This window comes from Neobacillus drentensis (genome assembly GCF_036965645.1).
Classification (GTDB): domain Bacteria; phylum Bacillota; class Bacilli; order Bacillales; family Cytobacillaceae; genus Neobacillus; species Neobacillus drentensis_D.
Genome location: NZ_JBALPZ010000040.1, coordinates 1 through 57,671, shown reverse-complemented (window position 1 = coordinate 57,671; position 57,671 = coordinate 1). Strand labels below are relative to the sequence as shown.

Here is a 57,671-nt window from a genome sequence, read left to right as displayed (position 1 = left end):
TTTGCTGAGCGACTGGAGCGGAAATCAACATCCAAATTTAACACAGCCAATAATAAAAGAATCCTTTTAGATTATGTGTGCTAAGGAGTTGGCCTAAATGCAAATAGAAGATGTCATCATTATTGGTGGTGGACCCTGTGGGTTAGCAGCAGCAATTGCCCTGCAAGACATAGGGAAGAAACCTTTAATAATAGAGAAAGGTAATGTAGTAAATTCCATCTATCACTATCCAACACATCAAACCTTTTTTAGTACAAGTGAGAAATTAGAAATTGGCGGGTTTCCCTTTGTAACTGATAGTTACAAGCCTAAACGGAACCAGGCGCTGGTGTATTATAGGGAAGTTGCTAAGCGTAAACAGCTGCGGATTAATGCTTTTGAAACAGTTTTAGAAGTTTCTAAAGAGGATGAACGATTCATGGTCAGGACTGATAAAGATAGCTATCAGACTCGTTATGTTGTCATTGCAACCGGTTATTATGACCACCCTAATTATATGAATGTACCGGGTGAAACCTTACCAAAGGTTTTCCATTACTTTAAGGAAGCCCATCCCTTCTATGATAAGGATGTTTGCGTCATCGGAGGAAAAAATTCAAGTGTTGATGCAGCACTAGAGCTTGTTAAGGCAGGAGCACGTGTTACGGTATTATACCGTGGCGGTGCCTATTCTCCGAGTATAAAACCATGGATCCTCCCTGAATTTGAATCATTAGTAAGGAATGAGACCATAAAGATGGAATTTCAAGCCGATGTTAAAGAAATTAAAGCTGATCAAGTAACATATGTTAAGGATGGGGAAGAAAAGACCATACAGAATGATTTTGTCTTTGCCATGACCGGGTATCATCCTGACCATGAATTCCTTGTGAAAATGGGTATTGGAATTGATGAAGAAACAGGAAGACCTACTTTTCATCCGAATACCATGGAAACCAATGTCAGTGGTATCTATATAGCCGGGGTGATTGCAGCAGGTAATAATGCAAATGAGATATTTATAGAAAATGGCCGATTTCATGGTGGACAAATTGCACAATCTATACTAGATAAAGAAGTTAAAGGGTGATGTATAATGAAAAAGGTTGTTCTATTAACAACCGGGGGGACGATTGCCAGCAAACCAAATAAAACATCTGGAAAATTAGCTTCTGGAGCAATAACTGGTGAAGAACTTGCTGGGATGTGTAATCTGCCTAATGAAATAGAAGTAATTGTTGACTCGGTCTTTCAAAAAGCAAGTATACATATTACGTTTGACGATCTAGTCTTTCTAAAAAATAAAATAGAGGATTATTTTAAGGATGAGACTGTTTCCGGTGTTGTTGTTACGCATGGGACTGATACGATGGAGGAAACAGCCTATTTTCTTGATTTAACCATTAACGACCGCCGGCCTGTTGTTGTCACAGGCTCGCAGCGTTCACCGGAAGATTTAGGAAGTGACGTGTACATTAATTTGCGTCATGCGATTTATGCTGCCTGTTCACCTGATTTACATGATGTTGGCACCGTAGTTGTATTTAATGAACGTATTTTTGCTGCTAGATATGTAAAAAAAGAACATGCCTCTAATATCCAAGGCTTTAATGTATTTGGGTTTGGATATCTTGGAATTATAGATAATGACAATGTTCATGTTTTTCAGAAACCGTTGAGACGAGAGTCCTATCAAATAAAATCCTCAATTCCTGATGTGGAAATTATTAAGTGCTATATTGGGGCAGATGGGAAATTCATTAAAGCTGCCCGAGAAGCAGGAGTGGCCGGAATCATTCTTGAAGGAGTAGGAAGAGGTCAAGTAGCTCCGAAAATGATGGAAGAAATCGAAAGATCTATAAAAGCAGGGATAAAATTAGTGATTACTACTAGTGCGGAAGAAGGGGCAGTCTACACAACTTACGATTATGAAGGTAGTGCATATGACCTTTTTAAAAAAGGTGTCATCCTTGGGAGTGATAATGATTCTAAAAAGGCGAGGATGAAATTGGCAGTTGCATTAGCAAGCGGCCTAGAGCACATCAACTTTTAACGAGTGATATAATCTCGGCTGCTGGAATGAATCTTTCATTTTCTTTCCGGACTATACATGGTACCATTAAGAAAAAGGGTTTGGAAAAGAGGTTCAGAATGCTTGGATTATTATCGGCCGGAGTTGCTCCAGGCTTGGCCTTATTAAGTTACTTTTATTTAAAAGATGAATATGAACCAGAGCCTGTTTCCCTTGTTTTTCGGACATTTTTGTATGGTGTTCTGCTGGTGTTCCCAATTATGTTTATCCAACATGTTTTGGAAACAGAGCATTTATTAAAATCGAATTTATTAGATGCTTTTTTTGGGTCAGGCATTTTGGAAGAGTTCTTTAAATGGTTTATCCTTTTTTATCTCATATATCAACATGTTGAATTTGATGAACCGTTTGACGGTATTGTATATGGTGTTGCAGTTTCGCTGGGCTTTGCCACTGTGGAGAATATATTTTATTTAGTGGCAAATGGAATCGAACATGCCATGACTCGAGCTTTATTACCTGTTTCAAGTCATGCCTTATTTGGAGTCATTATGGGTTTTTACCTTGGAAAAGCAAAGTTTACAAAAGGTAGTAAAACAAAATGGATTCTATTATCACTATTATTGCCTATTTTATTGCATGGGTCCTATGATTTTATATTGATCTCAATTGAAAATTGGGTGTTTATTATTTTGCCATTTATGATTTTCCTATGGTGGTTCGGATTGCGAAAAGTAAAAAAGGCGAAAATTTTAAGTGCCAAACATTTTAAAAAACAATATCCAGAACAAAAGGCACAAGCACCTGTTTAATTAACTTCTCATTATGTTAAACCCTTCACACATTGTTGAAGGGTTTTTTTCTGCTAGAAATGGAATAAAAACACCAATAAAACAAAAAATAGGGTTAATGTAAAAAAGATTCATAATGGGGGTTATTATTCCATGATAAAGAAAAGCATCCTGATCAGATTCTTCATCGTAATCTTTACTTTTACCATACCAGTTTCTTTTTTGGAGGGCCAAAAAGTACAAGCCTTTACAAATCAGGTAATCCAAAGGGGCGCGGTAGGAGAGGATGTAATTGAGCTCCAATCAAGGCTCAAATATATAGGCTTTTACCACGGAAAAACAGATGGGGTATTTGGATGGAGTACGTATTGGGCATTACGAAATTTCCAATATGAATTTGGTTTACCAATTGATGGAATTGCTGGGTCGACAACCAAAGTAAAGTTAACTAAAGCCACGAAATATAACAAACAAACAGCACAAAATTCTGCTCCACCCCAGGATGCAGCCAAAAAGCCGACAGCATTAAATACACCAAAAGGTTATTCACAAAATGATATCCGCTTAATGGCAAATGCTGTACATGGCGAATCGAGAGGAGAACCGTATATTGGTCAGGTTGCAGTCGCAGCTGTTATCTTAAATCGAGTCAATAGTGCGTCTTTTCCAAACACAGTTTCAGGAGTGATCTTTGAACCTGGTGCATTTACAGCTGTTGCTGATGGGCAAATTTGGCTTACACCAAATGAATCTGCTAAAAAGGCCGTGCTAGATGCGATCAATGGGTGGGATCCAACTGGCGAAGCATTGTATTATTTTAATCCAGCTACTGCTACAAGCGGGTGGATATGGGGCAGGCCGCAAATAAAACGAATTGGCAAGCATATTTTCTGTAAATAGAGGGGTGAGTTCAATTGATTAGAGGAATATTGATTGGTGTTCTCGCTATCGGTATTGCGGGAACAGCTTATTGGGGCTACCAAGAACATCAAGAAAAAAATGCGGTTCTTATTAATGCAGAAAACAGCTATCAACGGGCTTTCCACAATCTTTCTTATCGCATGGATTTATTAAACGATAAAATTGGGACGACACTTGCGATGAATTCCAAAGAATCCTTATCTCCATCCTTAATAGAAGTATGGAGACTTACTTCTCAGGCACATAGCGATGTCGGACAGCTGCCGTTAACATTATTGCCCTTCAATAAAACGGAGGGATTCTTGGCGAATATCGGCAACTTTAGCTATCGGACCGCAGTTAGAGATTTATCAAAGGAACCTCTAACAGATAAGGAATATCAAACTCTTCAGTCACTATACAAACAGTCTGGTGATATTCAAAACGAGCTGCGTAATGTACAGCATATGGTGTTAAAAAATAATCTTCGGTGGATGGACGTGGAACTTGCACTTGCCTCCGGGAAAGAAAATACTGACAATACCATCATTGATGGTTTCAAGACCGTTGAAAAAACCGTATCAAGTTTTGAAGAATCAGATATGGGACCTACTTTTTCTAATTTGCAAAAAAAGGATGAAAACTATGAGAAAATTAAAGGAAAAACCATAACTCGAAAAGATGCCATAAAAATTGCGAAAAAGTATATAAAGTTTGATGGAAATGCCAACGTAAAAGTTACCGACAATGGGAAGGGCTCTGATTATGGTTTTTACAGTGTATCCATCGAGAATAAAAAAACAGGTCAAGAGGCAAGTATGGATATTACAAAAAAGGCAGGCCATCCGATTTGGTTTATTAATAACCGGGATATAAAGAAACAATCGCTGAGTTTAAATGATGCAAACGCCAAAGCAGCGGGATTTTTAAAGGAGTCCGGATTTGAGAACTTAGAAACTTTCGAGAGCGCACAGTATGACAATGTTGGGATATTTGATTTTGTTACCAATATAAATGGCGTGAGAATCTATCCGGAATCAGTGAAAGTCAAAGTAGCACTGGACAATGGAGATATCATTGGTGTTTCTGCTGAGGAATATTTAAAATCATTTCAAACTCGAACAATTGAAAAACCTGCTATTACACTCGAACAGGCTCGTGCAAAAGTAAATCCAAAATTAAAGGTAATGGAACAAAGAAAAGCCATGATTGTAAATGATATAAATGAAGATGTACTATGTTATGAGTTCTTAGGGACATTGGGTGATGATACGTACCGAATCTTTATTAATGCAAAAACAGGATTAGAAGAAGAAGTAGAAAAGCTTAAAAACGCTGAGGCAACATACAAAGATGTTTTATAGAGGAAAAAGAGGGAAACACTTCTTTTCCCTCTTTTCCATACCTTATACATAATCATAGAATAAAAACAGTGCGCTCCTCCAATACTAAGCACATATAGTTTTTGGGGTGACGATCATGAGAGCGGTAGAGAGAATTTTAATTAAATTAGTAATTGTCCAATTCATCTTCTTATTTTTATCACAATTTTTGTTTCATCAGATGGATATTTTTCCGCAAATAAAACAGTTAACAAAGTATGAAGGAGTAAATGAAAATACATTAACTGAAATAATGCAAACCTTTATGGGGAAAGAATCGCCGAGACAGTAGCATGAACGTATGAAATAGGAGAGTATAAATTCTTCCTCTTAATTGGAAGGTTTATACTTTCCTTTTTTTATTGAGCATCGGAGCATTAACATACTACTAAAGGTAGGTCTATTTGAATCTACATTTTTCTTCTATATAAAATATAAAAAAAAGAGGCATATCTTTATCTTGTGGTAAAATAAATAAGGTAGACGAGACGAACATGAGAGCATTTAGGAGGATTTATGGAAAATAAAATATCAATTGCAATTGACGGCCCAGCCGCTGCCGGGAAAAGTACTGTAGCAAAAATTGTGGCAGAAAGACTTATTTATATTTATATTGATACAGGTGCGATGTATAGAGCATTAACATATAAAGCAATCATTAACCAACTCGATCTGGAAGATGAAGCAGCACTATTGGATACGCTCTTATCGACAGATATTGAACTGAAACCATCTGATAAAGGGCAATTGGTCTTTCTTGACCATCTTGATGTAACGGATTTGATACGTTCGGCGGAAGTAACCAATTCTGTGTCCTATGTCGCCAGGCAGCCACAAGTTCGACAAGAAATGGTCAAGAGACAGCAGGCATTTGCCATTGATGGCGGAGTTGTTATGGATGGACGAGATATCGGAACACATGTGTTACCAAACGCGGAAGTAAAAGTGTTTTTGCTTGCAAGTGTAGAGGAGAGAGCTGAAAGACGGCACGCTGAAAACTTGGAGAAGGGCTTCCCTTCTGATTTGGAAAGATTAAAAGAAGAGATTGCCAAGCGGGATAAAATTGACTCGGAAAGAGAAGTGGCTCCTTTAAAGAAGGCAAATGATGCAATAGAAATCGACACAACCTCTTTGTCCATTCCTGATGTTGTCGAAAAAATTATGACATTGGTTAAGGAAAGGATTGGATGAGATTGACTTTTTATGGGTTTGCTAAATCAGTTGTTTATACCATCTTCAAACCTTGGTACCGGGTACAAGCAATTGGGGTAGAAAATATTCCAAAAGAGGGCGGAGTACTTCTATGCTCCAACCATATCTCTGTACTCGACCCTATTATAGTTGGGATTATGTGTCCCCGTCCTGTGCATTATATGGCTAAGGATGAGCTGTTTCAGGTCCCGGTACTCGGTGGAATTGTTAGAAAATGTAATGCATTCCCGGTAAAAAGGGGCTTTAGTGACCGAGAGGCATTAAGAACAGGATTAAAGCTTTTAAAGGATGGACACATATTCGGACTCTTTCCGGAAGGAACCAGAAGCAAAACTGGGGAATTAGGAAAAGGACTTGCAGGAGCCGGCTTTTTTGCATTAAGAACAGAGGCTAAAGTTGTACCATGTGCAGTCATAGGCCCGTATAAAAGTCTAAACAAATTAAAAATGGTATATGGAAAACCAATCGATATGACTGAAATGAGGCAAACAAAAGCTTCGACAGAACAGGTTACTGAATTAATTATGTCTGAAATTGATAAACTTATAAAAGAGCATAAATAGGTTCTGCTTGACAAAATAAGCTATTTGTAAGAAGTTAATAAAAAGGGATTTTTTTTGAAAATTCTAATGGATTTGTTTTCTTTTATATGTGGTGTTTGCAGAGTGCTTTTCACCAAATCATATATAGATTTTTAGATAAATGGAATAAGGAGGAATACATATGTCGGAAGAACTAAATCAAGTAGAAGTGAAGAACTTTGAAATTGGGGATAGAGTTACAGGACAAGTTACTAAGGTTGAAGAAAAACAGGTGCTTGTGAATATTCCAGGCAGTAAACTTGATGGTATTATCCCAATCAGTGAACTATCAAGTCTTCATATTGAAAAGGCATCTGATGCTATTGCAGAAGGTGATCAACTTGAGTTAGAAGTGACTAAAGTAGAAGAAGATGCGTTAGTACTATCGAAGCGCAAGGTAGATGCTGAAAAGGCTTGGGAAAGCTTAGAACAAAAATTCCAAGCTGGGGAGGTATTTGAAACAGAGGTTAAGGACGTTGTTAAAGGTGGATTAGTGGTAGACCTTGGTGTTCGCGGATTTGTTCCTGCTTCCCTTGTCGAAGCGCATTTTGTTGAGGATTTCAGTGATTATAAAGGGCGTACACTTTCCTTTAAAATCGTTGAACTTGATAAGGAGAAAAATCGTTTGATCCTTTCACATCGGGCAGTGGTAGAAGAAGAAAAAGGGAAGTTAAAACAAAACCGTCTTGGTGCAATTGAAGCTGGACAAGTGATTGATGGAACAGTGCAAAGAATTACTGATTTTGGAGCATTCGTTGATATTGGTGGAATTGATGGTTTAGTACACATTTCACAATTGTCTCATGAACATGTTAGTAAACCTTCTGATGTTGTCCAAGAGGGGCAGCAGGTTAAAGTCAAAGTATTAAGTGTTGATCGTAACAATGAAAGAATTTCATTATCTATAAAAGAAACTCTTCCTGGGCCTTGGAGTAATATTTCTGAGAAAGCTCCAAAAGGAAGTGTTTTAACTGGAACAGTAAAAAGACTGGTTTCTTATGGAGCTTTTGTGGAAGTGTTCCCTGGAGTAGAGGGTCTTGTTCATATTTCTCAAATTGCTCATAAACATATCGGTACCCCACATGAAGTATTAAAAGAAGGTCAAGAAGTACAAGTAAAGGTTCTAGATGTAAACGCGCAAGATCAACGTTTATCTTTGAGCATAAAGGAATTGCTTGAAAAAGAAGTTGAGGAAAATTTCGATTACGAGCTCCCTGAAGAATCTAAAGGTTTTCAGCTTGGGGAAATGATCGGAGATAAACTAAAGAATCTAGGAAAATAATGGTGATGTAAGTGTCAAGATCTGAACGAAAATGGGATCATATTCGCTTTGCCTTGGAAAATAGGCAAAATCGTTCTACAGTTTTCGACGATATTCAATTTATTCACCAAAGCTTACCGAATATCCGTGTGTCAGATGTTCGATTAAATGACGTAATTGGCGAACTTTCTTTAAGTTCGCCAATTTTTATCAATGCAATGACAGGCGGCGGTGGAGAAAAAACATATCGAATTAACAAACAGCTGGCAATCGCTGCAAAGCAAACAGGGGTAGCTATGGCTGTTGGTTCACAAATGTCTGCTATCAAAGATAAGCAGGAAAGATATACATATGAAATCGTCCGGAAAGAGAATCCAGAGGGAATTGTAATTGCTAATTTAGGAAGCGAAGCGACAATTGATAATGCTAAGTTGGCCATTGATATGATCGGGGCCAATGCCTTACAAATCCATTTAAATGTGATTCAAGAACTAACAATGCCCGAGGGGGATCGAGATTTCACCGATGCTTTGAAGAGAATTGAAAATATCTCCAGAAGGGTAGATGTACCTGTTATTGTTAAGGAAGTCGGCTTCGGTATGTCTAGGGAAACTGTTGAGTCTTTATTTGCTGTAGGAGCTGCATTTGTCGATGTGGGTGGTTCAGGAGGGACCAATTTTGCCGAAATAGAAAATAAGCGCAGGAAACAGTCTCTTCCGTTTTTTAATAACTGGGGAATCCCTACACCGATTTCAATCCTTGAGGCAGCGAGCGTTTCTAATGATAATCCGATTATTGGGTCCGGTGGTTTTTCCTCAAGCTTAGAAATTGCAAAAGGTTTAGCGATTGGCGCCAGTGCAATCGGTTTAGCTGGTTTCTTCTTGCAAATACTTGTAGAGGAAGGATTGGAGGTTTTAATCGAGGAGATAAACAACCTTCATATGGAATTAACGATGATTATGACTGCATTAGGTGCAAAGTCTATTTCGGACTTAAAAAAGGCCCCCCTCGTCATTTCAGGTGGGACCTATCACTGGTTAAATCAAAGGGGAATTGATACAAAACAATATAGCCAGCGTACCATTTTATAAAGCTCTCGCACCAGCGAGAGCTTTAACTTTATTTATCATATTTTCCATCGTTCAAATCTCTAGCTTCCTCAGGACTCGATAATTTTGTAGACCCAGCATAGTGTAATGCCTGATCACGATCTGACTCCACTCTTCTACTAGCTTTCAACTTTTTTTCTTGGCGGTCTTTTCCCATTTATCACACCTCCTCTTAATAAGATGATTCACGATTCAAATATTATTCAAGGAAGTATGAAAGTACATAAAGATTACCAATAATGAAAATAATAGGTGGTGAATGTATGGGTGGATTAATGTTTTATTGGATTTTTTGGTCATTTTGGGTGTATCTCACATTTTTGGTAGATAAGAAAAATCCATATCGGGGAAAATTATCTGCCATAATTTTAATTGTACTTCTTTTGTCCAATCTTCAGTTTCATCTTAGAGGATTCGACATTCATGCCAGTGGATTATTTTTATTAGTGATTTGCTATACTTTCATTAGTCAGGAAAAACAGAGAGCAATAATTTATTATTTTATTTGTTCATTAATTGTGTCAATTGGGTATGTGACCTTTCATTTATTTGAGATTTTTGACCCAGTATGGATTATTTTTAAAAAGGAATGGATGATGGGAATTTGTTTTGGGTACCTTTCGATTCTGCTGCAAAAAACTTTAAAAGGCCGATTGCTCATTACGATTTGCGGGACAATGCAAGGAGAATTTTTATATGCTTATACCTTAAGTAAGTTTCCCTTTCCTTATGAAATAGGCGGATTTGAATATCTTGATGTATGCGCGTTAATTTCAGCTTTACTCGTATGTTGGAGTGCACTTGAAAATGCAAGTACTTATATCCAAACACACTATCACTTTTTTGAAAAAGAAAAGCAAAAATCATCATAAATGGGTTGTTAGGAGAATCCTTTCCATTGCGGGAAAGGATTATCATTGTTAAAATAATTGAAGTTAGGCCCTTCTTGTTAACAGAAGGGTTTCTTTACTTAAGGCTATATTCGCATAGATTATTGTTTTTCGTACAAGTTCATCAACCCGTATAACTTGAGGTATCGTGGCATCTTTTCGTAACACATTTGCGAAAATTGCCTAGAAACTTAGTAAATGACCCGTATTAAGGACCAAAAACATCAAAGTTTACGAAAAGAGCCTTATTTACGTAAGAACTTTCAATTTGAATGATGCTAACTTATAACATTATAGTGAAATATATCAGAAAGGATGGCGATTTTATATGGTTAAACCTGTTATTGCCATTGTAGGAAGACCAAACGTTGGGAAATCGACGATTTTTAATAGGATTGTCGGTGAGCGTGTTTCCATCGTTGAAGACGTTCCAGGAGTAACTAGGGACCGGATTTATAGTTCAGGTGAGTGGTTAACACATGATTTTAATGTGATCGACACGGGCGGTATTGATATTGGTGATGAGCCGTTTTTAGAGCAGATTCGTCAGCAGGCAGAAGTGGCCATCGATGAAGCAGATGTGATTATCTTTTTAACAAATGGTCGTGAAGGGGTAACAGCGGCGGATGAAGAAGTGGCAAAAATTCTCTATAGGTCCAAAAAGCCAATCGTATTAGGGGTCAATAAAATTGATAACCCTGAAATGCGGGAGTTTATTTATGATTTTTATTCATTGGGATTTGGTGAACCAATCCCAGTCTCTGGGTCACACGGGCTGGGCCTAGGTGATTTATTAGATGAGGCTGCTAAACATTTCCCTAAATCCAAGCCAATAGAATATGATGAAGATGTAGTAAAGTTTTCCTTAATTGGGCGCCCAAATGTTGGAAAGTCTTCCTTAGTGAATGCCATTTTAGGAGAAGACCGTGTCATCGTCAGCAATATTGCCGGTACAACACGTGATGCTGTGGATTCACCGTATACTTATAACGGGCAAAAATATGTCATTATTGATACAGCTGGAATTAGAAAAAAAGGAAAAGTGTATGAGACTACAGAAAAATATAGTGTACTGCGTGCGTTAAGGGCTATCGAACGTTCTGATGTTGTATTAGTGGTCATTAACGCCGAAGAAGGAATTATTGAGCAAGATAAGAAGATTGCCGGATATGCCCATGAAGCAGGACGAGCTGTAGTAATTGTCGTTAATAAATGGGATGCAGTTGAAAAGGACGAGAAAACAATGAGGGAATTAGAGCAAAAGATAAGAGAACACTTCTTATTTCTTAGCTATGCTCCGATTGTTTTCTTATCGGCAAAAACGAAAAAACGAATTCATACCCTTATGCCTGTGATTAATACGGCAAGTGAAAATCATTCGATGCGGGTTGAAACAAGTGTGTTAAATGATGTCATAATGGATGCAGTAGCGATGAATCCAACGCCAGCCGACAAAGGAAAGCGATTAAAGATTTATTATGCAACTCAAGTAGCCGTCAAACCTCCGACCTTTGTTGTGTTTGTGAATGAACCGGAGTTAATGCATTTTTCCTATGAGCGCTTTCTTGAAAACAGGATTAGGGAAGCTTTTGGATTTGAGGGAACCCCAATTAAGATTTATGCAAGAGAAAGAAAATAATAAAAGGCAGGTGTTGGGTAATGCAGGAGGATAACAAAATAGCCGTAACTGTTATTGGTGCAGGAAGCTGGGGAACAGCCCTCGCTATGGTACTTGCAGACAACGGCCATGAAGTACGTTTATGGAGTCATAATGAGGATCAGGTAAGGGAACTTAATCAATCTCATACCAATCAAAAATATTTACCTGACATCATACTGCCAGAATTAATTGCTGGTTATGCCTCGCTACATGATGCTTTAATTGGAGTTGAAAATATTATTTTGGCTGTCCCAACTAAAGCCATCCGGGAAGTCTTAGGTAGCATCCGGGAAGTCCAGAAAGCACCACTCGTTATTACGCACGTGAGTAAAGGAATTGAGCCGAATACTTTATTGCGGATTACCGAAATCATAAAAGAAGAAATGCCAAAAGAGCTTCTAAAGGATGTTGTTGTTCTTTCAGGACCAAGTCATGCTGAAGAAGTAAGCCGTCGACATCCAACAACAGTTACCGTCTCATCAGAAAATATGGAAGCGGCTGTTCGTATTCAGGATCTGTTTATCAATCAAAATTTCCGTGTTTATACCAATTCAGATGTGATTGGTGTGGAAATTGGCGGTGCGTTGAAGAACATTATTGCCTTGGCTGCAGGTATCACGGATGGACTTGGTTACGGTGATAATGCCAAGGCGGCATTAATGACTCGAGGACTTGCCGAAATTGCCCGGCTCGGAACCAAGATGGGAGCGAATCCATTAACGTTCTCTGGATTAGCGGGAATTGGTGATCTAATTGTAACATGTACAAGCGTTCATTCAAGGAACTGGAAAGCAGGAAATATGCTTGGTAAAGGAAAAACACTCGATGAGGTTCTCAATAGTATGGGAATGGTGGTTGAGGGTGTAAGGACAACTAAAGCAGCATATCAGCTTGCACAAAAATATAATGTTCAAATGCCGATTACATCTGCCCTCTATAATGTCTTATTTAATGGTAAAAATGCTAAAGATGCCGTCGATGTCTTAATGTCGCGCGGCAGAACCCATGAAATGGAAGATTTAGTCAATGTCCTTGAGGAAAAATCTCTAGAAGAGTAAAAATGTGCTTTTTTCTTAAGAAAATAGGCGTTCTCATGATGCGTTTTTTCTCTAGGTTGCATACAATGCAACGAAGCAACCTGGTAGTATACGCTGGTGAATGGGTTATTTAGTCCAGAAGTGACTGAAGTAAAGAACTCGCCCCTCTTTACTTCAGTTTTTTTTATTTTAAGGCTCTGTTGATTGAAGCGGAAAGCGAGAGCCTGCAGCGGGAATCAACAGCCATATTTAGCAGGGCCTATTTAAAAAAATTTTTTTATGATAATAGCTATGATATAATTAATTCTCGAAAAAGGGGGAATAAAATTGTCACCAGCTATGATAAAGATGTGGATATCCATTGCAGGAATGGCTCTTATGTTTCTTGCCATTATTACGATTTATTTGAGCCGGTATAAGTTAAAAGGAATATTTCGAATGATTACAGCTATTATTGCTTATTTATTCATGATTGTTGCAGGATTGACCTTACTGATCGTTTTCTTTACTTGAAGTTTAAATCATACATAAATGTAAAGGTGATTTTATGAAAAGAAAAATGCTGTTTAGTTTTCTTTGGATTACAGCAGTCCTTTTATCTGGATGCATGTATCCTAAAGAGGAATTAACCCAAAACCAGGTGCCATATAAAGACCAAATTAATGCGGTACAAACGGCAGTAGATGACTTTCAAAAGGATAATGACGGTATCCTTCCCATAAAAACAAAGGAAGCAAAAACACCAATTTATCAAAAGTACCCAATTGAATTTAAAAAAATTGCCCCTAAGTATATGGCTGAGCCACCAGGTAACGCTTATGAGAGTGGTGGTATCTTTCAATATGTACTTGTGGATGTAGAGACTAATCCTACTGTTAAATTATTAGATTTAAGGATGGCAGAAACGATACGTGATATAAAATTAAGGATAAAAACAAATGGTTATCCTCCATATAAAAAAGAAATTTCCAAGAATGTATATACACTGGACTATTCAAAACTCGGGTTCAAAAAGGAGCCATATGTTGTTAGTCCATTTACGAATCAAAACCTCTCATTTGTTATAACTGGTGATGCTGAGGTTTACATTGATTATCGTCCGGATCTCTATCAAGTCCTCAAAAAGACTGGGAAGGAGCCGAAGCCAGGAGAGGATATACGATCTATTTTAGTGAATGATTCTATGTTTGTTCCTGCTTATTCCCTGCCTTATACAATTGATCCTAAGACAAAAGAACCTGTGTTTTTAGTGGAATAAGAAAACGGATAAGTCCCCATCTCTACTGCTAGAGAGCGTCCTGGGCTTTAATTTTTGTCATAACCCTTTTCCTATGAAATATATTGTAGGAGAAGGGTTTTTTTATACTTAATTATATAATGGAGATATGGATTTAATGTTCTCTCCGTATCCGTTAACCATAGTTAGAAACCCTCCATACCATTAAATGTTCAGAGCAAAACAGATATCAGGACATCAGAATAAATTTTAACAAGGGGGCAAAAAATTTTAGAAAAGTGTCATAAGGAGGTAGGACAACATCATAAATATATACTGTCCAAAAATACCTAATATGGATGATATTATCCCACTTTACTCTATGATCGGGAGGGGATCACTTGGAAAAGGTTGATATTTTTAAAGATATTGCCGAGAGAACCGGCGGTGATATTTATCTTGGAGTAGTCGGAGCAGTGAGAACAGGTAAATCGACATTTATTAAAAAGTTCATGGAGCTTGTTGTCTTACCGAATATAAACAGTGAAGCTGAAAGATCACGGGCACAGGATGAGCTTCCGCAAAGTGCAGCAGGTAAAACAATCATGACGACGGAGCCGAAATTTGTCCCAAATCAGGCGGCCACTGTGCATGTTGATGAGGGGCTTAATGTTAATATCAGACTGGTAGATTGCGTGGGATACACAGTACCAGGTGCAAAGGGCTATGAGGATGAAAACGGGCCTAGAATGATTAATACGCCATGGTATGAGGAGCCTATTCCATTCCATGAGGCGGCTGAAATTGGCACAAGAAAGGTAATACAGGAACATTCAACTATTGGAGTTGTGGTTACCACTGATGGGACCATAGGAGAAATTCCTAGAAGTAACTATATTGAAGCGGAAGAAAGAGTTATAAACGAGCTTAAAGAAGTAGGCAAACCATTTATTATGGTGGTCAATAGTGCTCAGCCATACCATCCTGCTACTGAAACACTTAGATCCAGTTTAGCAGAAAAATATGATATTCCTGTCATTGCGATGAGCGTAGAGAGCATGCGTGACAGCGATGTTCATAACGTTCTGCGCGAGGCGTTATATGAGTTTCCAGTACTGGAGGTAAATGTTAACCTGCCAAGCTGGGTCATGGTCCTTAGAGAGAATCATTGGCTCCGTGAAAGCTATCAGGAAGCTGTGAAAGAAACAGTTAAAGATATCAAGAGATTACGAGATGTTGATCGAGTCGTTCAACAGTTCAGTGACTTTGAATTCATTGAGAAAGCCGGATTAGCCGGTATAGAAATGGGTTCTGGAGTTGCTGAAATCGATTTAATCGCACCTGATGAATTGTATGATGATATATTAAAAGAAATCGTTGGAGTAGAAATTAGAGGTAAAGATCATCTCCTTGAATTAATGCAAGATTTTGCCCATGCAAAAGCAGAATATGACCACATTGCTGATGCGTTAAAGATGGTAAAACAGACTGGCTACGGGATTGCCTCGCCGACACTAACTGATATGAGTCTTGAAGAACCTGAAATTATCCGCCAGGGTGCTAGATTTGGGGTAAGGCTAAGAGCGGTAGCACCATCCATTCACATGATAAAAGTGGATGTCGAATCAGAATTCGCCCCAATCATAGGTACAGAAAAGCAAAGTGAAGAGTTAGTCCGTTACTTAATGCAGGACTTTGAAGATGACCCATTATCCATTTGGAATTCAGATATCTTTGGCCGGTCATTAAGTTCCATTGTTCGAGAGGGGATTCAGGCTAAACTGTCATTAATGCCAGAGAATGCAAGATATAAATTAAAAGAAACATTAGAGAGAATTATTAACGAAGGTTCTGGAGGATTAATCGCGATTATCCTCTAACTGTGGGACTCCATTTTGGAGTCCTTTTTTTAAATTTTCGCTAAATAAGCGCTAAAAATAAGTCAAATATAGCAGAATATTGATGAACAAAGAAAAGATTACCATTATTTCATGAAATCTTCTTGATATGCGGAAATGATTATGATAATCTTTTAACAGAATTACGTTATAGTGCCTGAACCCTTTATTTTATTGGGTTTTTATAAAAAAATAGATTTAGGTCTCCAAAGTAGTCAAATTGGATTACTTTGTTAATAAAACCTAGCTATGACGTATAGAAATTAGAAAAATTGTTTAGAAATGTAGATAAGTAATCTTATTTACGAATCTTGATAATTTCTTTGGGAGGAGGTGAATGGCATGAACAAGACAGAACTTATTAATGCAGTTGCTGAAGCTAGCGAGCTTTCAAAAAAAGACGCTACAAAAGCAGTTGATGCTGTTTTTGATGCGATTTTAGATGCTTTAAAAAATGGTGATAAGGTACAACTAATTGGTTTTGGTAACTTTGAAGTACGTGAGCGTGCTGCCCGTAAAGGTCGTAACCCACAAACAGGTGATGAAATCGAAATCGCTGCTAGCAAGGTACCAGCTTTCAAACCAGGAAAAGCGCTTAAAGATGCAGTTAAGTAATTACATAAATGATTGCTTTAAGCGGGAGCTTAGGCAAAAAGGTCATGGAGAAGTCCATGGCCTTTTTTCTTTCTCATAGGGTAAACATCAAGTTAAAACATCTATTTTTTTTGCTTGCAGTGAAATGATTGTGCTAATATGTATTTGTTGTTTATACTTAAAAGATATACTTTAGGAGGAATACGGTATGTCGGAAGTCAATCGTGCCCAAATCGAAGAGGCGGTACGTTTAATATTAGAAGCAATAGGTGAAGATCCAAATCGTGAAGGTCTACTTGACACACCTAAAAGAGTGGCAAAAATGTATGAGGAAGTATTCAGTGGTTTAAATGAAGATCCAAAGCAGCATTTTGAAACCATTTTTAGTGAAGACCACGAAGAACTTGTATTAGTGAAAGATATTCCGTTTTACTCTATGTGCGAACATCATTTGGTCCCATTTTTTGGAAAAGCGCATGTTGCTTATATTCCACAAAATGGCCGTGTAACAGGGCTTAGTAAATTAGCGCGTGCGGTTGAAGCAGTTGCTAAAAGGCCGCAGCTGCAGGAAAGGATTACGTCAACAATTGCAGATAGTATGATGGAAAAGCTTGACCCTCGCGGTGTAATGATTGTCGTGGAGGCGGAGCATATGTGTATGACCATGCGTGGTGTAAAAAAGCCTGGTTCTAAGACCGTTACAACGGCTGTTCGTGGAATTCTTGCAGATGATGCAGTGGCACGTTCTGAGGTTCTTTCCTTGATAAAATATTGAGAACAATTATTTCTTGACATTTGGAGTGATCAATTTGGAAAAGCGTAATCCACAAAATAGCGAATATGTTGTGATTAAAGCTGAAGATGATGGCGTTAGTGTAATCGGGCTAACAAGAGGCTCTGATACCAGATTCCATCATTCTGAAAAACTTGATAAAGGAGAGGTGCTCATTGCTCAATTTACGGAGCATACCTCTGCGATTAAAATTCGTGGTAACGCTAAAATTTTAACTCAATTTGGTGAAGTTGAGAGTGAACTTAGAAAATAGCCGCAATATAGAATGCTAAGTGTTTATTTTGTGAACACCTGCTCATATCAGACCTTTTATGTTATAATGGTCTCTGCCTTGTTTTATTATTGAGAAAGTAATTTTTCTTAATAGAGGCATGAAATTTTCATTCAAATAGACAATATAAAATACATAAAGTGATTACATCGGGGAAGCAAGGGTGATGATGGTGCATAACATTCGACAAAGATTTATAGCGATAAAAGAGCAGGTCGAAAAAAGGGTTTTGGATTCCTACTTAATTGAATACATAGAAACCCCAAAAATTGATGAGGAAAAGCTTTTAGCCCTCGTCTCTATTATGGAACCACTAGATCTGTCTTTTAATGAGATTCAAAACTATTCATTGTCAACGATGTTAATCCAAATTGCCCTTGACACCCATGATTACATATCCAGTGCGTCAATTGATGAGAAAAAACGCCAATTAACAGTATTAGCAGGGGACTATTTTAGCGGACTATACTACAAACTTCTTGCAGAATCAGAAGATATAAACATGATAAAATCTCTTTCAGCAGGGGTAAAAGAGGTAAACGAAAATAAGATTCTCGTATACCAAAGTAACCTTGATGGAATAAAGAGTTTAATGAATAGTATGAGAAGAATTGAAAGTTCTTTACTGACAAAAGTTACTGAATATTTTAAAGTGGAGTTTTGGAATGATTTCCTAAGTGACCTTTTATTATTTAAAAGGTTATTAGTTGAAAAGGACCAATATTTTCAATCAGGGTACTCTATTTTATTTCAATCATTGAAGAAGCTTTTTTACTCCGAAGTAAAATTGGAAGAACTATCAGTAGAACAACAACAGCGTTTAATACAAGCTTGCGATGAATATTTAGAACGTTTAAAACGTTCAATTGAAAAGCAACTTCCTAACATGAATGACTTCCTTGCACAAAGGGTCACAGTGTTGTTGGGGCAGCATCAGCCATATGCCAAATCTTTTGTGGAAGAAGGGTAAAACATGCAGCAATCGAAGGAACAGCGCGTTCACAATGTGTTTGAAAAGATATCTGATAACTATGATAAAATGAACTCGGTTATTAGTTTCCAGCAACACATCAAGTGGCGGAAGGATACCATGAGAAGAATGAATGTTCAACCGGGATCAAAAGCTCTCGATGTCTGCTGCGGAACTGCTGACTGGACCATTGCATTAGCTGAAGCAGTTGGCCCGACCGGAAAAGTTACTGGCCTCGATTTTAGCCAAAACATGTTAAATGTTGGGATAGAAAAAGTTAAGGAATTAGGTCTTGAACAAGTGTCTTTAATCCATGGAAATGCAATGGAACTGCCATTTCCTGAAAACAGCTTTGATTATGTTACGATAGGCTTTGGATTAAGGAATGTACCTGATTACCTTCAAGTACTAAAGGAAATGAAGCGGGTTCTTAAACCAGGCGGGATAGCGGTTTGCCTAGAAACGTCGCAGCCTACCTTAATAGGCTATAAACAGCTTTATTATTTTTACTTTCGTTATATCATGCCTATGTTTGGAAAACTGCTGGCGAAAAGTTACCGGGAGTATGCTTGGCTTCATGAATCGGCTCGTGATTTTCCAGGGATGAGAGAGCTTGCCAAGTTATTTGAAAAAGCAGGATTTAAAGATGTGAAATATAAACCGTATAGTGGTGGTGCTGCCGCTGTTCACATAGGTAAAAAAATTTAATCATCAAAAATGAAGACAGGATGAAAAGCAGGGTGAATACAAATGAAATTAAAAATGATGTATTCATTTTTGAATTCGGATATTAACATAATAGAAAAAGAACTTGAAGAGACCATCCAGCCGGAGTCTCTTCTTTTGAAGCAAGCTTCTATGCATACACTACAAGCCGGAGGAAAACGAATTCGTCCTGTTTTTGTTTTGCTTGCAGGTAAATTTGGTCAATACGACATCCATGTACTTAAGAATGTAGCTGTCGCATTGGAATTAATTCATATGGCTTCACTGGTACATGATGATGTTATCGATGATGCCGACCTTCGACGGGGACAGCCAACTGTCAAATCAAAATGGGATAACAAAATCGCGATGTATACAGGTGACTTTGTTTTTGCACTTGCCCTTGAATTAATGACAAATATCAAAAGACCTGAAGCTCATAAAATCTTAGCAAACACCATTGTAGAAGTAACTGTTGGGGAAATTCAGCAAATAAAAGATAAATATCGTTTTAATCAAAATCTAAGGGACTACCTTAGGAGAATAAAAAGAAAAACAGCCTTGTTGATTGCAGTTAGTTGTCAGTTAGGAGCTGTTGCTGCGGGTGTTGAAGTGCATTATCATAAAAAATTATTCAGATTTGGATATTACGTAGGAATGTCCTATCAGATTATTGATGATATTTTGGATTTTACCTCAACTGAAAAGGAACTAGGAAAGCCGGCTGGAAGTGATCTTCTACAAGGAAATATTACTGCCCCTGCTCTCTTTGCAATGGAGAATCCCCATATATTTAGTGAAATTGAAAAGGTACATGAAAATATGGGACCAGAGAAAATAGGACGAATTATCTCCCTCATTAAACAATCAGGTGCAATTGAAAAATCCTTCGCTTTAAGTGATCACTATTTAGATAAGGCATTATCTGTTTTAGAGGAGTTACCTGAAAATAAAGCCAAAAAGACACTAAAGGATATTGCTAAATATATAGGCAGACGAAAGTTCTAATTTCCTTTCAACTGCCATATTGCTAAATATTCAAAAAAATGATAACATTTTCATGGATTGTCGAATCAAACAATCAATATACATAAATCATTTTTTAGGGAGTGGTAATTCATGGAAAAAACATTTTTGATGGTAAAGCCTGACGGAGTTCAGCGTAACCTTATCGGGGAAATTGTAGCTCGTTTTGAAAAAAAAGGCTTCCAGTTAGTTGGGGCAAAATTAATGAGCATTCCAAATGAGCTTGCTGAAGAACATTATGGTGAACATAAGGAGCGTCCGTTTTTTGGAGAGTTAGTTGATTTCATCACTTCAGGACCTGTTTTTGCGATGGTTTGGCAGGGAGAAAATGTGATTGCAACAGCCCGACAAATGATGGGATCTACTAATCCTAAGGACGCAGCCCCAGGAACAATCCGTGGTGATTTTGGCCTTACTGTTGGTAAGAATGTTATTCACGGATCGGATTCTCCCGCAAGTGCGGAACGTGAAATTGGTTTGTTCTTTAAAGAAGCTGAAGTAGTTGATTATTCTAAGTTAGTGAACGAGTGGATTTACTAATTTTTTCTGGAGAGGCACTTGTATGACAATATACAAGTGCTTTTTTTGTATCCGATTACAATAAAATTTAATCCTATTTTCTGAATAGTAGTACTATGTTTATTTTGCTCAATATGTTATATTGATAAATAATTCTTTAATGAGTTGAAGGGGGAAAGAGCGATGGGAATGAGATATTTAACAGCAGGAGAATCCCATGGGCCGCAATTAACGACAATTTTAGAAGGCCTGCCAGCGGGAATGCCGCTTCGCGCTTCTGATATAAATGATGAATTAGCGAGAAGGCAAAAAGGTTATGGCCGGGGAAGACGAATGCAAATCGAAAAGGATACTGCAGAAATTGTTTCAGGTGTTCGTCATGGACAAACCCTTGGTTCACCGATTGCACTAGTCGTAAAGAACGATGACTGGAAGCATTGGACAAAAATTATGGGAATTGAAGAACTAGAAGAAGGTCAAGAAGATGAAATCAAGCGGAAGGTGACAAGGGCAAGACCTGGCCATGCAGATTTAAATGGTGCCATTAAATATGGTCACCATGATATGAGAAATGTCTTAGAGCGTTCTTCAGCCAGAGAAACGACTGTTAGAGTTGCAGCGGGTTCAGTGGCAAAGAAGCTATTATCATTACTTGGTATCGAGATTGTAGGGCATGTTGTCGAAATCGGCGGTGTAAAAGCATCTGTTGACCCTAATCTAACGATAGAAACATTGAAAGAAGTGACAGAAGTATCACCTGTTCGGGTTGCTGATCCCAATGTGGAGCAGGCGATGATGGATGCTATCGACGAGGCAAAGAAAAATGGAGATTCCATTGGCGGAGTAGTGGAAGTTATTGCAACAGGAATGCCTGCCGGAATTGGAAGCTATGTTCACTATGATCGAAAATTAGATGGCAAATTGGCAGCAGCTATTATGAGTATTAACGCCTTTAAAGGTGTTGAAATAGGAATTGGTTTCGAGGCGGCAAGATTGCCTGGAAGTCAAGTCCATGACGAAATTGCTTGGGATGCAGAATCAGGGTATTATCGTAAGACCAATCGGCTCGGAGGTTTTGAGGGCGGCATGACGACCGGGATGCCTCTTGTAGTACGAGGTGTTATGAAACCAATTCCTACACTATATAAACCACTGATGAGCGTCGATATTGAAACAAAGGAGCCATTTGCGGCCAGTGTGGAGCGGTCTGACAGTTGTGCAGTACCGGCTGCTGCAGTCGTTGCTGAGCATGTTGTAGCATGGGAGCTTGCTAACTCCATAATCGAACAGTTTAACAGTGACCGGTTTGATACCCTTGTCGATGAAATTAATAGACATCGTGAATATGCGAGGGAATTTTAAATGGAAACCATTCAGATTCAAACGGAATCGAAGCAATATCCAGTTTATGTAGGGGAAGGAATTAGAAATGAACTTTGTACATTCCTGACAAACCATTTCCCTGATTTAACAAGAATATTAATTGTTACGGATGAAACGGTTGCAAAGCTCCATCTTGAAAAATTACTTCAAGTGCTAAAACCTTGGGAACCAATCATTTTTACTGCACCAGCAGGTGAAAAAGCAAAGACCTTCGAGGTATATTACGAGGCCTTGACAACCGCTCTAGCCAATCGTTTAGATAGGAAATCTGTTGTTCTCTCCTTTGGAGGTGGAGCTGTTGGTGATCTAACTGGATTTGTAGCAGCTTCTTTTATGCGTGGTATTCCTTTTATTCAAGTGCCTACAACCATTCTTGCCCACGATAGTGCAGTTGGCGGTAAGGTTGCAATCAATCATCCACTTGGAAAAAATATGATTGGGGCATTTTATCAGCCTGAAGCAGTATTCTATGATCTTGAATTGTTAAATACGCTTCCCATGCATGAAATTAGATCTGGGTTTGCGGAGGTTATTAAACATGCCCTTATAGCAGATCCTCCATTTTACGATTGGCTAAGGTCAAATGTTTTAGATTTAAATGTCATAACAAAAGAACAATTATCTGCTTCTCTTGTACAAGGAATAAAGATAAAAAACAAGTTCGTATCGCAGGATGAAAAAGAAACAGGGGTCCGAGCCTTTTTGAACCTAGGTCATACGCTAGGACATGCAATCGAAGCAGAAATGGGATATGGAAAGTTCACCCATGGTGAAGCAGTAATGATTGGGACGATCTTTGCCTTGAAATTAAGTAATACCTTATTAAGTTTAAATTTTAATACAAAAGAATTTATTGATTGGGTGACAACGTTGGGCTATGAAACCACAATACCTAAACAATTATCCTTTGAACGCTTGATAGCGAAAATGAGACAAGATAAAAAATCTGTTGGGGATACAATTCGTTTTGTTTTACTTGAACAATTGGGTCATCCATTGCTGCAGGAAGTAACAGAAGAAATATTATGGGAAGAGTTGAAAAAATACTAATATAAAGGGAGAATGTTTTATGATCAGAGGTGTGAGGGGTGCCACGACGGTTACTGCTAATTCTGAAGAAGCTATTATTACAGCGACCGAACAGCTTTTTGCTAAATTAATTGATGAGAATCAAATTCAACCGGATTCTGTCGCTTCTGTATTAGTTTCAACAACAGAGGATATTGATGCTGCATTTCCGGCTAAAGCATTGCGGAAATTTCCAGGCTGGACGTATGTACCGGTGATGTGTATGCGGGAAATGCCTGTTCCTAACTCTTTGAAGATGTGTGTGAGAGTAATGATGCATGTCAATACAAATGTTACACAGGAAAAGATTGTCCATGTATATCTAAATGATGCACAAGTGTTAAGGCCTGATTTAAACACCAGCCTGGCACAATAGGAGAAACCAACTTTTAAAGCAAACGGGGTGTAGAATATGAGATGGAAAGAACAGTTATTATCACTGACTCCATATCAACCAGGAAAGTCAATTGATGCGGTAAAGAAACAATTTAATCTAGAAAAGATCGTAAAACTAGCCTCCAATGAAAATCCATTTGGGTGTTCAGATTCAGTTCATTCAGTCCTAAATTCGAATCCAACTAGTCTGGCTATTTATCCTGATGGCTATGCGACTAATTTAAGAGAATCACTGGCATCCTTTTTGGAGGTTGAAGAGAACGAACTTATTTTAGGAAATGGCTCAGATAATTTAATTCAAATGATCTCAAGAGCTCTTTTACATCCAAATGCCAGTACAGTGATGGCTCATCCGACCTTTTCACAGTATAAGCACAATGCTGTAATTGAAGGAGCAATAATCAAGGAAGTTCCACTTGCAAGCGGGGAGCATGACCTAGATGCAATGTTAGGCGCCATTGATGAACAAACGAATGTTATTTGGGTCTGCAGTCCTAATAATCCGACAGGTACATATATACCGGAGCATAAATTAATAGCGTTTCTCGAAAAAGTACCGCCGCATATTCTAGTGGTTCTTGACGAGGCTTATTATGAGTATGTAGTCGCAGAGGATTATTATAATTCTATTAGTTTGACTCGTAAGTTCGATAACCTAATTGTATTACGAACGTTTTCAAAAATTTATGGTTTGGCAGCCTTAAGAATTGGTTATGGGGTAGCTAATCCTGCCATTATCAAGGCTTTAGAACCTGCAAGAGAGCCATTTAACGTTAATTCTTTAGGTCAGTTAGCAGCGAGTGCAGCAATTAAGGATCAGCAATTTGTCGAAGATTGTAAAGAAAAGAATAGACATGGAATTGCACAATTCTATAAATTTTGCGAACAGCATAATCTTGAATATTATCCTACTCAGACCAATTTTATCTTAATAGATTTTAAAGTGGACGGAGATAAGGTTTTTCAATATTTACAAGAAAGAGGATATATTGTCCGTTCCGGAAAAGCGCTTGGTTTCCCAACCTCAGTAAGAATTACGGTTGGCTCGGCAGAACAAAATGATGGTGTTTTACAGGTATTAAGCGAATTTCTTGGGGCGATCTAAAAATTAATTATTCTCTAACTAGGGGGATTGACATTGAGGGGCCGGGTTTTTGTCATTGGCTTAGGATTGATAGGTGGTTCCTTAGCATTATGTATTAAGAAGGAACATATTGAGTCCCAAATAGTTGGATTTGATATTAACCATGAACAGGCGAGGCTTGCAAAGATGCTTGGAGTCATCGATGAAATAGCTGATAGTATTCAAGAAGGGGCGATAGGAGCCGATTTAATTATTATCGCTGCTCCAGTTAATGAAACAAAGGAAATCATCCACCTCCTATCTGAACTTCCACTTAATCCAGAAGTGATTGTGACAGATACAGGCAGTACAAAGGGGAAAATTGTTGAGAGCAGTTTAAGTTTAGCAAAACGCGGATTTACTTTTATTGGCGGCCATCCAATGGCTGGCTCACATAAAAGCGGCGTCTCAGCTGCAAAGGAAATTTTATTTGAAAATGCCTTCTATTTGTTAACTCCTGAAGATCTTGTGGAAAACTCTAAAGTGGAAACGCTAAAAGAGTGGTTAATCGGGACACACGCTAAATTTTTAACGATTACTCCGAAAACACATGATTATCTTACAGGTATCGTCAGCCATTTTCCGCATATCATCGCTGCATCGATTGTCCGGCAAACGGAAAGACTCTCTGAATCGGAGAGTCTAATCCCGCGTCTTGCTGCAGGAGGCTTCCGCGATATTACTAGGATTGCATCTAGCAGTCCTGAAATGTGGAAAGATATCTTACTTCACAATCGTGAAATATTAATAGAATTACTTAATCATTGGCTTTCAGAAATGAATGAGGTCAAAACTTTCTTAGAACAAGAAAACAGTGCTGCTATTTACAACTATTTTAGTCAAGCAAAGCAGTTCCGCGATGGGCTGCCTCAGAAAGAAAAAGGGGCTATTCCTTCATTTTATGATTTGTACGTGGATATTCCGGATTATCCTGGGATAATTTCAGAAATAACGGGTTATCTAGCAAAGGAACATATTAGCATCACTAATATTCGCCTCTTAGAAACACGTGAAGATATTAATGGAGTTTTAGTTATCAGTTTTCAGACAGAGGAAGACCGTCAAAGGGCTGAGCGGTGTATAGGCAGTTACTCCACCTACGAAACTTCAGTAGGTACTTAACCGTTTAAAAATTATGGAATAAAAAAAGGTGATTTTTGATGGAAACATTAAAACTTAAGACCAACGTCAATCGTTTAGTTGGTGATGTAACAATCCCAGGGGATAAATCTATATCCCATCGCTCTGTCATGTTTGGTTCTATCGCCCATGGCGAAACAAGGGTAACTAATTTTTTGCCAGGTGATGATTGTTTAAGTACGATAGCTTGCTTTCGAAAACTAGGGGTAACAATTGAGGAATCAGAAGAAGGGCTTCGAATTATAGGAAATGGCTTTGAAGGATTAACAGAGCCCTCCGAGGTTTTAGATGTAGGGAACTCTGGGACAACGATTCGATTATTGATGGGCATATTAGCAGGCAGACCTTTTTTCTCATCTCTTGTGGGTGATGCTTCGATTGGTAAGAGACCCATGACAAGGGTTACGGTCCCATTGACCCAAATGGGTGCCAAACTGGATGGGCGAAAAAATGGAGATTTTACACCGATTTCTATCCGTGGAGGCCAATTACAGCCTATTCAGTATAAACTCCCAGTCGCAAGCGCGCAGGTTAAATCTGCACTTATTCTTGCAGGATTACAGGCAGATGGGATCAGTACCATTATTGAGCCAGCGGAGACTCGTGATCATACAGAAAGAATGATTCGACAATTTGGCGGTGAAATCACAAAAGATAATTTGACAATAAAGGTAAACGGTGGACAAAAACTAACAGCATCCACCATTCATGTTCCTGGTGATATATCCTCTGCGGCGTTTTTCCTTGTTGCAGGTGCTATCATCCCTGGCAGTGAGATTGTCTTAAAAAATGTTGGGCTAAATCCAACTAGAACCGGGATTATTGAAGTTATGCAAAATATGGGTGCGGAATTAGAGATTGTTCAAGCGGAGACCAATGATATTGAACCCGTTGGGGATCTCATCATTAAAAACTCTAACCTGAAAGGGACAGTAGTGGAAGGTAACTTAATTCCAAGACTGATAGATGAAATTCCAATCATTGCCCTCCTTGCAACACAAGCAGAAGGGACAACTATCATCAAAGATGCTGAAGAACTAAAGGTAAAAGAAACAAATCGAATTGATACAGTTGTTCAGGAATTAAAAAAATTGGGCGCTAATATTGAAGCGACCCATGATGGTATGGTTATCCACGGGAAATCCAAGCTAACTGGCGGAAAGGTTTCTAGTCACGGTGACCATCGAATTGGCATGATGCTGGCAATTGCTGCTCTTTTATCTGAGAATGCAGTAGAACTTGAACAATCCGAGGCAATTTCAGTTTCTTATCCAAACTTTTTCAAACATTTAAATACCCTTATCCGCTAAAGCTGCCTTGTGCAGCTTTTTCTTTTTACCGGCTGATTAAAGTTATAAATTCTAAGTTTTTAGCATAGCTTGTCTTAAGAAAAGTAAATAGGTGGTGGATGATGTATATTATTGAAAATGCCCATATACTTAAGGACAAGCAGCTAACTATATGTTCGCTTTTCGTTAAGAATGAACAAATAACGATGGTCCAAAAATGTACATCTCATGATCAGTTTATGAGAATGGATTTAGAGCCCTATATTATGACCCCTTCTTATGTCCTTTTAAGTTCAACCATTCCTTACAAAGGTTCCTTTGCTGCTTTAAAGAACTATATAATTGAACATTTTTTATTCAAAGGATCTACCACCATTTTTACTTATGTTGACTTATCTTTTCAAAAGGAATTGTCAGATAAATTAAACGAAATCAAGAACGCCTTAATCAGCAGTCCGATTGATTTTATTATTGGGGTGAAAATTCCCCCAAAACTAATTACTCCCTCATTATTAAGAAGTTGTAAAAAATATAAAATTCCGGCCATTTTTATTGAAATAAAGGAACTTGATGAACTAGAGGGAATTCCGTGGGGCTGGATTAGAGAAGCTATGTTTCCTTTTAACAGTCCACTAATTCCAATAATTTCTTCCTTAGAAAAGAAGGAAGCTAGGATGGTTCTGTCGAAATGGAAAGATATCATGATAAAAGAAAAAATTCCTGCCCTTTACGAAACAATTGAAGAAAATGCCCCTATACCGATTTCTATTCAAAATAAGATTGGCCTTTACCCCCAAAAAGGAAGCTTTATGACGGGGACTGAATTAAGCTATAATTTATATCTAAAGTCAAAAGAAATCATGAAGGTTGATGAAGAAAGTTTATTTCATTATCATAGTAATAGACTTGTTGTAACTGTTCACAAAGGAAAGGTGATCCGCTCTGGCGATAAAGTTTTATTTAGTCCAGGTAGTGGAGAATATGTTAAGGTGCGAACCCCATCTTATTTTTCTTTGTAAATCTGGGGAAGTAGAGGTATATTCCAATGGAACGTGTAAATAAAATTATTCAAATGTTAGAAAACGGCCAACATAAAGAGGCATTAAGTGAATATAATGATGTATTACAAAGCGGTAATCCGGAAGAAAAATTTCTTCTCGGCGAAGAACTTTATCACTATGGGTTCTTAGAAGAGGCAAAGGCATTAATTGAAAGCTTGTTAAAAACTTATCCTGAAGAAGGCGAACTCCTTGTCCTGCTGGGTGAAATATTGGTTGAAGCAGGTCAAGAGGAAGAAGCAATTCTGGTCCTAGAGAGAATTTCAGAACAAGATGCCCATTTTGCACAGTCACTATTATTACTAGCTGATCTTTATCAAATTCAGGGTCTTTATGAAGTATGTGAAAGAAAGCTGTTAAAAGCAAAAGAGCTCCTGCCTGACGAGGTTATTATTGATTTTGCCTTAGGTGAACTATACAGTGAGCAAGGTGAGGTTATTAAAGCCAAGAATGCATACGAGCGAGTTTTAAGGGAAGAGGATGAAATTGCTGGAGTTAATATTCATGGAAGAATGGCTGATTTATTAAGTGCCTCAGGTGCCTTTGAGGAAGCTCTCTCTTATTATGATCAGGCATTGAAAGAAAAGTTAGAGATTAATACTCTATTCGGCTATGCTTTCACGGCACTTCAAGCAGGATACAACCGTACTGCAATTGAAAAGTTTAATGAATTGAAAGAGCTTGACCCGGAGTACCATTCCCTATATCTGCATCTTGCTAAGGCATACGAGCGGGAAGAAGAACTAGAAAATAGTTTACAATCTATTAAAGAGGGCATTAAACAGGATGAATTTAATAAAGAGTTATTTTTCTACGGCGGTAAAATGTGTTTAAAGCTTGGAAATGAAGAGGAAGCAGAGCACTATTTCCGTGAGGCTCTTGCACTCGATCCAGGATTTATGGAGGCAGCCATTACTTTAAATAAGCTTTTTTTTCGGCAGGAACGGTTTGAGGATGTAATTGAATTAATTGCCCAGCTGGATATCCATGGTGACGAAGAACCACAGTTACTCTGGGATGCAGCCTTAGCCTACGATAAACTTGAAGAATATTCTTTCGCATTAGACAAATATGAAAGTGCATATACTTTTTTTAAGAGTAATGAAGCATTTTTACAGGATTACGGATATTTTTTAGTAGAAGAAGGAAAAAACCAACGCGCCGCCGAAATTTTTAAACAGTTGTTAATGGGGGATCCAACGAACGAGGAGTATCTGGATTTGCTTGAACGTATTACTGATGTGAACAATTAAAAAAAAAGCTGATTATGCAGAGGAGGGAAACTAACATGACAACCCCTGTTTCTGTCAACGAGAAGAAGGATTTTATTCGCTGGTTTTTAAATCACTATCAATTAAAAAGAAGAGAATGTGTTTGGATTTTAAACTATCTAATGAGCCACGACCAATTAATGGAAAAGGTACATTTTGTTGAGCAAGCACAGTATTGTCCACGGGGTTTGATAATGTCTACACACTGTGTTGATAAAGTTCCGTTTCGTTTTTATAAAGAAAATGTTATGACAACAGATGCTGAAAAATCCTTTCATGATATAAGACTAAACCGAGACGAGGATATATTTATTCAGTTGAATTTCCATGCCTCTAATCAGGCACATCAGTATGCCGCAGTTTTAGAGGAAAATCCGTTTGTTCCCAAGCATTTACAGGTAAACGAAAAAGATGGAATCATCGCAGAAGAGTTATTGCAATACAGCATTGAACGTTTTCAACGTGAAAAACTATTAGAGCTAATTGATGAAGCACTTGATAAACAGGATCAGCCATTATTTAAAGCTCTTACCGAGAAATTAAATAAATTATCTCAAACTCAAAAAAAGGGAAGTCTGCGCTAAGCTGGCTTCTTTTTTTTTAGAGTTGAATAATTTAAAATATTCTACTTTATCTTTTATAATTTTGGGAGATAATGTTATGATAGAACTAGTGAATCAAAAAGGTTGGTGTAAAAATGAAATGGATACCTCAAGAGGTTGAAACATACTTAAACGCAAAAGAGTATGTTGATACTGCGGTTATTCCAGTTTACTCTTTATCATTTGGGGAGGAGATGAAACAGTCGGCAGCTGCATTTGAATTTATATCGCTTTTGACAGGTTATCTCGAAAAGCAATTCACAGGAAGAATCTTATTGTTCCCACCGTTTACCTATCTAAAAAGCGATAATATGGAAAATGTCATCGACGAGTTAATAAAATGGGAAAATGTGGTTTTACAAAGTGAATTTAAACATCTATTATACATAACTTCTGAGTTGGATTGGCGTATGTACGAAAATAGAGTAGGCGGTTCCTTAATATGGCTTCCGTCCCTTCCGCTCGGAAACATGAGTGAGCCTCAAAAAGTTGAGGTTATTGAAAGTCAAGTCAAGCAGTTATTATCGATTTTCACACAGAAATGGAGTATTAACGGGTAAAACCATTCATATTATATGTTTTTAAAATAGTATGATATTGACCTTGCTACAAGATTGATATATCATTGTTATGTCCTAGTTTTATATGTGTTTAAATTGTGTCCGTTGGACTGAAACTTATGAACAAGGGGGGGATAAGCTTGAGTAAAGAGCGCGTTTCAAGACGTCAATTTTTAAACTACACCCTAACTGGTGTAGGCGGATTCATGGCAGCTGGTATGTTAATGCCGATGGTTAGATTTGCTGTTGATCCGGTTTTAAAGGGAGAAGCAGCAGGGAATTACATCGCAACCAAACAAAAGGTCTCTGAATTAACGGATGAACCAGTCCGTGTTGACTTTACCTTTAAACAAAAGGATGCATGGTATGAGTCAGAAGTTACAAACACTGCTTGGGTTTATAAGGATGGCGACAAAATTGTAGCCCTTTCGCCAATTTGTAAACATCTGGGTTGTACTGTGGGCTGGAATACGAATAAGGAACATCCAAACCAATTCTTCTGTCCATGTCACTATGGACGCTACGAGAAGGATGGTACGAATATTCCAGGTACACCGCCGTTAGCACCTCTTGATGAATACCCATACAAGGAAAAAGGCGGCTATCTATACTTAGGAAAAGCTGAACCACGGAAGGAGGCGTAATCATTGTTAAACAAAATTTACGATTGGGTAGATGAACGTTTAGATATTACGCCGTTGTGGCGCGATATCGCAGACCATGAAGTTCCTGAGCATGTAAACCCAGCACATCACTTTTCTGCGTTTGTTTATTGCTTCGGCGGTCTGACATTCTTTGTTACTGTTATTCAAATACTTTCCGGTATGTTCTTAACCATGTATTATGTGCCGGATATTAAAAATGCTTGGGAATCGGTTTATTATCTGCAAAATGAAGTTGCATTTGGACAAATCGTACGTGGAATGCATCACTGGGGAGCCAGTTTAGTACTTGTAATGATGTTTTTACATACGTTGCGCGTCTTTTTCCAAGGTGCCTATAAGAAACCTCGTGAATTAAACTGGATAGTCGGAGTACTTATTTTCTTCGTCATGTTGGGATTAGGTTTTACGGGATATTTATTACCTTGGGATATGAAAGCGCTGTTCGCTACAAAAGTAGGTCTGCAAATTGCTGAGGCAACACCATTCATTGGTTCTTACGTGAAAGTTTTACTTGCAGGACATGAACATATTGTTGGTGCGCAAACGTTAACTCGATTCTTTGCAATCCATGTGTTCTTCTTACCGGCAGTGTTGTTTGGTTTAATGGCGGCACACTTCATCATGATACGTCGACAAGGTATCTCTGGACCGCTTTAAGATCAGTTTTTTCTGACATTGTAAGTATGATTACAGTAAAAAGGAGGGGATTGCTCAATGCATCGCGGTAAAGGTATGAAGTTTGTTGGTGACTCCCGTGTTCCAGCACCGGAAATGCGGACGCCAAAACTTCCGAAAGATTACTCTGAATATCCTGGTAAAACAGAAGCGTTCTGGCCTAACTTTCTCTTAAAAGAATGGATGGTAGGGGCAGTATTCCTTGTAGGATATTTATCTTTAACAGTAGCTCATCCGGCTCCGCTTGAAAGGATAGCGGATCCAACAGATACGGGATATATCCCATTACCAGACTGGTATTTCTTATTCTTGTATCAATTACTAAAATACTCTTTTGCATCTGGTCCATATACAGTTATTGGTGCAATGATTATGCCAGGTTTAGCGTTTGGAGGGTTATTACTCGCTCCGTTCCTTGATAATGGACCGGAACGACGTCCAAGAAAACGCCCTCTGGCAACCGGTTTTATGCTGTTAGCTCTCGCGGCTACTGTGTTCTTAACCTGGCAGTCTGTTGCTACACATGACTGGGCAGCTGCAGAACGACAAGGTAAAATTGTTGCAAAGGTTGAGATTGACAAGACAAGTGCAGGATATAAAATTGCTAGTGCAAACACTTGTATCACTTGTCATGGTGACAGCTTCCAAGGTGGCGCTGGAGCTCCAACTCTTATTGGAACCGGCTTATCTGCCAAAGAAGTGGCTACCATTGCTAAACAGGGTAAAGGCGGAAAGATGCCAGCTGGTGTTTTTAAAGGTACCGACGCTGAACTTAAAACGCTTTCTGAGTATATCTCAGGTCTTGGCAAGAAATAATGGAATCAATAAAAAGCTGACGGAAATTCGTCAGCTTTTTTCTTGATAAAGAATTTATTATAAAAGGAGGAGTATTTGTGGGGTGGATTTACCCTCTCCTATCTAATCGGTCCGTACTGAAACTACTTCTGGTTGTCAATATTGCCGGAACGATTTATGGATATTACTGGTATGGATGGCAGTTGAAAGAAACACCGCCTGTGTTTCTTGCTTTTGTACCTGATAGTCCAACCGCAAGCTTATTTTTTGTCTTTGTTTTGCTGGCATTCTTACTAAAAAAAAGTTGGCCGTTAATGGAAGCACTAGCGATGGTGACTTTATTTAAGTATGGGATATGGGCAGTTGTGATGAACATACTCGTTTTCATTGTACAAGGAGAACTAGATTGGGTCGGATATATGTTGATTTTCTCTCATTTTGCAATGGCCGTCCAAGGTTTATTATATGCGCCTTTCTACCGCTTTAAGGCGTGGCATGTTATTGTTACTGCCATTTGGACATTCCACAATGACGTGATTGATTATGTTTTCTTTATGCTGCCAAGCTATCAAATGCTGGATAAATATATACCACAAATTGGTTATTTTACATTCTGGCTTTCGTGTATCTCGATTGGCCTTGCCTATTATTTAGGTATGAGGCCAGGGCGCTTTAAACTAAAAATTAATAGTTAAAGATGGTCTAACCTTGTCCAACCCTACATACATTTTATTAGTAATGAAAGGGGGGACAAGGTTTGAAATTCAGATGGTTATACTTAATTGCAATGATCATGATGCTCACTCCCATAACTGTTTATGCTGAACAGCAATCGCCAATGGAGAAGCTCGATGATATCTCTGATGAAGCTCTCCAAATGGTGAAGTTTCAGAGGTATGAAGATGCAAAAAAAATGCTTGATTATTTCTCTGACCAGTTTACTAGCATTAAAGGGACAGAAGAACCATTATCGATGGATGAGGTTAGAATTGTAAACACCTCCCATGATGAGGCGATGGAAGCAGCAGTTAGTCCCAACATGAAATATGAAGAGCGACTAAATAAACTAACGAAGTTCCGACTTGTTATTGACGCATTAGCAACGAGTCATCAGCCTTTATGGACAGAAATGGAAGACCAAATAATGACTGCTTTTCACCAAGCCAAGGAAGCTGCGGTAATGGGTGATGCAGCCCATTTTCATACAAATTTTAACACCTTTTTGTCTTTATATAATGTCATTTATCCAAGTATGAAAATAGATGTTCCTGTGGAAAATATTCAAAGATTAGATGCACGAATTGATTATATCAATGAATTCCGATCACAAGTGCTGAATGATACTAAAAGTCAGCAAGAGCTTGACGCGCTTGACACAGACTTAAAAAATCTTTTTGCCAATATGGAAGAGGATGAGGCAGATCCATCGTTATGGTGGGTAATTATTTCGACAGGAAGCATTATAATAATGACTTTATCATATGTAGGCTGGAGAAAATATCAGGGAGATAAAGAAATAAAGAAGAACCGTTCTACGGACTAAAAGATTGACGCACTAATCGGCTAGACATAAAATAATAACATCACGGGCTGATTTGGAGGTCATTATGTATATTATATACTTTGCTATAATCGTTTTAATTCCTTTGTGGGCACAAATGAGAGTTAAAAGTACTTTTGGCAAATATTCACGTGTTTCAACTTCAACCTATCGGAGAGGCGCTGATGTTGCTAGGGAAATCCTAAATGCAAATGGCCTGTATAATGTAGCCGTTGAGGAAGGGCGCGGTTTTTTAAGTGACCATTATGATCCTAGAAGCAAAACCGTCCGTCTTTCACCAGAAAATTATCATGGGAACTCCATAGCAGCAGCTGCAGTTGCTGCCCATGAATGTGGACATGCCATTCAGGACGGTCAAGGGTATGCTTTCCTCAGGTTCCGTCACGCATTAGTACCGGTTGCGAATCTAGGTTCAAATGCTTCATGGATTCTGGTAATGATTGGTATCTTTGCTCATTTAAGCGGGTTACTTTTGCTTGGGATTGTCTTCATGGCGGCAGCAGTTCTCTTTCAAATAGTTACCCTGCCAGTTGAGTTTAATGCCTCAAACAGGGCCATGAATCAGGTCGTTTCTCTTGGGTTAATTGGTAATCGTGAACAGAGAGAAGCTAGGAAGGTATTAAACGCAGCAGCCCTTACTTATGTAGCCGCTGCGGCTGTAGCAGTTTTAGAATTACTAAGACTTGTTTTAATTTTTACAGGAATGAATAGAAATGACGATTAAAAAAATGTCCTCACTATGTGAGGACATTTTTTTAATCGCCAATCGGCATTTTGTTTTCATCAAGGGTAAAACCTTCACCATGAACATCATGGACAACGGAGATTGAGACAAAGGCATGTGGGTCTACTGAGGTAATCAAATTCTTCAGCCGGATAATTTCATTTTTAGCTACTACACAATATAGCACTTCACGCTCATTTTTTGTATAGGAGCCATAAGCTTTTAGCGCGGTTACGCCACGGTCCATTTCGGCCATAATTTTCGCCGCTATTTGTTCATTTTGATCCGATATAATCATTGCCCCTCTCGCCGAGTAGGCTCCTTCTTGAATAATATCAATCACTCTGGCACCGACAAAAACAGCCACTAACGTGTACATGGCTTGTTTATAATTTAAGTATGTAAACCAAGATATGGCAATAACGCACGCATCAAATAGAAACATTGTTTTTCCCATGTTCCAGCCAGCATATTTTTGGACGAGCCTTGCAATAATATCTACCCCGCCAGTTGTACCTCCAAATCGGAAAATGATCCCTAACCCAATCCCTGTAAAAGCTCCAGCAAACAAAGCAGCCAATGTTAAATCGTGTTCTAGAGGCATTTCGAGCGTATTACGCTGAAAGATCCATAAAGAAATCGAAACCCCAACAGTCCCTATGATGGTATATATAAAAGCGTTTCGGCCCAATAATTTCCATCCTATAAAAAACAAAGGAATATTAAGAATTAAGTTCGTATAAGAGGGATCCCATTTAAACAGGAAGTAGAAAAGAAGTGTAATCCCTGTAAATCCACCCTCAGCTAGTTTATTCTGCATATTAAAATTAACGAGTCCAAATGACATAATTGCAGAACCAATGAGGATAAAAAGTATATTTTTTATTTTTAGTCCCAAAATCATAATAATTGTCACCTCTTCCTTTATTTCTCTATTATGGCGGTTCTAATTATAACCAATTCGGATATTAAGAGCAATGTGAAGCAGGAAAACCCCTTATTTAGAGCGAAAACATTTGTAAATCAAGCGTAATTTAGCTAACATTAAAAGGTATATTAATAAGAGCAAATAGCCCGTTTACGAAAATGAGGTGGAGAAATGACCAACGGGAAAACGATGAAAGAGCTTCAAGCGGATGTCGATACATACATAAGCCAATTTAAAGAAGGATATTTTAGTCCATTAGCCATGCTAGCAAGACTAACGGAGGAGCTTGGAGAACTGGCAAGAGAGGTAAATCATTATTACGGAGAAAAACCGAAAAAGTCATCGGAGACTGAGAAAGCGATTGAAGAGGAACTTGGGGATCTCCTTTTTGTAATGATTTGTTTTGCTAATTCCTTAAATATAGATTTGGAAGAAGCTCACGATTATGTAATGAATAAATTTAATACAAGAGATAAAAATCGTTGGACAAGAATTGATCAAGAAAGTGTGGAGTGAACAGATGAATACGATAAAAATTGTCATTGCAGGCCCCCGCGGCCGTATGGGTAGTGAAGCGGTGAAGTTAGTCACCAATACAGAACACTTTGAATTAGTTGCCGCTGTAGATCATAAGCATGATGGATTAATGCTAAGTGATGTAGAAGGATTTCAAGCGATTTCTAATGTTCCGGTATATTCTGACATTGAAAAATGCCTGCTAAATGTTGAAGCAGATGTATTAATTGACTTAACAACGCCTGAAGTAGGCATGTACCATGCTAAAACTGCACTAGAACATCATGTTCGCCCTGTTGTCGGAACAACTGGTTTTACTAAGCAGGATTTGGAAGAGCTCGAAAAGATCTGTCTTGAAAAAGAACTTGGCTGCATCATCGCACCAAATTTTGCGGTGGGTGCGGTACTTATGATGAAATTCTCGCAAATGGCTGCAAAATATTTTGGGGATGTTGAAATTATTGAAATGCATCATGACCAAAAGCTAGATGCACCATCAGGAACTGCGGTAAAAACAGCAGAGATGATTTCAGCTGTTAGGGAAGTTAAAAAACAGGGCCATCCAAATGAAAAAGAAACGATTACAGGGGCACGAGGCGGCGAATACGATGGAATGCATATTCACTCGGTTCGTTTACCGGGACTCATAGCCCATCAGCAAGTTTTATTTGGTTCTGATGGCCAGACATTGACAATTCGTCACGATTCCTACAACCGCGGTTCTTTTATGTCAGGGGTTAAAGTTGCAGTTGAGACGGTTATGAAAAACAATACCTTTGTTTATGGACTCGAAAATATATTAGATTAGGAGCAAAGATATGAATATAGCATTAATAGCGCATGACCAAAAGAAAAATGATCTAGTTCAATTTGTAACAGCATATAGAGATATTTTCGCCAAACATACTCTTTTTGCCACTGGGACGACAGGTGGAAGAATTAATGAAGCAACAGGATTAGAAGTAACTCGTTTCAAATCGGGACCATTAGGTGGAGATCAAGAAATTGGTGCGATGATTGCTAAAAATCAAATGGATGCTATTTTCTTTTTCCGGGATCCTTTAACCGCCCAGCCTCATGAACCTGATGTAACGGCTTTAGTTAGACTTTGTGATGTCTATTCTATTCCTTTGGCTACTAATATGGGTACTGCTGAACTGCTCATAAGAGGGTTAGAAATGGGACTTTTGGAATGGAGAAATGTAGTTAAAGAGAATGGTGATGTTAATGGAGCTAAATAAATTACATATCCTGGCATTTGGTGCACATGCCGATGATGTAGAAATCGGTATGGCTGGTACCATTGCGAAATATGCGGAAGAAGGAAAAATGGTTGGTATTTGTGATTTAACTGATGCTGATCTCTCTTCCAATGGGAATGTAGTGTTAAGAAAAGAGGAAGCCAGTAGAGCCGCAGATATTATAGGTGTATCTGTCCGAATCTCGCTGGGTTTTCCAGATAGAGGATTATTTCTAAAAGAAGAGTATATTCAAAAGACTGCGGAGATGATTCGAAGATATAAGCCGCAAATTGTGTTTGCACCCTATTTGGAAGATCGTCATCCTGATCATGGAAACTGTGCACGGATCGTGGAGGAAGCAATATTTTCTGCCGGGATAAAAAAATACCGTACCACAGAATGGAACGAACCACATCGCGTGCAAAGGCTGTATTTTTATATGATTAATGGTTTTCATAAACCTGACTTTACCGTTGATATTACACCGGTGATTGATAAAAAGCTGGCCTCCTTAAGGGCCTATAGAAGTCAGTTTGAATTAACTGCTGAAAGTGTTCAAACACCGCTTGTGAATGATTATATCGAAACGGTCGAGTCAAGGGAAAGAATGTTTGGAAAACTGGTTGGAGTGCCTTATGCTGAGGGGTTTAAGACAAAGGTTCCGCTTGTATTGAAACATGATTTACTAGGAGAAGAACCATGCGGAAACTAAAAATTGGAATTACCTGTTATCCGACTGTTGGTGGGTCGGGAGTAGTAGCTACGGAATTAGGGAAAATGCTGGCAGAAAAAGGGCATGAGATTCACTTCATCTCATCCAGTCTCCCTTTTCGGTTAAATAGGATGTATCATAATATTCATTACCATCAAGTCGAAGTTAATCAATATTCGGTTTTTCAATACCCGCCCTATGATATTGCATTAGCGAGTAAAATGGCAGAAGTTGCTAATCGTGAGAAATTGGATATTCTTCATGTCCATTACGCTATTCCTCATGCTGTATGTGCAATATTGGCGAAACAAATGTCTAGCAGAGATATAAAGGTTGTCACAACCTTACATGGTACAGATATAACTGTTTTAGGATACGACCCATCCTTAACAGATGCAATTAAATTCGGGATTGAGAAATCAGATATTGTTACCGCAGTTTCGTCTGCTTTAGTGAATCAAACCTATGAACTAATCAATCCTGATAAGCAGATCGAAACCGTCTACAATTTTATTGATGAAAGGGTTTATCATAAAACAACAGATACATCCCTAAAAGCTCAATTACAAATTAGAGATAATGAAAAAGTAATTATTCATGTCTCAAATTTTCGCCCTGTAAAAAGAGTTAAAGATGTCATAAAAACTTTTGCCAAAATCTCTGCGGCCATGCCGGCTAAATTATTGTTAGTGGGTGATGGTCCAGAAATGACCATAGTTTGCAAACTCGTAAGACAACTCTCGCTTGAAGAAAAGGTGATTTTCTTAGGAAAGCAAGAGAATTTAGAGGAGTTGTATTCTATTAGTGATTTAAAGCTGCTATTATCTGAAAAAGAAAGCTTTGGTCTTGTTGCTCTAGAGGCTATGGCATGCGGGGTTCCTTGTATCGGGACGAATGTGGGAGGTATACCGGAAGTGATCGAGGATGGTGTTTCTGGGTATATTTGTGAAGTTGGAGATATCGAGAATATTTCACGTAAGTCTATTTCACTCCTTAACGATCCTGACCTTCATCAAAAAATGTCTTTTGAGGCATTGGAAACCGTGAAGACTAAATTTAAGGCCGACCAAATTGTTGAACAATATGAACAATTATACTGGAAGCTATTGAATTAAGGTGAACGAGATGAACGAGCCTTTTTTATCAGCTATTTCTATTATAAAAAAGCTTGAGACTGCAGGTTATCAGGCCTATTTTGTAGGTGGCTCTGTAAGAGATTATCTTCTAAACAGACCAATCAGCGATGTAGATATTGCTACATCTGCCACACCAGATGAAGTGAAACAAATATTTCCGAGAACTGTCGATATTGGGATTGAGCACGGAACAATCTTGGTCCTTCATCAAAATACATCCTACGAGGTTACCACTTTTAGGACAGAGGGAGACTATCAGGATTATCGTCGACCTAAAGAGGTTTCCTTTATACGAAATCTTAGTGATGATCTTAAGCGCAGGGATTTTACCATGAATGCAATCGCCATGGATCGAAGTGGACAGCTTATTGACCCGTATAATGGGCAATACGCTATTCGAAATAAGGTGATTCAAACTGTCGGTTCTGCTGCCGAGCGTTTCCAGGAAGATGCTTTAAGAATTATGAGAGCTGTTCGGTTTGTCAGTCAGCTGTCTTTTAAAATAGAAGAAGAAACACTTCATGCAGTAACAGAACTTGTTCCATTGTTAAGAAACATAGCAGTGGAACGTATTAGAGCAGAGTTTGAAAAGCTGCTTATTGGAGAGAATGGTAATAATGCCATCAGGATACTGCTTGAAACTGAATTATATGCGTATCTGCCTGGCTTTAAAAACTATAAAAGTCAACTTGATAAAGTAATCTCCTATCCGTTTAAAGGATTAAATAAAATAGAAATGTGGTCCTTACTGCTGTATACCTTAATACTAAAAGATAAGTCTATTGAGGTCTTTTTACGAGAGTGGAAACTCCCTGTAAAAGAGATCAAAGAGATTCAACATATCTTGTATTATTTAGAAAAAAGGATGGATCAGGAATGGTCAAAATATGATCTATATTCAGCAGGGCGGACGATCGTTGGATCCACTGAAAAGCTTTATGGGGTTCTAAATGGATTTACCGAAGGGGATTCGCTATCATATTGGTTAAAAATTTATGATGAGCTGCCAATCAAGCAGCGCAATGAGATGGATGTAACGGGCAGAGATATTATCGAGTGGTTCCAATCAGAAGCTGGACCTTGGTTAAAAGATACCATATTAAAAATTGAACGTGCGGTAGTAGCAGGCGACATCCAAAATAATAAAGAAAAGATTAAGGAGTGGCTGATCAAGTGCAGTCAGAGATAAGAAAAAAACTGCTTGATGCCTTCACGGATGCCGGTGAATCCTTTCTGTCGGGGCAGTATTTAGCTGAACTAATTGGCTGCTCAAGAACAGCAGTTTGGAAGCAAATGGAGGACTTAAGAAAGGAAGGCTTTACATTGGAAGCCGTTAGAAACAAGGGATATCGGATTGTTAAAACACCGGAGCAAATAACAGCCGATGAAATTAGACTTGGCCTGATAACTAACTTTATTGGAAAAAATATTCATTATGAGGAAAGTGTAGAATCCACTCAAAAGATTGCGCACCAGCTTTCAAATGACGATGTCCCAGAAGGGACCGTTGTTATAGCTGAAGAGCAGCGGTCAGGTAAAGGAAGATTGAACCGAAGCTGGCATTCACCAAAGTATAGTGGTATTTGGATGAGTTTAATTCTTAGACCGAATATTCCCTTAACAAAAGCCCCGCAATTGACACTATTAACGGCAGTGGCCATTGTACAGGCAATTGAGGAAGTCACAAGTCTAGAACCTGAAATTAAGTGGCCCAATGATATATTACTGAGCGGTAAAAAAATAACGGGTATCTTAACAGAGCTTCAGGCAGAAGCAGACCAGATTCATTCAGTTATCATTGGAATGGGAATAAATGTGAATCAAAGTAAGGAAGACTTTCCAACTGAGCTTCATGACACCGCTACCTCCCTTGCAATTGAAAACGGCGCTCCCCTTTCCCGTGCTGAATTAATAAAGAGTGTTTTCAAGCACTTTGAAAAATTATATGTGCTTTATTTAGAGCAAGGATTTTCCCCCATCAAACTTTTATGGGAGGGATATGCTGTTAGCATCGGAAAAAATCTCAAAGCAAGAACTTTGACCAGTGTTATTGAAGGAAAAGCACTGGGGATAACCGATGATGGTGTTTTAAAATTGGAGGATATGACAGGGGTTATACACCATATTTATTCAGCAGACATAGAGATTTAAAAATTAGATACATTTGTCAGCGCAAGGACCAAAGAGTTCTTGCGCTTTTCTGTTGTCCAGCTCCAGCGCCTAGGGCTCTTAGGTCTAAGCCAATCCGTCAAGAAGGCTAAAATGCAGCCTTCTTGCCGGCTCGTCTGTAGCCTTGCGCCCCTAAACAAGGCGCTTGCGCTTTTCTGATAACATGCTATAATTTCCTTGGGCAGTATCTCTTTAGAACTGCACCTTCTAGGAAATAATACTTACAATTTAAAAAGGTTTCTGCCTAGATCCGTATAACGGACCGGGACAGAGGGATGAACATGCACTTGAGAAATGATGAGATCCTCTGCCTAAAGAAGGATCTTTTTTATTTGCTCTCTATTGGCGTTTTATCACCTCTCCCACTATAAAAAGGAGGGAATATTGATGAAGCAAACCACAGACTTCTTAAAAATGAAAGAAAACAATGAAAAAATTGTCATGCTTACCGCGTATGATTATCCATCGGGAAAACAAGCGGAACAGGGTGGAGTTGACATGATCCTGGTTGGAGATTCACTCGGAATGGTTGTTCTAGGATATGACTCAACCATCCCTGTAACGATGGAAGATATGATTCACCATACTAAAGCAGTAAAACGTGGAGCAAAAGATACCTTTATCGTGACGGATCTGCCATTCTTAGCCTATCATCTTTCTGTTAGAGATACCCTGATCAATGCAGGCAGGCTGATGCAAGAGGCGGGAGCTCATGCGGTTAAACTCGAAGGGGCAGATAATGTGTTAGAAAAAATCTTTGCACTGACACAAGCGGGCATTCCCGTCTGCGGACATCTAGGTCTAACACCGCAATCTGTTGGCGTATTAGGCGGTTATAAGGTGCAGGGAAAGGATGCTCTTGCGGCCCAAAAACTCTTTAATGATGCAAAAAAGGTTGAGGAAGCCGGCGCATTTGCCATTGTTCTCGAATGTGTGCCTAAGCAATTAGCTGAGGAAGTAGCTAAATTCGTCTCAATTCCAGTTATTGGAATTGGGGCAGGGCTTCATGTGGACGGGCAGGTTTTGGTTTATCACGATATATTAGGCTATGGAGTCGAAAGGGTTCCAAAATTTGTGAAGCAATACCATTCCGTAAATCCCTTTATGATTGAATCCATTCAAGCTTATACATCTGAAGTGAAAAATAATCAATTTCCTGAGGATAAACACTCCTTTACCATGAAGGAAGAAGAGCTGAAAGTTCTTTATGGAGGTAACAAATGAAGGTCATAACTACCATTAAAGAGATGCAGGATGAAGTACTAAAATATAAAGAGTTGGGACAATCCATTGGTTTTGTCCCAACTATGGGATTTTTGCATGAGGGTCATTTAACACTAATTTCTAAAGCAAGAAAAGAAAATGATATCGTTGTGTTAAGTATTTTTGTTAATCCTTTACAATTTGGACCGAAGGAGGACTTTTCCACCTATCCCCGTGATTTTGATCGAGACCGTGCCTTGGCAGAAGGTGAAAAGGTGGATTACCTCTTTTATCCTTCAGTTGAAGAGATGTACCCTGAAGTGCCATCTGTTAAGGTAGTAGTTCAAGAACGCACCGATGTGTTATGCGGTAAATCACGGCCTGGTCATTTTGACGGAGTGGCCACAGTCATAACTAAGTTATTTCATATCATGATGCCTACAAGAGCTTATTTTGGAAAAAAAGATGCCCAGCAAGTTGCTGTCATTGAGGGATTAATATCCAATTTCAATTTTCCAGTTCAGTTAATACCTGTTGACATTGTCCGCGAAGCGGATGGTTTAGCGAAAAGCTCACGAAATGTTAATTTATTACCAGAAGAAAGACAACAGGCTCCCGTTATCTATAATAGCCTGCAAAAAGCAAAAAAAGCTATTGAGGATGGCGAAAAAAATCCAACTGTTCTAACTAATAGGATTAAGGAATGGATTACAGCTGAATCTACCGGTGAAATTGATTATGTCGAAATACTTTCTTACCCACAATTAAAACCTTTGGAAAAAATAGAGGGTTCCTATATTATTGCAGTTGCTGTAAAATTTTCGAAGGTAAGACTAATAGATAATATTATTATTCAATAGATTAGAGAAGTTATCAAACGAGGAGGAACAAACTTGTTTCGAACTATGATGAATGGTAAAATCCATCGTGCTACGGTGACTGAAGCCAATCTTAACTATGTAGGCAGTATTACGATTGATGAGGATATTATTGATGCTGTTGGAATGGCACCAAATGAGAAGGTACAAATTGTGAACAATAATAATGGAGCAAGGTTAGAAACCTATATTATTCCCGGCAAAAGAGGCAGCGGAGTAATTTGTTTAAATGGTGCGGCTGCTCGTCTTGTTCAGGTTGGTGACACCGTCATTATTATTTCATATGCATTGGTACCGGATGATAAAGTGAATTCCCATCAACCCAAAGTTGCTATAATGGATGAGAACAATCGGATAAAAGATCTTCTCCATGCAGAACCAGCGCATACCATTATGTAGAATCCCCATTTATTGGGGATTTTTTATTTATTTTAAAAATCTCGTCGACAGTGGTAGAATTTAAATCATTATGAGAATGTTTTGTTGACGTTTAATGAACGAAGGTTTGGGGTGTAACAAATGTTAAATAAATTTGTTGTGATTGATTTAGAGACAACGGGTAATTCACCTAAAAAAGGAGATAAAATTATTCAATTTGCAGCTGTGGTGATTGAAAATGGAACAATTACAGAACAGTTCTCGTCACTAGTTAATCCACAAAAAACAATTCCAGTCTTTATTGAAGAACTAACTGGGATTAATGATGAAATGGTCAAGGATGCACCATTATTTACTGAAATAACAGAAAAGGTCCAGTCTTTGTTAGAAGGCGCCTATTTCGTTGCTCATAACGTATTATTTGACCTATCCTTTCTTCAAGAAGAATTACTTCAGGCAGGATCCGAAGGGTTTTATGGTTCTGTCTTAGACACCGTGGAAATGGCGAGAATTCTCTTTCCAACTGCTGACAGTTATAAGCTTACAGATTTGGCCGAGAAAGAGAATCTTACTCATGATAGACCACATCAAGCAGACAGTGATGCCTTGGTGACGGCAGAGCTCTTTTTAATCCTTTTAAATCGTCTATCATTATTACCGGCAATTACTCTTAAACAGCTAACTCACTTATCGGGTGGTTTAAAGAGTGACCTACAGCTGTTTCTTGAGGAAATGGAGGAAACATTCGAAGGTTCACCCATATTGGAATCTATTGAAATTGTGAACGATATGGCGTTAAGGAAAACAGCGCCTAAGGTAATCGATATCTTAAATAAGGAAAAAGTGAAGTATCCTGAAAGTGAGACGGAGAAGGTTGAAATGATCCGTACTGGCTTGAAGTCTTTTATCAAGCGAGAGGGTCAATTTAAGATGATGGATACCATCTATCAATCCCTACAACATTCACGGCATACGCTAATAGAGGCAGGCACAGGTACCGGTAAGTCACTTGGTTATCTTTTGCCGCTGGCTTATTTTTCAAAACAAAACAATCAGCCCATTATTGTCAGCACTCATACCATACAGCTGCAAGAACAGCTGCTAAATAAAGAGATTCCCTTATTGACAAAAATTCTTCCATTTAAGATTGAAGCTGTCCTTTTAAAAGGAAGACATCAATACTTAAATCTAGAGAAATTCCACCAGATGTTAATGGATGAGAATGATAATTATGATACTACCTTAACAAAAATGCAAATCCTCGTATGGTTAACGGAAACAGAGACTGGGGATAGGGATGAATTAAACCTATCAAGTGGCGGACAGTTATTTTGGAATAAAATAAAAGAAGAACCTACAGTACTATTTGAGGATAAAGGTTGGCAGGAGCGGGACTTTTATCAAAAGGCAAAAAGAAATGCGCAATCAGCGGATATTATCATTACAAATCATTCATTACTATTAAGTGATATAAAAGGTGAGAGTTCCATTTTACCAGCATCTGATTATCTTGTGATAGATGAAGGTCATCATTTAGAGAAAGTAGCGAGCAGGTTCTTTGGGTATTCATTGGACTATTTATCCACCCGATTGTTACTCAGTCAATTTGGTACTTATGAGCAAAAACAGCTCTTTTATGAAATGGAACAGCTTACATCACGATTTCCTGCTTCAGGAAAAACACTTGTTACTCCATCTGAAATAAATCAGCTGGTTTTAGATCTACAATACGAGATGGATGAATTTTTTAAATTAATGGCCCTTTATGCTAAAACAAAGGCAGCTAATAAAAAAGGGATAAATCGGATTAAAGTTCGATTTGCCACCTCAACCGATGCTGGTAGAGAAAGAAAAGCACTTGTTCACAGTGCCGAAAGGTTGTCTTTTTTACTTAAGGATTTATTGAGTGCGCTTGACATAAGGCTTAATTGGCTTAAAGCAGAGAAAGCTTGCTTATCAGTCCCGGATCTTAATAAAGTGGAGGATATCTCTGGATTTGCAGCGGAGCTTGATGAATTGCGAAATATATTGATAATTTGTTTTATCAAGGACTCAAAGGAAGTAAAGTGGATTGAAATGGATACCCGTTCGCCACAAAATGTAACAACCTTTTTGGCTCAGCCAGCAACTGTGGCTGAACAGCTGAAAGAGAAGTTCTTCCAAACCAAGAAGGCGGTAATTGTTACTTCGGCAACCCTATCAGTGAATCGTTCTTTTGATTATATTATGAGAGAAATGGGCCTTGAGGTAAGCACTACTGTTCAAGTGAGCATTCCCTCGCCATTTATTTATAGAGACCAGGTTCAGCTGCTTATTCCTGATGATTTACCGGAAATTAATTCAGTGTCGTTGGAAGAATATGTAGCTTCCATTGCAGAGCATATCATCACTATTGCAGAGGCAACAAAAGGAAGAATGCTGATTCTTTTCACAGCTTATGACATGCTCAAAAAAACGTATGAGTTAATTAAGGAAAGTGGCTTTCTCAATGAATATGTGTTAATTGCACAAGGAATTTCAAGTGGAAGCCGTTCTAGATTAACAAGAAATTTTCAGCGCTATGAAAAGGCCATATTGTTAGGAACAAGCAGCTTTTGGGAAGGTGTTGATATACCAGGCGAAGACTTATCCTGCCTTGTTATTGTCAGGCTGCCATTTAGCCCTCCAGATGAACCATTAACGGAGGCAAAGTGTCAATTGATTGTCCAGCAGGGAAGAAATGCTTTTTCAGATTATTCTCTTCCGGAGGCGGTACTCCGTTTTAAACAAGGCTTTGGCCGGCTAATTAGAAGCGAAACGGATCGTGGAGTGATGATTGTATTTGATAGAAGAATCGTTACCACTCAGTACGGAAAGGCCTTTTTACAATCGATCCCTCAAGTCCCAATTAAAAAGGGAAATATATTGGAAATGGCAGAGTTTATAGAAAAATGGTTATGATAAAATTTGGAAAATAACACATCCTATAATTATCTGGGAGGAATGTGTATGAAAATATTGCTATTGATTGCAGCTTTATTGATTCCAAGCAGCATAACGGTAACGGCAGAAACGACTTTGCCTGCAAATGTAGAAAAAATTGATGTGAAATTAGCGGAACACCAAGCAGCTGTCACCTTTTTAGAACTTACTACTGGAGAAGCAACTCTTGTACAGGGGCCAAATGGAGAAAATGTTCTAATAAATATCGGAGGGCAAGGGGCAATTTCTGAGCTGGAAGGTTGGCTCTCGCTTTATAATGTAAAGGAACTTTCCACACTAATCCTTACGAATGATGGAGAAAAGATCCCTAATGAGAAGGTTAATAAGTTAATAAATAATTATAATGTAAAAGAAATTGTCACCACGCCTGAAGTTTCTGCTTTTTTAACTAGTGAACAGTCCCATTATATACCAATTAAGGTATGGCAGGAAGGAACTAAGAAGGAAATCCTTCCTGATATGTTTGCAGATGTTCAATTCCTTGGAAATGAAAAAAATGAAGGAATGGATATTATGCTGCGCTTTTTTAAACATAACTTATTTTTAATGACTTCTTTCAGTCAACGAGCTGAACAAAAATTTTTAACTAAGAACCTAGAAGATATTCATGTCTTTAAAATACCTTATAACCTTAAAGAGGACCTATCTGATCAGTTGATCCAAACACTAAATCCACAAATATCCATCCTGCATAGAGCGGAGCAAGATCAGATGGATAAGGATTTGCTGCGAGATTTGCAAGGTATATGGTCTGAAGTGTATTTCACAAAAAAACATGGGACAGTTACTATAAAATTTACGGATTCAAATTACGAGATCATTACCATCCCCCCAAAAGGAGTGGAANNTTCTGATTTGATGAAGATTGATAACAAATCTTGATATATCCTGTTATAATAATTAAATAGATTTAAGGTTCAAGCGGACCAACTATATTATTGTACATAAAGAAGTGAAGAGAAAGATGAAAAAGTGGATTATTATACCTTTAATTATCATACTAGTCATTGCGGGAGTTTTGGTAAAAGTCTATTTTTCTTCTGTACAGCCTGTTAAGGCAGCGGAAAAAAAAGCAGTTTCACTTGCCATGGATAAAGGGCAATTAAGTGAAGTGGATGACTTTCATATCTATAATGGCAATGAGACCGTTAATGTGATTGAAGGAAAAAACAAAAAAGGCAGTAAAGTGATTATTTGGATTCCTGAGAAGAGTAAAAAGATATTCATTAAAAAAGCAAATGAAGGTATCACTAAAGAAGAAGCGATTCAAAAATTAATACAGGAAAAACAACCAAAGAAAATTATTTCAGTACGGCTGGGAATGGAAAAAAATATTCCTTTATGGGAAATCTACTACCGTTCTGAAAATAATTTAATAAATTATTATTATGTTCACTTTGAAACCGGTGAATGGCTTAAAAAAATTGAAAATCTATAGCTTGTGGAGACTGGAGGAAAGAGAAATGGCAATCAAACTTGCAAATCGGGTAATGGCATTAACGCCATCTACTACGTTAGCTATTACAGCAAAAGCAAAAGAATTAAAGGAAAAAGGGGAAGACGTCATTGGATTAGGGGCAGGGGAACCTGACTATAACACCCCTCAGCATATATTAGATGCCGCTGAAAAATCAATGAATGAAGGGCATACAAAGTACACTCCTTCAGCTGGTCTTCCTGCTTTGAAAAAGGCCATTATTAATAAGTTTGAAGCAGACCAAGGATTAACCTATAAACCTAATGAAGTGATTGTAGGTAATGGTGCCAAACATGTCCTTTATACATTATTCCAAGTGATCCTAAATGAGGGTGATGAAGTAATCATTCCAACACCTTATTGGGTCAGCTATCCTGAGCAAGTTAAGCTGGCAGGTGGTGTACCTGTATATGTAGACGGGCTGGAACAAAATAATTTTAAAATTACACCCGAACAATTAAAAGAAGCCATTACAGACAAAACCAAAGCTGTAATCATTAATTCACCAAGCAATCCGACAGGTGTCTTATACTCTGAACAAGAACTCCTGGAGTTAGGAAAGATTTGTTTGGCTGAGGACATTCTAATTGTTTCAGATGAAATATATGAGAAGCTTGTCTACTCAGGTGCTAAACATGTTTCCATTGCCGAGTTATCACCGGAATTGAAAGAGCAAACTATTGTTATCAATGGTGTATCTAAATCTCACTCCATGACAGGCTGGAGAATAGGCTATGCTGCCGGAAATAAACAAATTGTTGAGGCCATGACGAATCTTGCCAGCCATAGTACATCCAATCCAACCACTACAGCCCAATATGCTGCAATTGCTGCATATAATGGTACTCAGGAACCTGTTGAAGAAATGAGACAGGCGTTTGAAAAAAGATTGGAGATCATTTATGATAAATTGGTTTCGATTCCTGGATTTACATGTGTGAAGCCACAGGGTGCTTTTTACCTATATCCAAATGTAAAGGCTGCAGCAGAGATGACCGGTTTTAGTAATGTGGATGACTTCGTAGAAGCGCTTTTAGTCGAGGCTAAAGTTGCAGTAATTCCAGGTTCAGGTTTTGGCACGCCGGATAATATTCGTCTATCCTATGCAACTTCACTGGAGCTATTAGAAAAAGCGGTAGAACGAATCAGTCAATTCGTTACCGTAAGGTCAAAAACTAACTTTTAGTTATTAACTTTTGTTAAAAGTCTGCTAATGCAGGCTTTTTGTTTTTCCTTTCCAAAGATGGATTTCTAATACTCTTACTCGAACAGATTGTTCATGTTATACTAATCAAGAGGTGTAGAAAGATGAAATCAAATATAGTAGCTTGGTTACAGGAAGGGAATATTACGATTCCTTCATTGCTGTTTTCAGAATATCGAAATCTGAACTTAAATGAAACAGAACTTGTTCTGTTATTAAATATTATTACGTTTATCGAAAAAGGAAATGAATTTCCGACTCCAGAAGAACTTTCGGCCAGAATGACAGTCTCAATTGCTGAATGTCATGACTTGCTTAGAAGACTGATTCAACGTGGCTTTATTGAGATTATGGATCAATATAATAATGAGGGCATTCGATTTGAGAAATATTCCGTAAAGCCTTTATGGGAAAAACTAGTTGATCAGTTTTTATTAAAGGGTCAGATAACCAAACAAATTGAACAGAAAACGGAAGAAACCGATGTCTATACTTGTTTCGAAAAAGAATTTGGCCGGCCGCTTTCTCCATTTGAGTGTGAGTCGCTAGGCATGTGGATGGACGATGATCACCATGATCCAATTATCATAAAAGCTGCTCTTCGTGAAGCGGTTATGTCGGGTAAATTAAATTTTCGTTACATTGACAGAATTCTATTTGAATGGAAGAAAAATGGGATTAAAACCATCGAACAAGCTAAAAATCATGGGCGCAAGTTTCGACAAAAACAAACAGAAAAGCCACAAACAAGAGAAGATTCCAATCAGCCATCTGTTCCTTTTTATAACTGGTTAGAGCAATAAAATTAGTAAAGGAACGAGAGAAACTTCTCTCGTTTTCTTTCATTTGACTGTGTTAATGGTTATTTTTGATTTTCAGCCCTGTTGATAGAAGCGAAAAAATCAGCATTCCCGCCAAATACAGCCATCATATTAAAGAAAAGAAGGTGATTTCTATGTTAAATAATACCGAAATTCGCTATTGCTTAGATGAAATGGGCAGATTGTTTCCAGAAGCACATTGTGAGTTAAACCACTCGAATCCTTTTGAACTTGTTATTGCTGTTTCATTATCTGCACAATGTACAGATGCCCTTGTAAATAAAGTAACCAAAGGTTTATTTGAAAAATATAAAACCCCAGAGGATTACTTGAAAGTGACACTTGAAGAACTTCAAAACGATATCCGCTCCATAGGCCTATATCGTAATAAAGCCAAAAATATACAAAATTTATGTCGAATCTTACTGGACGAATATCATGGTGTTCTTCCTATGGATCGAGATGAGTTGACCAAGCTCCCGGGAGTAGGGAGGAAGACGGCCAATGTGGTAGTTTCAGTGGCTTTTGATATACCTGCCATAGCAGTAGATACCCATGTGGAGAGAGTCAGTAAGCGACTGGGAATTTGCCGTTGGAAGGATTCTGTACTCGAAGTAGAGAAAACGTTGATGAAAAAGGTCCCTAAGGATGAGTGGTCTCTAACACATCATCGTTTAATCTTTTTTGGACGGTATCATTGCAAGGCCCAGAATCCACAATGTCCAAACTGCCCATTATTAGAACTATGTCGGGAAGGTAAAAAGAGAATGAAAGGGAAGGCAGTAGTGAATGAATAATCGCGGAGAAGCGGCAGCGGCGATACTGGCAAAATGGGAAGGCATCCAGGGTCAACTTGAGCCTCTATTTCGCGCTCGTGATAAGAAAGACACAAAAAAATGGATAGAAGAGGGAATTGACCTATTTCTACAATTTTTATATTNNATATTTAACAAATGATGAAACCTTTCCTCCAGATCAAAGTAAATATGTACAGTTTTTATTTAAGCCGGTTAATCTGGAAGAGAGAGTAGCTTTTATAAAATCAAAACCTGCTTTATACCATTCATATCGACAGCTTTCAGAATTAATGATTGAGCAAGAAAAGCAATTTGCCAAAAGTAATATCATAAAAAAATCGTCTAGGCTATAACCTAGACGATTTTTTTATTATTGACTTTTTGTTCCCCCACTTGTTCCAGTACTTTGACTGCTAGGAGGGGTTACAGGGGTTGTAACGGGTGGAGTGGTATTACCGGCTTGACCACCGTTGCTGTTCCCATTGTTAGTCCCAGTATTGCCAGTCCCTGTACCATTATCCGTACCAGTGCNNGTACCAGTGCCATTACCGGTACCAGTGCCAGTGCCATTACCGGTACCAGTGCCATTACCGGTACCAGTACCAGTGCCATTATCCGTACCAGTGCCATTATCCGTACCAGTACCAGTGTCATTACCGGTACCAGTGTCAGTACCGGTACCAGTGTCAGTACCAGTACCAGTACCAGTGTCGGTCCCAGTACCTTGATCAGTCTGATCTTCGGCCTGTGGAATATCAATGGAAGTATGAACTGCATAACTTTTATTATTTCCACTTATGGCATAGACAGATATAGAATATTTCTCACCTGGATTAGCCTTAAAAGTTAAGCTGCTTCCTGACTGAACAGAATGATTCGAAGTGGTCCCATCGATGGTAACATCAAATTGAACATCTTTATTTGCTGTATAATCCCATGTTACTTCAACATTCCCGCTTGTTTCATCATATTTGGCAGCTAGATTTGATGGGGCTGAAAGTTTTTTATATTTTTCAGAAACCGTTTTAGGTGCATGGCCCTTCACCGCATATTCAGTGGAAACCAGGCTGCTAGGAGTATATTGACTAGCTAATACTGCCGGCATGCTTCCTTTCTCAATTCTAACCTTTTGAACCGTATTTGGCATTGTAAAATCAGGCGTATCAATGTCTTTGGATACATATGCCATTAAGTTTTTGAATAGCAGTTGTGCAATTCTTTGGTTACTGCCTACAGCAGTAATTGGTGTTTTCCGGCTTGCATATCCTGTCCAAATGGATGCAGTGTAATTTGTTGTATAGCCAGTAAACCACGCATCCGGTACAGAACTGCTGCTTATATTCCATTCTTCCATTTCTTGATCCGTGTAATTTGTTGTACCCGTTTTACCTGCAATTGGAAGACCAGGTACTTTGGCTCTTGTCCCTGTACCAGGGGATACAAGCACACTCTTTAACATATCTGTAACCATAAAAGCAGTAGAATCCTTCATGACAACTTTTGGTTTAGGTGCTGTATCAATCATTGTCCCGTCACGCAGCTTAATTTTTCTAACAGAATAAGGTTTGGTATAGTACCCATTATTTCCAAATGCTGCATATGCTCCTGCCATTTGAAGAGGGGATACTCCTGTTTCAAAACCGCCAATCGCATAGGATTCGTAGATCTCTTTTAAAGGAATCCCCAGACTAACAGCAAAGTCCTTTGCTTTATCTAACCCAACCTGTTGTAATGCTTGAACAGCAGGACTGTTCCGCGATAATTGGAGAGCTGTTCTGATTGTCATAGGTCCTTTATATTTTTGATCCCAGTTACCAAATTTCTTACCGGATGAATAGGTAATTGGCTTATCATTAATCATTTCATAGGTGCCCCAATTTAAATATTCTATTGCAGGGCCATAATCAAGAACCGGCTTAATCGTAGACCCAGGCTGTCGTCTCGTATCGGTGGCAAAATTAAAGCCAAGTTGTACTTGTTGGTTTCTTCCTCCGCCAATTGCCCGAATTTCTGACGTTTTTGTATCCAGGAGGACGAGCCCAGCTTGAAACTTATCATCGGGGTAAGGGATTACGTTAGAATCCTTAGTATTTAAGATTTCATTAACGTGTAATTGGGCATCTTTGTCTAGTGTTGTATAGATCGTTAGTCCATCCGTATAAATATCAAAATTAGTTGTATCGTTAACTTCCTTAATGACAGCACTCACAAATGAGTCATAAGTTTTATCGTCATTAACCTGACGTTTAGCTACTGGCAGTACATCATTTTTAACAGAAACCTTTTCAGCTTCTTCCATTTGCTGTTTTGAAATATAACCATGCTGATACATTAATGATAAAACAATATTACGTCTTTCTTCTGCTTTTTCTGGATAATCAAACGGATTATAGTTATTAGGACTCTGTGGCATTCCGGCAATTTGTGCAGCTTCTGCCAGGGAAAGGTCCTTTAATTCCTTACCGTAGTAATACTTGGCAGCTGTAGCAAGACCATGCCTGTTTGCAGAGACATAAACTTTATTCACATACATCTCAAATATTTGATGTTTGGTATATTGCTGTTCAAGCTGATAAGCAAGCCATGCTTCTTGAACCTTACGCTTTAAGGTCTTTTCTTGAGTAAGGAAGGCATTCTTGACCACCTGTTGAGTAATCGTACTGCCGCCCTCAGCACCAAAACCTCGTTGGAAATTGGCTAAGATGGCGCCCCCAAGACGAATCGGATCGATACCATGGTGCTTATAAAAACGATAATCCTCCGTTGCTAACACAGCGTTTTCAACAACTGCCGGGATGTCTTTATAATTTACATATTCTCGATTAACGGCTCCTACTTCAGTAATCAATTTATCATTTTTATCTAAAATTTTTGAAGGGATAGGATCTTTTAATAATTTCGGATCAAGTGTAGGCGCATCTTTCACCATATAGGCGATAGTGCCGACTCCAGCAAGTATTCCAATTATTCCGAGGACAACAAGACTTAGAAATATTTTCTTAAAAAGTCCGCGGGGTTTTTTCTGCTTTTTTTTCTTACCTTTGGATTGGAGTTGCTTCCTGCGCTCCTCTCTTGATTGGTATTGTTCAGACATATTGATTTCCTTCCTTTCTACACTCTATGAAAAATGAAGTTTTCTATAGTTGCTCTATTATTTTAATATAGTCAATTCTTGGTTGAAATCCAAGCGGTATGTGGTACCCCGTTTGTTCAATCTCTTCTTTTGTAATGGATTTTCTTCCTCCATTCACCATTCGCTTCCAAAAACTTAATAAGTGCTTAGCTTCGAGCAGATATACTTGTTCAAATTTTGTAAAACGGAGAATAACAAAACAAATACCACCTTGATCCATTACTTCTTCCATATGTTCTATTTGGTGTTGATGGAAATTCTTTAATGGAAAGGAGGTGGGATTTTGCGTCTCCTTTGCTTCAAAATCAATATATCTCCCTTTATATACCCCATTATAATCTGTTGTCGATGCTAGTTTGAAGTATGCTTCTTTTATTACGGCAGCACTTCTATTGGGATAATCCACCTGAACAATTTGAACTGGAGTAGGTTTTTTATGTATCACTGCAATTTTTCTTTCCCGGTAATATTGATTGGATTCATTTAAATCTTCCTCTAATGTCATACCCCGATTACTATAAGAGCCATTTTTTCTTTTTTTTTCGGAATTGTCTATTGGAAGTTCACTTGGCTTATACTTTTTTCCATTTGGATAGTTAAGATTCATTGTTTTACACCTCTCAAGCTAATCCTTATCATACCAAATCTTAGCTCTTTTTTGGGGTATAAAAATAAATTTGCTTACACACTCTAATGATAATTATACAGTGAATGCTAAAATTTGACATGATTCCATTTTCGCAAAAGGCTTACACCTAAATTAAAACTCTACCAAAAAATAAGGGAAGATGAATATGAATCATCTTACAATACAGGAACAATCAATCATCCGTCAAATTGTAAGTGAAACCAAAAGGAAAAATATTGATAATATTTCGAGAACGGATGCCTATTTTTCCTATTTTAAACAGCATCCTGATATTAAATGGTCTTTTCTTGCTAGTATGGTTTCTCGAAATGGCGGCTGGAATATGTGTGACCTCGAAGGTGACATTTTCCCCGAAATGATAGAGCCGGCAATGAGAAAACAGCTATTTTTGACTTATGAGCGTGCTAATTGGCTTATCTTTCATGACGTCTTTCCCCAGCTTTTGCTATATCAATATTCGACGAGATTCAACCGGCCCATGTTTCACTTACTTCCTTATTTCAATGTCTCAGTATTTATTCAAAAAGAGTGGGAGCTGTATTGGAAGGAAACCAATCAGAAAAGATTAACAACAGCTTTAATTATTAATGAACAAAATGTAATTCAATCCCCAGTCATAGAACATCCTGTATATAAAGATAAAGTCTTTCACTCCTTGCCATTTTCTTTTCAAGATTGGCTCCACTTCAGCTGTGTTCTATTTCCTACTTGTGGAGGAGAAGTATATGGGGCAAGTGTAAATGGTTTTAAATCACTATCCAAGCGAATCAATTTAGGTAAAAGGCTGGCGAACATCCTTTTTCATCCTCGACTTTTCCCTTACTTTTTTGAATTTGCTGAAAAGACCCCGCATACTGGTTCGAGATACGATTATGAACAATATTTTAAAATCAAGACAGGTCGCAAAACTCCGCTGCTAAGGACCACTTTTCCAGTAATTGAACATCATCAACATAAATACCAGGACTGGAGCAAACAACGAATTATTTTCCCGGCATGGCTTCATTTTCCGGCGCGCCATTATCACTCTATTCATCTTACCGACTGGTATTTCAAGAAATCAAATCAGCTATATTTGCTGCTTTCCCTTCAAAAGTCGCTTAAGTTAAAAAAATGGAAGTAAAAAAGCAAGGATGCCTCCTTGCTTTTTTACTGATTTTTATTCCGCAGGACGATTTGGCCCTTCAAGCTTTTTATCACCATAGCCTGTTTTTTGTTCAGTGACAGCTTTTGATTGCTTGCTTGTTGGATTATTCTTTTTTGCCATTAAAAACACCTCCATTACTAGGATGTGCGCTTCAGCAATTTTTCATGCGAGCTTATGATTATGTCGAAAAAGAAAAATCATCTATGCGGTTTTAACACTTTCTTTGCCGAATTGCTTCTAGTTTTGTCAAGCATGAAGGAGGCTGACAAGGGAAGGAGAATAATACGTATTAGATATTCGTGAGGAGGGATTTGTAAATGAATATACCAATGTCCGAAAAAGAAAAAATGCTTACGATGCTAACTGAAATATATGATCAATTAGAAGAATTGGAGTCTGTTCTAGAAACCTCTTTCTCCGACCACCGTCTTTATATGAATAGTGAGGAACAAGAAAAATTGTCGTTAACCATTCATCGCCTTTCAGATATTGGGGGAAGATCAGCACAAGTGAACCCAAAAAATTACGAAGAAATCATTGACTCCAACCTTGGTCCAGTTCCTAATTCCTTAAAGCTTGAATTAAGCTTTTAAGAAACGCTAAAATAATGATGTGTTAAAAGTAGCATTACTACCTTGCTACTTTTTTATTTTGTCACCAAAAAGGGGATAAAGGGAAAATGACTGAAGAAATTATAAATTTAACGGAAAAGCTGCTATTTTACAATGAATTGTTTTTAAAAACTTATAGCGAAGGCAGGGAGACTGGAATAACTCATGACTTTCATAGTGAGATTAAACCTTTTGCTGATGAGGTAAAGGAAACTAACGATAAATGGAAAAAGGCTATGAAGGAATGGCTTCCCACCGCAAATACGCATTATCTCCATTTAAAACAAATTGAGACAACGGCTGGCCACATTGATCAGCTCTCAGTGCAGTCCTTTTTCCCTGAAACCAGTAAATCAAGGTTTTTAAATTCACATCGCGCTATAGAATTTATTCTGTCAGAAGTAATTAAAGAGGTTAAAAAATAGGATCTGTTAAAAATAAAAAGAGATGCAATTTGATTGCATCTCTTTAATGATTTAATTAGAGTAACTTTCTGCGTGAAATTCATGAATGTTCGATGAGGGAGTTTTCGTGATTAGCTTCAGGTATAACC

At 38.2% G+C, this 57,671-nt stretch carries 63 protein-coding genes; 59 read left to right on the top strand and 4 right to left on the bottom strand.

Annotated features, from left to right (window positions below):
* The first annotated feature begins 97 nt into the window (after positions 1–97).
* From V7266_RS07860 to fni, 10 genes are all read left to right on the top strand, one after another.
* Positions 98–1,069, top strand: coding sequence for a YpdA family putative bacillithiol disulfide reductase (locus V7266_RS07860; RefSeq protein WP_335467278.1), 972 nt, complete (start codon positions 98–100; stop codon positions 1,067–1,069).
* Between the two features lie 6 nt (positions 1,070–1,075).
* Positions 1,076–2,032, top strand: a complete 957-nt coding sequence (locus tag V7266_RS07855) for an asparaginase (RefSeq protein WP_335467276.1) — start codon at positions 1,076–1,078, stop codon at positions 2,030–2,032.
* A gap of 98 nt (positions 2,033–2,130) precedes the next feature.
* Positions 2,131–2,823 (top strand): glutamic-type intramembrane protease PrsW, encoded by a 693-nt coding sequence (gene prsW / locus V7266_RS07850; RefSeq protein ID WP_335467274.1) that lies wholly within the window; start codon positions 2,131–2,133, stop codon positions 2,821–2,823.
* A 132-nt stretch (positions 2,824–2,955) separates the two neighbouring features.
* Positions 2,956–3,702 carry a spore cortex-lytic enzyme gene (gene sleB / locus V7266_RS07845; RefSeq protein WP_335467272.1) on the top strand — a complete coding sequence of 249 codons (747 nt, stop codon included), beginning with the start codon at positions 2,956–2,958 and terminating at the stop codon, positions 3,700–3,702.
* A gap of 14 nt (positions 3,703–3,716) precedes the next feature.
* Entirely contained in the window at positions 3,717–5,066 is a 1,350-nt protein-coding gene (ypeB, locus tag V7266_RS07840; protein ID WP_335467270.1) for a germination protein YpeB, read from the top strand.
* Between the two features lie 115 nt (positions 5,067–5,181).
* A complete protein-coding gene (locus tag V7266_RS07835; RefSeq protein WP_335467268.1) occupies positions 5,182–5,376 on the top strand; it encodes a YpfB family protein in 195 nt (64 codons plus the stop codon).
* Positions 5,377–5,600: 224 nt separating this feature from the next.
* Positions 5,601–6,275 carry a (d)CMP kinase gene (gene cmk / locus V7266_RS07830; protein ID WP_335467266.1) on the top strand — a complete coding sequence of 225 codons (675 nt, stop codon included), beginning with the start codon at positions 5,601–5,603 and terminating at the stop codon, positions 6,273–6,275.
* Between the two features lie 2 nt (positions 6,276–6,277).
* Complete coding sequence (locus V7266_RS07825; RefSeq protein ID WP_335467288.1) at positions 6,278–6,859, top strand: lysophospholipid acyltransferase family protein; 582 nt, start codon at positions 6,278–6,280, stop codon at positions 6,857–6,859.
* Positions 6,860–7,019: 160 nt separating this feature from the next.
* The gene (gene rpsA, locus V7266_RS07820) at positions 7,020–8,159 is read left to right on the top strand and encodes a 30S ribosomal protein S1 (RefSeq protein WP_335467264.1); all 1,140 of its coding nucleotides are present in this window, start codon (positions 7,020–7,022) and stop codon (positions 8,157–8,159) included.
* Positions 8,160–8,170: 11 nt separating this feature from the next.
* Entirely contained in the window at positions 8,171–9,229 is a 1,059-nt protein-coding gene (fni, locus tag V7266_RS07815; protein WP_335467262.1) for a type 2 isopentenyl-diphosphate Delta-isomerase, read from the top strand.
* A 28-nt stretch (positions 9,230–9,257) separates the two neighbouring features.
* On the opposite strand, the gene V7266_RS07810 is transcribed toward fni, so the two are convergent.
* Complete coding sequence (locus tag V7266_RS07810) at positions 9,258–9,404, bottom strand: YpzI family protein (RefSeq protein ID WP_335467260.1); 147 nt, start codon at positions 9,402–9,404, stop codon at positions 9,258–9,260.
* A gap of 106 nt (positions 9,405–9,510) precedes the next feature.
* Between V7266_RS07810 and V7266_RS07805 the strand changes: the two genes are divergently transcribed.
* The 29 genes from V7266_RS07805 (at position 9,511) to V7266_RS07665 (ending at position 35,136) form a co-directional block, all read left to right on the top strand.
* Positions 9,511–10,119, top strand: a complete 609-nt coding sequence (locus V7266_RS07805; protein WP_335467258.1) for a YphA family membrane protein — start codon at positions 9,511–9,513, stop codon at positions 10,117–10,119.
* 346 nt (positions 10,120–10,465) lie between these two features.
* Entirely contained in the window at positions 10,466–11,776 is a 1,311-nt protein-coding gene (gene der, locus V7266_RS07800) for a ribosome biogenesis GTPase Der (protein WP_335467256.1), read from the top strand.
* Positions 11,777–11,796: 20 nt separating this feature from the next.
* Complete coding sequence (locus tag V7266_RS07795; protein WP_335467254.1) at positions 11,797–12,855, top strand: NAD(P)H-dependent glycerol-3-phosphate dehydrogenase; 1,059 nt, start codon at positions 11,797–11,799, stop codon at positions 12,853–12,855.
* A 306-nt stretch (positions 12,856–13,161) separates the two neighbouring features.
* Positions 13,162–13,347 carry a DUF2768 domain-containing protein gene (locus tag V7266_RS07790; protein ID WP_098532975.1) on the top strand — a complete coding sequence of 62 codons (186 nt, stop codon included), beginning with the start codon at positions 13,162–13,164 and terminating at the stop codon, positions 13,345–13,347.
* A 34-nt stretch (positions 13,348–13,381) separates the two neighbouring features.
* Positions 13,382–14,092 (top strand): hypothetical protein, encoded by a 711-nt coding sequence (locus tag V7266_RS07785; RefSeq protein WP_335467252.1) that lies wholly within the window; start codon positions 13,382–13,384, stop codon positions 14,090–14,092.
* A gap of 359 nt (positions 14,093–14,451) precedes the next feature.
* The gene (gene spoIVA / locus V7266_RS07780; protein ID WP_335467250.1) at positions 14,452–15,930 is read left to right on the top strand and encodes a stage IV sporulation protein A; all 1,479 of its coding nucleotides are present in this window, start codon (positions 14,452–14,454) and stop codon (positions 15,928–15,930) included.
* A 360-nt stretch (positions 15,931–16,290) separates the two neighbouring features.
* Complete coding sequence (locus tag V7266_RS07775) at positions 16,291–16,563, top strand: HU family DNA-binding protein (RefSeq protein WP_007084878.1); 273 nt, start codon at positions 16,291–16,293, stop codon at positions 16,561–16,563.
* A gap of 187 nt (positions 16,564–16,750) precedes the next feature.
* Positions 16,751–17,317: a GTP cyclohydrolase I FolE gene (folE, locus tag V7266_RS07770; RefSeq protein ID WP_335467248.1), complete on the top strand. Its 567-nt coding sequence runs from the start codon at positions 16,751–16,753 to the stop codon at positions 17,315–17,317.
* 34 nt (positions 17,318–17,351) lie between these two features.
* On the top strand, positions 17,352–17,588 hold the full coding sequence (gene mtrB, locus V7266_RS07765) for a trp RNA-binding attenuation protein MtrB (RefSeq protein ID WP_335467246.1): 237 nt from the start codon (positions 17,352–17,354) through the stop codon (positions 17,586–17,588).
* Positions 17,589–17,772: 184 nt separating this feature from the next.
* Positions 17,773–18,576, top strand: coding sequence for a heptaprenyl diphosphate synthase component 1 (locus V7266_RS07760; protein ID WP_335467244.1), 804 nt, complete (start codon positions 17,773–17,775; stop codon positions 18,574–18,576).
* 3 nt (positions 18,577–18,579) lie between these two features.
* Positions 18,580–19,284 (top strand): demethylmenaquinone methyltransferase, encoded by a 705-nt coding sequence (locus tag V7266_RS07755; protein WP_335467243.1) that lies wholly within the window; start codon positions 18,580–18,582, stop codon positions 19,282–19,284.
* A 42-nt stretch (positions 19,285–19,326) separates the two neighbouring features.
* A complete protein-coding gene (gene hepT / locus V7266_RS07750) occupies positions 19,327–20,289 on the top strand; it encodes a heptaprenyl diphosphate synthase component II (RefSeq protein ID WP_335467241.1) in 963 nt (320 codons plus the stop codon).
* A gap of 111 nt (positions 20,290–20,400) precedes the next feature.
* The gene (gene ndk, locus V7266_RS07745) at positions 20,401–20,847 is read left to right on the top strand and encodes a nucleoside-diphosphate kinase (protein WP_335467239.1); all 447 of its coding nucleotides are present in this window, start codon (positions 20,401–20,403) and stop codon (positions 20,845–20,847) included.
* A gap of 168 nt (positions 20,848–21,015) precedes the next feature.
* Positions 21,016–22,188 (top strand): chorismate synthase, encoded by a 1,173-nt coding sequence (gene aroC, locus V7266_RS07740; RefSeq protein WP_335467287.1) that lies wholly within the window; start codon positions 21,016–21,018, stop codon positions 22,186–22,188.
* Positions 22,189–23,259: a 3-dehydroquinate synthase gene (gene aroB / locus V7266_RS07735; RefSeq protein ID WP_335467237.1), complete on the top strand. Its 1,071-nt coding sequence runs from the start codon at positions 22,189–22,191 to the stop codon at positions 23,257–23,259. It abuts the gene before it with no gap.
* A 19-nt stretch (positions 23,260–23,278) separates the two neighbouring features.
* Positions 23,279–23,653, top strand: a complete 375-nt coding sequence (aroH, locus tag V7266_RS07730; protein ID WP_335467235.1) for a chorismate mutase — start codon at positions 23,279–23,281, stop codon at positions 23,651–23,653.
* A 36-nt stretch (positions 23,654–23,689) separates the two neighbouring features.
* Positions 23,690–24,778: a histidinol-phosphate transaminase gene (gene hisC / locus V7266_RS07725; RefSeq protein WP_335467233.1), complete on the top strand. Its 1,089-nt coding sequence runs from the start codon at positions 23,690–23,692 to the stop codon at positions 24,776–24,778.
* Between the two features lie 33 nt (positions 24,779–24,811).
* Positions 24,812–25,918: a prephenate dehydrogenase gene (locus tag V7266_RS07720; protein ID WP_335467231.1), complete on the top strand. Its 1,107-nt coding sequence runs from the start codon at positions 24,812–24,814 to the stop codon at positions 25,916–25,918.
* Positions 25,919–25,956: 38 nt separating this feature from the next.
* On the top strand, positions 25,957–27,246 hold the full coding sequence (gene aroA / locus V7266_RS07715; protein ID WP_335467229.1) for a 3-phosphoshikimate 1-carboxyvinyltransferase: 1,290 nt from the start codon (positions 25,957–25,959) through the stop codon (positions 27,244–27,246).
* A gap of 101 nt (positions 27,247–27,347) precedes the next feature.
* Complete coding sequence (locus V7266_RS07710; RefSeq protein ID WP_335467227.1) at positions 27,348–28,244, top strand: hypothetical protein; 897 nt, start codon at positions 27,348–27,350, stop codon at positions 28,242–28,244.
* A gap of 26 nt (positions 28,245–28,270) precedes the next feature.
* Positions 28,271–29,536, top strand: a complete 1,266-nt coding sequence (locus tag V7266_RS07705; RefSeq protein WP_335467225.1) for a tetratricopeptide repeat protein — start codon at positions 28,271–28,273, stop codon at positions 29,534–29,536.
* A gap of 35 nt (positions 29,537–29,571) precedes the next feature.
* Positions 29,572–30,138, top strand: a complete 567-nt coding sequence (locus V7266_RS07700; protein ID WP_335467223.1) for a ReoY family proteolytic degradation factor — start codon at positions 29,572–29,574, stop codon at positions 30,136–30,138.
* Between the two features lie 113 nt (positions 30,139–30,251).
* On the top strand, positions 30,252–30,716 hold the full coding sequence (locus V7266_RS07695) for a YpiF family protein (protein ID WP_335467221.1): 465 nt from the start codon (positions 30,252–30,254) through the stop codon (positions 30,714–30,716).
* Between the two features lie 119 nt (positions 30,717–30,835).
* On the top strand, positions 30,836–31,360 hold the full coding sequence (locus tag V7266_RS07690; protein ID WP_335467219.1) for a ubiquinol-cytochrome c reductase iron-sulfur subunit: 525 nt from the start codon (positions 30,836–30,838) through the stop codon (positions 31,358–31,360).
* 3 nt (positions 31,361–31,363) lie between these two features.
* Positions 31,364–32,038 (top strand): menaquinol-cytochrome c reductase cytochrome b subunit, encoded by a 675-nt coding sequence (qcrB, locus tag V7266_RS07685; protein ID WP_098530418.1) that lies wholly within the window; start codon positions 31,364–31,366, stop codon positions 32,036–32,038.
* 57 nt (positions 32,039–32,095) lie between these two features.
* Complete coding sequence (locus tag V7266_RS07680; RefSeq protein WP_335467217.1) at positions 32,096–32,872, top strand: menaquinol-cytochrome c reductase cytochrome b/c subunit; 777 nt, start codon at positions 32,096–32,098, stop codon at positions 32,870–32,872.
* A 77-nt stretch (positions 32,873–32,949) separates the two neighbouring features.
* A complete protein-coding gene (locus tag V7266_RS07675) occupies positions 32,950–33,546 on the top strand; it encodes a DUF1405 domain-containing protein (RefSeq protein WP_335467215.1) in 597 nt (198 codons plus the stop codon).
* A 62-nt stretch (positions 33,547–33,608) separates the two neighbouring features.
* Complete coding sequence (ypjB, locus tag V7266_RS07670) at positions 33,609–34,394, top strand: sporulation protein YpjB (RefSeq protein ID WP_335467213.1); 786 nt, start codon at positions 33,609–33,611, stop codon at positions 34,392–34,394.
* Positions 34,395–34,458: 64 nt separating this feature from the next.
* Entirely contained in the window at positions 34,459–35,136 is a 678-nt protein-coding gene (locus tag V7266_RS07665) for a zinc metallopeptidase (protein WP_335467211.1), read from the top strand.
* Between the two features lie 31 nt (positions 35,137–35,167).
* Here V7266_RS07665 and V7266_RS07660 read toward each other — a convergent pair whose 3' ends face one another.
* Positions 35,168–36,040, bottom strand: coding sequence for a YitT family protein (locus tag V7266_RS07660; RefSeq protein WP_335467208.1), 873 nt, complete (start codon positions 36,038–36,040; stop codon positions 35,168–35,170).
* Positions 36,041–36,235: 195 nt separating this feature from the next.
* Between V7266_RS07660 and V7266_RS07655 the strand changes: the two genes are divergently transcribed.
* From V7266_RS07655 to V7266_RS07575, 17 genes are all read left to right on the top strand, one after another.
* Positions 36,236–36,580: a nucleotide pyrophosphohydrolase gene (locus V7266_RS07655; protein ID WP_335467206.1), complete on the top strand. Its 345-nt coding sequence runs from the start codon at positions 36,236–36,238 to the stop codon at positions 36,578–36,580.
* Between the two features lie 4 nt (positions 36,581–36,584).
* Entirely contained in the window at positions 36,585–37,388 is an 804-nt protein-coding gene (gene dapB / locus V7266_RS07650) for a 4-hydroxy-tetrahydrodipicolinate reductase (RefSeq protein ID WP_335467204.1), read from the top strand.
* Between the two features lie 10 nt (positions 37,389–37,398).
* A complete protein-coding gene (mgsA, locus tag V7266_RS07645; RefSeq protein ID WP_335467202.1) occupies positions 37,399–37,821 on the top strand; it encodes a methylglyoxal synthase in 423 nt (140 codons plus the stop codon).
* The gene (bshB1, locus tag V7266_RS07640) at positions 37,808–38,533 is read left to right on the top strand and encodes a bacillithiol biosynthesis deacetylase BshB1 (RefSeq protein ID WP_335467285.1); all 726 of its coding nucleotides are present in this window, start codon (positions 37,808–37,810) and stop codon (positions 38,531–38,533) included. The genes mgsA and bshB1 overlap by 14 nt, the downstream gene beginning before the upstream one ends.
* Positions 38,521–39,648 carry an N-acetyl-alpha-D-glucosaminyl L-malate synthase BshA gene (gene bshA / locus V7266_RS07635; protein WP_335467200.1) on the top strand — a complete coding sequence of 376 codons (1,128 nt, stop codon included), beginning with the start codon at positions 38,521–38,523 and terminating at the stop codon, positions 39,646–39,648. Before bshB1 ends, bshA begins: the two co-directional genes overlap by 13 nt.
* A gap of 10 nt (positions 39,649–39,658) precedes the next feature.
* Positions 39,659–40,858 carry a CCA tRNA nucleotidyltransferase gene (locus V7266_RS07630; protein WP_335467198.1) on the top strand — a complete coding sequence of 400 codons (1,200 nt, stop codon included), beginning with the start codon at positions 39,659–39,661 and terminating at the stop codon, positions 40,856–40,858.
* On the top strand, positions 40,843–41,820 hold the full coding sequence (locus V7266_RS07625) for a biotin--[acetyl-CoA-carboxylase] ligase (RefSeq protein WP_335467197.1): 978 nt from the start codon (positions 40,843–40,845) through the stop codon (positions 41,818–41,820). Before V7266_RS07630 ends, V7266_RS07625 begins: the two co-directional genes overlap by 16 nt.
* Before the next feature lie 405 nt (positions 41,821–42,225).
* Positions 42,226–43,062: a 3-methyl-2-oxobutanoate hydroxymethyltransferase gene (panB, locus tag V7266_RS07620; RefSeq protein WP_335467195.1), complete on the top strand. Its 837-nt coding sequence runs from the start codon at positions 42,226–42,228 to the stop codon at positions 43,060–43,062.
* The gene (gene panC / locus V7266_RS07615) at positions 43,059–43,901 is read left to right on the top strand and encodes a pantoate--beta-alanine ligase (protein ID WP_335467194.1); all 843 of its coding nucleotides are present in this window, start codon (positions 43,059–43,061) and stop codon (positions 43,899–43,901) included. Before panB ends, panC begins: the two co-directional genes overlap by 4 nt.
* A gap of 33 nt (positions 43,902–43,934) precedes the next feature.
* Positions 43,935–44,318 (top strand): aspartate 1-decarboxylase, encoded by a 384-nt coding sequence (gene panD, locus V7266_RS07610; protein WP_335467192.1) that lies wholly within the window; start codon positions 43,935–43,937, stop codon positions 44,316–44,318.
* Positions 44,319–44,438: 120 nt separating this feature from the next.
* On the top strand, positions 44,439–47,237 hold the full coding sequence (gene dinG / locus V7266_RS07605) for an ATP-dependent DNA helicase DinG (RefSeq protein ID WP_335467190.1): 2,799 nt from the start codon (positions 44,439–44,441) through the stop codon (positions 47,235–47,237).
* A 1,006-nt stretch (positions 47,238–48,243) separates the two neighbouring features.
* Positions 48,244–48,717 carry a cell wall elongation regulator TseB-like domain-containing protein gene (locus V7266_RS07600; protein WP_335467188.1) on the top strand — a complete coding sequence of 158 codons (474 nt, stop codon included), beginning with the start codon at positions 48,244–48,246 and terminating at the stop codon, positions 48,715–48,717.
* A 31-nt stretch (positions 48,718–48,748) separates the two neighbouring features.
* Positions 48,749–49,942 carry a pyridoxal phosphate-dependent aminotransferase gene (locus tag V7266_RS07595; RefSeq protein WP_335467283.1) on the top strand — a complete coding sequence of 398 codons (1,194 nt, stop codon included), beginning with the start codon at positions 48,749–48,751 and terminating at the stop codon, positions 49,940–49,942.
* A gap of 122 nt (positions 49,943–50,064) precedes the next feature.
* Positions 50,065–50,763 carry a DnaD domain-containing protein gene (locus V7266_RS07590; RefSeq protein WP_335467186.1) on the top strand — a complete coding sequence of 233 codons (699 nt, stop codon included), beginning with the start codon at positions 50,065–50,067 and terminating at the stop codon, positions 50,761–50,763.
* A 152-nt stretch (positions 50,764–50,915) separates the two neighbouring features.
* On the top strand, positions 50,916–51,578 hold the full coding sequence (gene nth, locus V7266_RS07585; RefSeq protein WP_335467184.1) for an endonuclease III: 663 nt from the start codon (positions 50,916–50,918) through the stop codon (positions 51,576–51,578).
* A complete protein-coding gene (locus V7266_RS07580) occupies positions 51,571–51,738 on the top strand; it encodes a YpoC family protein (RefSeq protein WP_335467182.1) in 168 nt (55 codons plus the stop codon). Before nth ends, V7266_RS07580 begins: the two co-directional genes overlap by 8 nt.
* A complete protein-coding gene (locus V7266_RS07575) occupies positions 51,695–51,931 on the top strand; it encodes a YpoC family protein (RefSeq protein WP_335467181.1) in 237 nt (78 codons plus the stop codon). Before V7266_RS07580 ends, V7266_RS07575 begins: the two co-directional genes overlap by 44 nt.
* Before the next feature lie 17 nt (positions 51,932–51,948).
* Here V7266_RS07575 and V7266_RS07570 read toward each other — a convergent pair whose 3' ends face one another.
* A complete protein-coding gene (locus V7266_RS07570; protein ID WP_438825766.1) occupies positions 51,949–54,507 on the bottom strand; it encodes a transglycosylase domain-containing protein in 2,559 nt (852 codons plus the stop codon).
* 208 nt (positions 54,508–54,715) lie between these two features.
* Entirely contained in the window at positions 54,716–55,318 is a 603-nt protein-coding gene (gene recU / locus V7266_RS07565; RefSeq protein WP_335467177.1) for a Holliday junction resolvase RecU, read from the bottom strand.
* Positions 55,319–55,505: 187 nt separating this feature from the next.
* On the opposite strand from recU, the gene V7266_RS07560 reads away from it, so the two are divergent.
* The 3 genes from V7266_RS07560 (at position 55,506) to V7266_RS07550 (ending at position 57,543) form a co-directional block, all read left to right on the top strand.
* A complete protein-coding gene (locus V7266_RS07560) occupies positions 55,506–56,483 on the top strand; it encodes a DUF2515 domain-containing protein (RefSeq protein ID WP_335467175.1) in 978 nt (325 codons plus the stop codon).
* A 341-nt stretch (positions 56,484–56,824) separates the two neighbouring features.
* Positions 56,825–57,100, top strand: coding sequence for a hypothetical protein (locus tag V7266_RS07555; RefSeq protein ID WP_335467174.1), 276 nt, complete (start codon positions 56,825–56,827; stop codon positions 57,098–57,100).
* An 86-nt stretch (positions 57,101–57,186) separates the two neighbouring features.
* A complete protein-coding gene (locus tag V7266_RS07550) occupies positions 57,187–57,543 on the top strand; it encodes a DUF1798 family protein (RefSeq protein WP_335467172.1) in 357 nt (118 codons plus the stop codon).
* The last annotated feature ends 128 nt before the right edge of the window (positions 57,544–57,671 follow it).

Bases quoted from the DNA above. Each gene is read 5' to 3' on its own strand.
- rpsA (WP_335467264.1), top strand. From the start codon at position 7,020: ATGTCGGAAGAACTAAATCAAGTAGAAGTGAAGAACTTTGAAATTGGG.
- cmk (WP_335467266.1), top strand. From the start codon at position 5,601: ATGGAAAATAAAATATCAATTGCAATTGACGGCCCAGCCGCTGCCGGG.
- V7266_RS07700 (WP_335467223.1), top strand. From the start codon at position 29,572: ATGACAACCCCTGTTTCTGTCAACGAGAAGAAGGATTTTATTCGCTGG.
- V7266_RS07810 (WP_335467260.1), bottom strand. From the start codon at position 9,404: ATGGGAAAAGACCGCCAAGAAAAAAAGTTGAAAGCTAGTAGAAGAGTG.
- sleB (WP_335467272.1), top strand. From the start codon at position 2,956: ATGATAAAGAAAAGCATCCTGATCAGATTCTTCATCGTAATCTTTACT.
- hisC (WP_335467233.1), top strand. From the start codon at position 23,690: ATGAGATGGAAAGAACAGTTATTATCACTGACTCCATATCAACCAGGA.
- dinG (WP_335467190.1), top strand. From the start codon at position 44,439: ATGTTAAATAAATTTGTTGTGATTGATTTAGAGACAACGGGTAATTCA.
- V7266_RS07785 (WP_335467252.1), top strand. From the start codon at position 13,382: ATGAAAAGAAAAATGCTGTTTAGTTTTCTTTGGATTACAGCAGTCCTT.
- V7266_RS07560 (WP_335467175.1), top strand. From the start codon at position 55,506: ATGAATCATCTTACAATACAGGAACAATCAATCATCCGTCAAATTGTA.
- V7266_RS07630 (WP_335467198.1), top strand. From the start codon at position 39,659: ATGAACGAGCCTTTTTTATCAGCTATTTCTATTATAAAAAAGCTTGAG.
- V7266_RS07600 (WP_335467188.1), top strand. From the start codon at position 48,244: ATGAAAAAGTGGATTATTATACCTTTAATTATCATACTAGTCATTGCG.
- V7266_RS07550 (WP_335467172.1), top strand. From the start codon at position 57,187: ATGACTGAAGAAATTATAAATTTAACGGAAAAGCTGCTATTTTACAAT.
- V7266_RS07660 (WP_335467208.1), bottom strand. From the start codon at position 36,040: ATGATTTTGGGACTAAAAATAAAAAATATACTTTTTATCCTCATTGGT.
- V7266_RS07710 (WP_335467227.1), top strand. From the start codon at position 27,348: ATGTATATTATTGAAAATGCCCATATACTTAAGGACAAGCAGCTAACT.
- folE (WP_335467248.1), top strand. From the start codon at position 16,751: ATGTCGGAAGTCAATCGTGCCCAAATCGAAGAGGCGGTACGTTTAATA.
- V7266_RS07690 (WP_335467219.1), top strand. From the start codon at position 30,836: ATGAACAAGGGGGGGATAAGCTTGAGTAAAGAGCGCGTTTCAAGACGT.
- V7266_RS07835 (WP_335467268.1), top strand. From the start codon at position 5,182: ATGAGAGCGGTAGAGAGAATTTTAATTAAATTAGTAATTGTCCAATTC.
- aroB (WP_335467237.1), top strand. From the start codon at position 22,189: ATGGAAACCATTCAGATTCAAACGGAATCGAAGCAATATCCAGTTTAT.
- recU (WP_335467177.1), bottom strand. From the start codon at position 55,318: ATGAATCTTAACTATCCAAATGGAAAAAAGTATAAGCCAAGTGAACTT.
- V7266_RS07680 (WP_335467217.1), top strand. From the start codon at position 32,096: ATGCATCGCGGTAAAGGTATGAAGTTTGTTGGTGACTCCCGTGTTCCA.
- aroA (WP_335467229.1), top strand. From the start codon at position 25,957: ATGGAAACATTAAAACTTAAGACCAACGTCAATCGTTTAGTTGGTGAT.
- V7266_RS07795 (WP_335467254.1), top strand. From the start codon at position 11,797: ATGCAGGAGGATAACAAAATAGCCGTAACTGTTATTGGTGCAGGAAGC.
- nth (WP_335467184.1), top strand. From the start codon at position 50,916: ATGTTAAATAATACCGAAATTCGCTATTGCTTAGATGAAATGGGCAGA.
- ndk (WP_335467239.1), top strand. From the start codon at position 20,401: ATGGAAAAAACATTTTTGATGGTAAAGCCTGACGGAGTTCAGCGTAAC.
- aroC (WP_335467287.1), top strand. From the start codon at position 21,016: ATGAGATATTTAACAGCAGGAGAATCCCATGGGCCGCAATTAACGACA.
- V7266_RS07760 (WP_335467244.1), top strand. From the start codon at position 17,773: ATGATGGTGCATAACATTCGACAAAGATTTATAGCGATAAAAGAGCAG.
- V7266_RS07805 (WP_335467258.1), top strand. From the start codon at position 9,511: ATGGGTGGATTAATGTTTTATTGGATTTTTTGGTCATTTTGGGTGTAT.
- aroH (WP_335467235.1), top strand. From the start codon at position 23,279: ATGATCAGAGGTGTGAGGGGTGCCACGACGGTTACTGCTAATTCTGAA.
- V7266_RS07860 (WP_335467278.1), top strand. From the start codon at position 98: ATGCAAATAGAAGATGTCATCATTATTGGTGGTGGACCCTGTGGGTTA.
- mgsA (WP_335467202.1), top strand. From the start codon at position 37,399: ATGAATATAGCATTAATAGCGCATGACCAAAAGAAAAATGATCTAGTT.
- V7266_RS07755 (WP_335467243.1), top strand. From the start codon at position 18,580: ATGCAGCAATCGAAGGAACAGCGCGTTCACAATGTGTTTGAAAAGATA.
- der (WP_335467256.1), top strand. From the start codon at position 10,466: ATGGTTAAACCTGTTATTGCCATTGTAGGAAGACCAAACGTTGGGAAA.
- panB (WP_335467195.1), top strand. From the start codon at position 42,226: ATGAAGCAAACCACAGACTTCTTAAAAATGAAAGAAAACAATGAAAAA.
- V7266_RS07555 (WP_335467174.1), top strand. From the start codon at position 56,825: ATGAATATACCAATGTCCGAAAAAGAAAAAATGCTTACGATGCTAACT.
- V7266_RS07655 (WP_335467206.1), top strand. From the start codon at position 36,236: ATGACCAACGGGAAAACGATGAAAGAGCTTCAAGCGGATGTCGATACA.
- V7266_RS07855 (WP_335467276.1), top strand. From the start codon at position 1,076: ATGAAAAAGGTTGTTCTATTAACAACCGGGGGGACGATTGCCAGCAAA.
- V7266_RS07590 (WP_335467186.1), top strand. From the start codon at position 50,065: ATGAAATCAAATATAGTAGCTTGGTTACAGGAAGGGAATATTACGATT.
- V7266_RS07665 (WP_335467211.1), top strand. From the start codon at position 34,459: ATGTATATTATATACTTTGCTATAATCGTTTTAATTCCTTTGTGGGCA.
- panC (WP_335467194.1), top strand. From the start codon at position 43,059: ATGAAGGTCATAACTACCATTAAAGAGATGCAGGATGAAGTACTAAAA.
- hepT (WP_335467241.1), top strand. From the start codon at position 19,327: ATGAAATTAAAAATGATGTATTCATTTTTGAATTCGGATATTAACATA.
- V7266_RS07695 (WP_335467221.1), top strand. From the start codon at position 30,252: ATGAAATGGATACCTCAAGAGGTTGAAACATACTTAAACGCAAAAGAG.
- V7266_RS07775 (WP_007084878.1), top strand. From the start codon at position 16,291: ATGAACAAGACAGAACTTATTAATGCAGTTGCTGAAGCTAGCGAGCTT.
- bshA (WP_335467200.1), top strand. From the start codon at position 38,521: ATGCGGAAACTAAAAATTGGAATTACCTGTTATCCGACTGTTGGTGGG.
- dapB (WP_335467204.1), top strand. From the start codon at position 36,585: ATGAATACGATAAAAATTGTCATTGCAGGCCCCCGCGGCCGTATGGGT.
- bshB1 (WP_335467285.1), top strand. From the start codon at position 37,808: ATGGAGCTAAATAAATTACATATCCTGGCATTTGGTGCACATGCCGAT.
- prsW (WP_335467274.1), top strand. From the start codon at position 2,131: ATGCTTGGATTATTATCGGCCGGAGTTGCTCCAGGCTTGGCCTTATTA.
- V7266_RS07705 (WP_335467225.1), top strand. From the start codon at position 28,271: ATGGAACGTGTAAATAAAATTATTCAAATGTTAGAAAACGGCCAACAT.